The following is a 57,671-nucleotide window of genomic DNA, read 5'->3' as shown; positions in this document are numbered from 1 at the left end:
ACCCGGCTGGAACGAGGACGCGCGGATCCACGTCTACGCCGAGCCGGGGCAGGGCATCGTACGCATCGTCGATACCGGTGCAGGACTGACCCAGCAGGAAATCCACGACTACCTGGCCACCGTGGGCGTCGGCTATACGCGTGGATTGCGTCAGGGTGGGCATGAGGACAGCGGCCTGATCGGCATGTTCGGGCTGGGCTTCCTGTCGGCCTTCGTGCTGGCACGGCGGGTCACCGTGCGCACGACGTCCTACCAGGCTCCGGCGCTGGGGCATTGCTACATCTCCAGTACCGCCGAGCACTACACGGTCAGTCCGATCCCGGCACGCGCAGGCGTGGGAACGGAAGTGGTGCTGGAGCTGCACGAACAATATCTGCCACTGGCGCAGGATGCGCGGCTGCACGAGATCCTGTCGCGGTACTGCGCGCTGTTGCGCGAGCCGATCTGGGTGGGCGCCGATGCGCGGCCGATCAATCCCGAGCCGCCGCCGTGGCGCATGCCCGATGCGGCGCCCCTGCACCCCGTGCAGGCGTGGCGCCGGCAACGCGAGTTCGCGGCGCGCTTCGAGCGCAACTTCGAGCCGCTGTGCTGCATGCCGGTGCGGGCGGACGACAGCAGTGATGCGGTGGGCCTGTTATGGGTGCAGGACGGCGCCACTTACGGTACCAGCGACAACCGCAACCTGTCGGTGTTCCTGCGCGGGATGCTGCTGGACGACAACGCGCGCGAACTGTTGCCGCCGTGGGCCGGATTCATCGGCGGGGTGATCGAATCCAATCGCCTGACGCCGACCGCCAGCCGCGAGGACCTGCAGCGCGACCCGGTGTACGGAGCGGTACAACACGCCTTGTCCGAAGCACTGGTGCAGGGGCTGGCGGAGGTGGCGCGGCAGCAGCCGGAAGCCTGGCGACGCATCCTGCTCCGGCACAACGAGGCCCTGCTGGGTGCGGCGTTGTGCGATGAACGGCTGTTCGATCTGCTGCTGGAGCATGTGCGCGTGCCCACCTCGCAGGGCGACCTGCCGGCCCAGCAATTGCCGTCGCGCGGCGCCGTCCACGTGATCCTCGATAGCGACAGCGGTTTCGAAGAAATGCTGTTCCGTGCGATGGGCGTGCCGGTGGCGTACGGAAACCGGTATGCGGTGGTGCCGTTCCTGCGTCGCTGGGCACAGGTCAAGGGCATGCGCCTGGTCGAGCTGGGAACCGAACAGGGCAACCGCCAGCTGTTTCGGATCGATAGCCTGCCGGCCGACGAACTGGCATGGCTGGAACACCATCTGGGCGACGGCGAAGCCTTGGTGCCGGCACGCTTCAGCCCAGCGGAGCTGCCACTGGTGGTGGTGCCCGATCGCGAGGCAGAGCTCAAGCGCCGGCTGGAACAGGACGAAAACGACAAACGCATTTCGACCGCTGCATTGCGGCTGGCCCGGCAATTCACCGCACGCATCGACGCGCGCCAGACCCGGCGGCTGTATCTCAATCTCGACAATCCGGCGCTGCAGGCGCTACTGGCGGCGTGGCGCGGCGGCAATCCGCAGGCGGAGGCGGCGGCACGGCTGCTGCGCGCGCTGAAGGTGATCGTCTCCGCGCAGGGGCGCACGCCGCCGCAGAGCGGCAGCGCAGGGGCAGGCGGCCCGGATTTGAACCAGGCCTTCGGCGATCTTGCCGGGGCGGTGACCCAACTGCTGGCGCGCTGAGCGCCGCAACGCAGGACAACGCGATGGAAATCTGGAATTGGGTGGAAAAGCTGCAGGACGACTTGAGCGAGGCAGGGCAGTCGCAGAACGCCCAGCTCCTGACGCGGCTGACCGACCATATCTGCGATCTGCAGATCGAACGCGCCGAAGCCCTGCTGCCGGAAGCGCGCGCACTGGGCAAGACGCTGGCCAATCCTTGGCTGGAGGTGTTCGTCGGGCATTGGGAGATGCGCAACCGGGTCGGCAATCTGTGCGAAGGCGAACGCGCGTTGGGCGATGCGGTGACGCTGTTCGAACGGGCGCACCGCGCCGATGCGGTGGAGTGCCCGCAATCGGTCTGCGTGACCCAGGATCTGGCCGCCTGCTACGCCAATGTCGATGGTCCGGGCTGGGTGGACGAGCGCATCGAGGTCTGCGACGAAACCCTGGCGCGCATCGATCCGAGCTGGTCGTGCTACCAGTGCCTGAGCTGCGAAAAGGCCGATGCGCTGCTCGATGACGGGCGTGGCGAGGCGGCCCTGGAGTATCTGGAGCGGCAGTCGCAGGCGATCGTGGCGCACGGTGGCGAGATCTACGACGGCGTGCCGGATATGCGCATCTCGATCCTGCTATCGCTGGGGCGCGCCGAGGAGGCACTGACACTGATCGAGCAGCGCGAACGCGAGGCCGCGCGCGAGGGCGTGGAATGGGCCAACTGCAGCCAGCCGCGCCGCCTGCAGAAGGCGCGCGCACTGGCGTTGCTGTATCGCGACGACGACGCGCTGGATGCGCTGCTGCCGTGGCGCGAGGTGGCGCCGCGTTATCGCATGCACTGGTTGCGGGCGGTGGCCGTATTGGCGGCTCGCTCGCACGAGCGCAACACCTGGGATCTGGGGGGGCGGCTGCAGGCGATGCTGGATCATTACGCTCAGGTCGGTGCGCACCGCATCCTGATCGAGGCGGCCGAACTGGCGATCGAGCTGGCGCTGCTGCGCGGGGCGGTGTGGACCGCGCGCCGGCACCTGGCGTTGGCGCGCGCGCATCTGCCCCGCTTGCGCCGGGACCGCGGTGCGGCGCAGCTGCTCGATGGACTGGCGGCGCGTATCGAGGCCGCGCCGGTGGGCGAACCGATGCCGGTGCCGGCTGCGCAGTTGCTGGAGTGGTTGAACGGCCAGGGCGAGCGGATCGTGCGCAATCCCGAACGCGAAGCGCACTGGTTGCTGCAGGCGGTGGCCGAGCGGCCCGACGATGCCGAGCTGGTGGATACCACCGCCTCGGCATTGAGCGCCTGCGCCGCGGACGAGCAGGCCATCGCGCTGCTGTGGGGCTTCGTGCAGCGGCATGCCGATCGCGAAACAGGCCCGACCTTCCGGCTGATGAACCTGCTGCTGAGCCGCGGCGACGAGGCTGGCGTGCGCCGGCTGGCGCAGCTGTATCGCCCGCAGCTGCCGGTCGTGGCCCTGTGGTGCGAAGCGCAGCTGGCGCAGCGACTGGCCGACTGGCCGGCGCTGGAGCAGGCCTGCACCGCGTTGCTGGAGCGCTCGCCCGATTCGCATGGCGCGCGTGGACTGCTGGCGCGCATGTACCTGGAGACCGGCCGCTTCGCCGATGCCGCCGCGGCCTACCGGCAGCTCACCGTGCTGATGGACGAGCCGCGCTCGGCGCACTGGGACCACCTGACCGCCGCCAGCGCAGCGCAGGACTGGCCGGCGGTGCGGGTATCGGCACAGGCGCTGGGCATGCAGTTGAGCAGCTCCGAGGGCGTTGTCGAAGAAGACTGGGGTTGGGTGATCGTGCGGTGCGTGGACGACGGCGAAGCGGTGGAGTACTGCGCACGCCGTACCGGGCCGGTTACCGCACGTATCGTCGAAAATGCGCCCGCGCATCGGCGCCAGCACGTTGGCGACTGGGTGGTGTTCGATGCAGAGCTGCTGCATGCGCTGCCCGAGGACCCCGACGAGCGCGAGCGGTTCGTGCCGACCTACGCGCAGGTGCACGTGCTGCAGGCCGGCGGCTACGGCAGCAGCTGGCTGGTGGACGGTGCCCATCCCGGGGAGGAGGCGATCGAGGCGTTGCGTGCGGACATCCAGGCGCGGGGCTGGAAGCTGTGGGTGCACAGCCGCGACGATTACCGGGTGATCGATCCGGCCGAACCGGACGCGTTCGACCCGGAGCGCGCCGACTCGGGCCTGCAGGGCGTGCTGTTCACCGTGGCCTTGCCCGAGGCGGTGGCCCCGTTGGAGCTGCATGGTGCCCTGCTCGTCCTGCTGGCGCGGTGGCCTCACCCGATGTGCTGGCTGCGGTTGGCCGAGGCCAGCGATCAGGATCTGCGCCCGCATCTGGACGTCCTGGAGCGCTATGGCCTGTAAGCCGGGCGCCTGACTGCGATTGGCGGTCTGCGTCCGCTGACGGGTGGGTTCCGCCAGGCCCTGCCAGCCGGGCATCGGCTACGCTGCCCGCCGCCGCGAGACGGTGCGGCGACATCCTGCCGCAGCGGCGTGCCCGGCCCGCACGGCGCCGCCTGATGCGGGCGCGATGCGGCTTGCCTGGCAGCGCGAACGCGCCTGCGTTCAGCTGCGCTGACCGTAGCGCTCCAGCCAGTGCGCATACGAAGCCGGCAAGACCCACGATGGCGAGTCCTGACCCAGTGCCAATGCCGCCTGGTAGGGCCAATGCGGGTTGGCCAGGTGTGCGCGGCCGACCATCACCAGTTCCATCTGTCCTTCGGCGACCACTCGCTCGGCTTCGTGGGGATCGTCGATGTTCCAGGACGAGGCCACCGGCAGCTGCGTCTGGCGGGTGACGCGTTCGGCGATCGGCGCCAGCAGGGCCGGGCCCCACGGAATCTGCGCAGTCGGCGTGCTGAAGCCCATGCTGACATTCAGCAGATCCAGGCCGCTGCGCTTGAATTCGTGCGTCAGCGCGATGGCCTCGGCAAGCGTCTGCTCATCGCGGCCATCGAATTCGATGACGCCGAAGCGGGCGGTCAGCGGCAGGTGTTCCGGCCAGACTGCGCGCACGTCCTGCAGGGTTTCCAGCAGAAAGCGCGCGCGTCCTTCGGCATCGCCGCCGTAGCGGTCCTGGCGCTGGTTGGCGTGCACCGAGAAGAAGCTCTGGGCCAGATATCCGTGCGCGAAATGCAGTTCCAGCCACTGGAAACCGGCGTCGCGCGCACGCCGGGCGGCGGCGACGAAATCGCCACGGACGCGGGCGATGTCGTCCAGCGTCATCTCGCGCGGCAGCTTGGAGAGGCCGCCACCGAAGGCGATTGCCGAGGGCGACAAGGTATCCCAGCCGCGCGCGTCGTCGGCGGCGATATGGTCGTCGCCTTCCCAGGGACGATTGGCGCTGGCCTTGCGCCCGGCGTGACCGATCTGGATGCCAGGCACCGCACCGGCTGCCGCAATGGCGGCGGCGATGCGCGCCAGACCCTCGGCCTGGGCATCGTTCCACAAGCCCAGGCAGCCGGGCGTGATGCGCCCCTCCGGCGACACGCCGGTCGCCTCGACGATCACCAGCCCGGCACCGCCGCGCGCCAGGCTGGCGTAGTGCACCTGATGCCAGTCGTTGCTGAAGCCATCGACGGCGGTGTATTGGCACATCGGCGGAACCGCGATGCGGTTGCGCAGGGTGACGTCCTTGAGCGTGTAAGCAGAGAACAGCGATGACATGGGAAGCAGGGTCTCGGAGAACTAGGGGCGCGATCAGAGCATGACGCCAGGCGCGACGACACCGTCGCCGATGGCACAGCGCGTTGCAGGTTGCCGCGCCTGCGCCGGAACGGATGCGGCAGGCGCACATGGCGTACGCTCGCCTGCACGCCGTGACCGCTGGAACGGTGTGTCGCGCCATGCACCGACGCAGCGGTCGTACACCACGCCGGCGTCGGTCGACGTGGTTCGCGCAGCGCAGCGCCGTGGCTGTGGCCGACACCGGGTTGCGCGGCCCCACTCGCCGATTGCCGGTCGCCGGTCGCGGCGATCGCTACAGGCGAGGTGGCCGTGCCCATGTGCGCAGGCGTGGCACGGCGCACGGTCGGCGCCGACACCGCGATGTCACACTGCAGCGCCGGCCTCACCTGACTGCTACAGGGTGCGTCGCTGGTTGCCGAATCTGAATTGCTTTACTCTGCTGCGCATCGGCGTGGGGGACGCCGCGTCGTCACGGGCGCATCCGGCCCGCATGCCCAGCCTTCTTCTTATCTTCCGGCGGGTGATCTCATGGTGGCATTGCAGCAGCGCTCGATCGACGCGATTCGTGACCAGGAACAGGCATTGCTGGCCGCCTGGCTCGGCTCCGGCGTTGGCAACGATGCGCGCCTCCCTCGGCAGGACCTGGAAACCCAGAGCGCGCAGTTCCTGAGCCTGCTGGTGGCCGCATTGAAGGACGACGGCAGCAGCCTGGACAGCGCCGAATGGAGCGAGGTGCGCCGCTTCCTGGAAACCCTGTCGCGCGACCGCGCCACCCGCGGTTTCGATTCGCAGGAAACCGCCAACTTCATCTTCTCGCTCAAGCAAGTGCTGTTCGCGCTGGTGCAGCGCGAGTACGCCAGCATGCCCGACGAACTCGGCCCGCAGTTGTGGGCGCTGTCCGAACTGCTCGACCGCCTGGGCCTGTACACCGTCAAGACATTCCAGAAGACCCGCGAGGACATCATCGTGCGCCAGCAGGAAGAGATGCTGGAGCTGTCCACGCCGGTGGTGAAGCTGTGGGACGGCGTGCTGGCGCTGCCGATGATCGGCACGCTGGATTCGCAGCGTACCCAGGTGGTGATGGAGTCGCTGTTGCAGCGCATCGTCGATACCGGCTCGGAAATCGCCATCATCGACATCACCGGCGTGCCCACCGTGGACACCCTGGTGGCGCAGCATCTGCTCAAGACCGTCACCGCGATCCGGCTGATGGGCGCCGACGCCATCATCAGCGGCGTGCGTCCGCAGATCGCGCAGACCATCGTGCACCTGGGGCTGGATCTGCAGGGCATCGTGACCAAGGCCAACCTGGCCGATGCTTTGGCGCTGGCGCTCAAGCGCACCGGCTCGATCGTGAGCAAGGCGGACTGATATGGAGCGCATCCCAATCCTGCGGATGGGCCAGTTGCTGCTGGTCACCATCCAGGTGGACATGCACGACCAGCTGGCGCTGCAGCTGCAGGAAGACCTGTCGGAGAAGATCAGCGCCACCTCCGCGCGCGGCGTGCTGATCGATATCTCGGCGCTGGATATCGTCGACTCGTTCATCGGTCGCATGATCAGCACCATTTCCGGGCTGGCTGCGCTGATGGGCGCCCAGACCGTGGTGGTGGGCATGCAGCCGGCGGTGGCGATCACCCTGGTCGAGCTGGGCCTGACCCTGCCATCGGTGCGCACCGCACTCGATGTCGAACGCGGCATGCGTCTGCTGCAACAACCCGATCAGCATTCATGACCGCCGGCTCGCAACCGGTGCGCACCGAACAGGACGTGGTACTGGCACGGCAGACCGTGCGCAAGCTGGTGGTGCAATGCGGGCTACGGCTGGTCGACCAGACCAAGCTGGTGACTGCGGCCAGCGAACTGGCGCGCAATACCGTGATCTACGGCGGTGGCGGCGATATGGATTGGACGTTGCTGGACAGCGGCAGCCGCAAGGGTGTGCAGCTGACCTTTCGCGACCAGGGGCCTGGCATCCCGGATCTGGACCTGGCCCTGACCGACGGCTGGACCTCCGGCAGCGGGCTGGGCCTGGGATTGTCCGGCAGCCGGCGCCTGGTGGACGACTTCGTCCTGGACAGCGCAGCCGGCAAGGGTACCCGCATCACCATCACCAAATGGAAGTGACCTTCAGCGGCGCGCTCACCCAGGTGATCCGCGTGGAGGAGGCCACCCAGGTGGGGCAGGTGCGTCGCGACGCGGTGGCGCTGGCCCAGGCCAGCGGTTTCGACGAGGACGGCTGCGGACGCGTCGCCCTGGTGGCCACCGAACTGTGCACCAACCTGCTCAACCATGCCGGCGGCGGGCTGATGCAGCTGTGCAGCGTGGCCGGCCGCGACGGTCCGGGCGTGGAGCTGTGCTCGCTCGATCAAGGCCCGGGTTTCGTGCTTGCCGACTGCCTGCCGGATGGATACTCCACCGGTCGCACGCCCGGGAACGGCCTCGGCACGGTACAGCGGCATGCCGCGCTGCTGGACGCCTATTCTGATACCCATGGCGCGGTGGTACTGGCCCGCGTGTACGCCGATCCCGACCTGGCGGCCGACCTGCCGTATGGCGCCCTGCGCCTGCCCTTGCACGGCGAAGCGGCGTGCGGCGATGCCTGGCACCTGGCAATCGATGCGCAGCGCATCACCGTGACCGTCATCGACGGTCTGGGCCATGGACCGGGGGCGGCCGACGCCGCCGATGCCGGCGTGCGTGCCGCGGCGATTGCCAGCGGCGAGCCCGGCGAGCGCCTCGCGCGGCTGCATGCGGGCATGTCCGGCACCCGCGGCGGCGCGGCGGCGGTGCTGCAGTTCGACGCCGACACCGGCCGGGCACGCTTTGCCGGGGTGGGCAATATTGCCGCGACGCTGTGCGATGGCGACGGCGTGCGGGGCATGCCCTCGCATCCGGGCATCGTCGGCGTGCAGTTCCGAAAGGCACAACCGTTCGATTTTCCACAGGCGGCGGGCAGATGGCTGGTCATGCACAGCGATGGATTGCAGTCGCGCTGGAACCTGCGCGACCATCCGGGGCTGCTGTCGCGCCATCCGCGCATCATCGCCGCAGTGCTGGCACGCGACTACGCCCGCGGCCGCGACGATGCCTGCGTTTTCGTCATGCGTCTGGGAGCCATGCAATGACCGCATCCGATGCGACACCGGGCAGCGATCCGCTGGCCGAACTGGCTGCGCTGCGCCAGCAGAATCAGGCCTTGCGCGAGGAGCTGGAGGAGACCAATCAGGGCGTGCTCGCGTTGTATGCCGAACTGGACCAGCAGGCCGAACAGCTGCGCGACGTCTCCGAGCTCAAGAGCCGGTTCCTGTCCTACATGAGCCATGAGTTCCGTACCCCGCTGGGATCGATCCTGAGCATCACGCGGTTGCTGGAGGATGGCATGGACGGGCCGCTCAACGGCGAGCAGCTCAAACAGGTGCGCTTCGTCAGCGCTTCGGCGCGCGAGCTCACCGAGATGGTCGACGACCTGCTGGATCTGGCCAAGATCGAGGCAGGCCGCATCACCATTTCGCCGGGCTGGTTCGATCTGATGGATCTGTTCGCCGCCCTGCGCGGCATGTTCCGTCCGCTCGCCGACGGCACCACCACCACCTTGATCTTCGAAGATCCGCCGGTGCTGCCGATGCTCTATACCGACGACAAGAAGCTGGCGCAGATCCTGCGCAACTTCATCTCCAATGCACTCAAGTTCACCCCGCAGGGCCATGTGCGCGTGCTGGCGCAGCTGGAGGACGAGAGCCATGTGCGCTTCAGCGTGCAGGACACCGGCATCGGCATTCCCGCCGAACTTCACGAGGCCTTGTTCGAGGATTTCGTACAGGTGGACTCGCCGCTGCAGAAGCGGCTGACCGGCACAGGGCTCGGCCTGTCGATCTGCAAGCGGTTTGCCGAACTGCTTGGCGGGCATGTTGGCATCAACAGCGTAGTGGGCCAGGGCTCGGAATTTTTCGTGGTACTGCCGGTCACGCTGGCAGCGGAGAAGGCACTTGGGCAGTAAGCACCACATCCTGGTCGTGGACGACAATGCCGTGACGCGCTATTCGGTGCGTCGCGTGCTCGAGCATCATCGCTTCGCGGTGGAGGAGGCCGGCACCGGCGGCGAGGGCCTGGACCGGCTCGCCACACAGTCCTTCGCTGCGGTGGTGCTGGACGTCAACCTGCCGGACATGAGCGGTTTCGATGTCGTACGCGCGCTGCGTGCCGAGCCGCGCACGGCGCTGCTGCCGGTGGTGCACGTCTCGGCCGCATCGATCGCCACCGGCGACATGATCACCGGGCTGGATGCCGGCGCCGATGCCTACCTGATCCACCCGGTGGATCCCAATGTGCTGGTCGCCACGCTGCGCACGCTGCTGCGCGCGCGCGAGGCCGAAGAAGCTTTGCGTGTCAGCGAGGCGCGCTTTCGCGAGATCTTCGAACACATCAGCGCGCCGATCGCGGTGGTGGATGCGCAATTGCGCACGCATGAGAGCAATGCCGCGTTCCAGCGCCTGATCGGCGACGCCAGCCCGGGCGAGGCGATCCGCGCCGCAGGTCCGGAGCAGGCGGGCACGGTGCAGGCCTTGACTGCTGCGCTGGCCGATCGCGAGCGCTGGAGCGGGGCGTTGACCATCCTGCGCGACGGCAAGCCCTGCGAGACCGAATGGCGGGTGTCGCCATATCGCGAGCCGGATCTCGGACTGCTGATGGTTGAGGACGTGACCGAGCAGCGTCGGCGCGAGCGCGCGCAGCGTCAGGAGCTGGACACTGCCAACACCGAGCTGGCGCACCAGATCGCCGAGCGCCAGCGCACCGAGATCCAGCTGCTGCAGGCGCAGAAGATGGAGGCGCTGGGCAAGCTCACCGGCGGCATCGCGCACGACTTCAACAACCTGCTCACCAGCATCATCTCCGGTCTGGACATGATCCAGCTGGCGGTGGAATCAAACCGTATCGAGCGGGTGCCGCGCCTGGCGGAGATCGCCACCGGATCGGCGCACCGCGCCGCGGCGCTGACCCAGCGCATGCTCGCCTTCGCGCGCAAGCAATCGCTGGACGCGCAGCCGTTCGACGTCAATCTGCGCGTGCGTTCGCTGGAAGACATGTTGCGCCGTTCGATCGGCGAGAACGTTCGGCTGGACCTGGAGCTGGCCGATGCCGCGCTGGTGGCGGTAGCCGATGCCAATCAGCTGGAAAACGTGGTGCTCAACCTGGTGATCAATGCCCGCGATGCGGTGCAGGGCCAGGGCAGCATCTGCGTACAGACCGCCGCGCATACCGCGCACGACGACCCCGAGCTGGACGACGGCGATTACGTGGCGGTGAAGGTGATCGACAACGGCAGCGGGATCGCGCCAGACATCCTCAACCAGGTGTTCGAACCGTTCTTCACCACCAAACCCATCGGCGAGGGAACCGGCCTGGGGCTGTCGATGACCTATGGGTTCGCGCGCCAGTCCGGCGGCACCGCGCGGATCGCCAGCCGGCCGGGCGAGGGCACGACGGTGACCCTGCTGCTGCCGCGCGGTCTGGCCGCCGGCGAACTGCCGCCAGCACCGGCACCGAGCGCGCCGCGCACACACAATGCGCGCATCCTGTTGGTGGACGATACCGATGTGGTGCGGGTGATGGTCAGCGAGGTGCTCAGCGACGCCGGATATCAGGTGATCGAGGCCGAAGATGCCAACAGTGCGTTGGCGCATCTGCGCACCGAAGTGGCCATCGATCTGGTGGTTTCGGACGTCGGGCTGCCCGGCATGAACGGGCGCGACATGGCCGACGTGGCGCGCACGTTGCGGCCGGGGCTGCCGATCCTGTTCATCACCGGCTATGCAGAAAACGCCATCACCCGGCAGGAATTCCTGGCCGACGGCATGGCCTTGTTGCCCAAGCCCTTCAGCCTCAACGACCTGCTCAATACCGTGGGGCAGATGCTCGACAGCAGTGCGCTGACGCGCGCGTAGCGGCGCATGCGGAAAGTGAAGCCGCTCCCGATGCAGAGCGGTGGCACGTTGTCTGGCAATCCGCCGCCGCAGGCGCGCGCTGATCGATTCTTCGTTGGACGTGCATGCCGCCGCGCACCAGCGGCGAGCACGTGTGCGGCAGCGTGCATGTGATCGCCATCGCCTGCGGGGCGTCACTTCAGGGGCGTCGCCCAGGCGTAACCCGCATCGGAGAACCCTCGCACCGCCAGGCTGCGATCGCCGATCGCACAGCCGGGCGCTGCCGTCATGCCACGCGCCGAGAGTATTCAGCGCGCATACGCGTACGGACCGAAGGTGGCGCCCAGGAAACCGCCGGCCGTGTCGGTGCTGAGGATGCTGGCATCGCCCTGCTCGAGCAGGGTCCGCCATTGGCCGGTACCCACGGCATAGTCCACGCGCACCCGCGCGCCATCCAAGGCGAAGCGCAACTGCACCGGTTGTGTGGCATCGGGCAGTGGCGCACGTGCCAGCACGCTGCCGGTGGCCGGATCCTGCAAGCCCGCGCGGCGATACAGCACCACTGCGGTGCCGGCGTCGTCGCGTGCCAGCATCGCTGCCAGGAAATGGCTTTCCTTGGCGACCACCGCCAGGCCGGCCTGTTCGCCGGGCGCCAGGGCACTGCCATCCACCTGTGCCAGCAGGGTGGCGTGATGATGCTGCAGGCGGTGGCCCAGATACGCCGGCTGGCCGCGGCCGATATCGCCCAAGGCCACCTTCGATGGCGTGATGCGCAGGCCCTGCGGTCCGGGCACGTACCAGGGTTGCACCGGCGGGTGGAAGGTCATCCACTGCATCGGTACCCGCGCCGCCTGGAAGCGCTCGCTCCACTGCATCGGGCCGCTGGTGGGCATGGCCTGCGTGCCTTTCGGCAGCGCCGGACGCGTGGTCACCGCCGGCACGGCGCTCCCGTGCGGCAGCACCACCGGCCAGCCGTCGCGCCAGGTCACCGGCAGCAGGAAGGTTTCGCGGCCCAGGTTGTACTGGTTGCCCCGGTAGGGGCGGGTGGCCAGGAACACCGCCCACCACGAGCCGTCCTTCAGCTCGACGAACTGTGCGTGCCCGGTCGAGGTGATCGGCGCACTGCGGCCGGGATCCAGATCGCGCTGGGTGAGTACCGGGTTGCCGCTCCAGGCCTCGTACGGTCCGTTGATCTTGCGGCTGCGGTAGATCATCTGCGCGTGCTGTTCGCCGGTGCCGCCTTCGGCCGCGGTCAGGTAGTAGTAGCCCTTGTGGCGGAACAGGTGGGGGCCCTCGATGTGTTCGGGATTGGTGGCCGGCTGGAAGCCCGAATCCCGGATCATCTGGCGCGTGCCGATCAATTTCATGCTGGCCAGATCCAGCTGCTGCAGCCAGATCGCACGATGTCCCTCGTACCGCATCTTGCCCTCGGGCACGTCGTTGTGGACCAGCCAGGCGCTGCCGTCGTCGTCGAAGAACAGCGACGGGTCGATGCCCTTGGCATCCAGCCAGATCGGATCGGACCACGGCCCGGCCGGATCCCTGGCGGTGATCAGGAAGTTGCCGCCGTCGCAATAGAAACAGGTGTTGGCAATGTAGAACGTGCCGTCGTGGTGGCTGATGCTGGCGGCGAACAGGCCGCGGGTCAGTTCGTCGTTGCCGTACTTGATCTGGGACGGGCGATCGATCGCATTGCCGATCTGGGTCCAGTGCACCAGGTCGCTGCTCTTGAACACCGGCAGGCCGGGGAAATAGCCGAACGTGGAGTTGACCAGATAGAAGTCGTCGCCCACCCGGATCGCCGACGGGTCCGGATAGAAACCGGCCACGACCGGGTTGCGATACTGCGTCTGCGTCGGCACCGGGCCGCCGTCGTCGCCCTGATAGTCCACCCGGCCGATCAGTGCGTTGCCCGCGTGCGCCAGCTGACAGCTCGCCGCGGCCAGCATGCCCAACATCCATCCAAATCGGTTCAAGACAGCCTCCTCATCGTCGCCAGCCGACCTGGGGCCAGCCTGGCAGCCAGCATGACAGTTTCGGGTCGGGCGAGGCATGACGATTTTCAATGCCGCGCACGCACTCCGGCATGGCGCGCCCGACGCGAACTATCGTGTCGGCCGGCGCGTCTGCCATTGCGCTGCAATATTGCTGACATATCGTGCGCGCGGCGCCGCGCGGCGCTTCCGTCCGGGCTGCCCATACCGAACGGACTCATCCTCGCATCATCCATTCAAGGATCCATCTGCATGTCGCTGTACTCGCCTGTCTTGCCGTCGCCGCCGTCCGCCGCTTCGCGCGCCGCTGCCTGCCGCCGTATCACGTTGCAGCGCACGCCACTGGCGCGCGCCTGCACCGGTCTGCTGCTCGCGTCGATGGCGGCTGCCGCCTCCGCGCAGCAGACGCCGACGGGCCAGGACCAGGCCAGTCCAACCGCGCTGGATGCGGTGACCGTCACTGCCGAACACCGCGAGCAGAACCTGCAGGAGGTGCCGGTGTCGGTGGGCGTGGTGCAGGGTGCGGCGATGCGTCAATACACCGCCGGTGGCGACGACACCTTGCTGGCGCTGTCCGGTCGCGTGCCCGGCTTCTACGCCGAGACCACCACCGGGCGCATCTTCCCGCGCTTCTATATCCGCGGCCTGGGCAACATCGACTTCTACCTGGGTGCCTCGCAGCCGGTGTCCATCATCCAGGACGATGTGGTGCTGGAACACGTGGTGCTCAAATCCAACCCGGTCTACGACGTGGATCAGGTCGAGGTACTGCGCGGCCCGCAGGGCACCCTGTTCGGCCGCAACACCACCGCCGGCATCGTCAAGTTCGACACGGTCAGGCCCGGCGATACGTACACCGGCCGTCTCGATGCAAGCTACGGCAGTTACAACACCGTGTCGCTGGATGGCGGCTTCGGCGGGCCGATCAACGATGTGCTGTCGTTCCGCGTGTCGGCCCTGTACCAGCACCGCGACGATTGGGTGGACAACACCTTTGCCGGCAGCAGCGCCGACGGCACGCGCACGCCCCGCAAGGACGCGATGGGCGGCTACGACGACCGCAATGCGCGCCTGCAGGTGCTACTGAAGCCCAACGATGCGTTCTCGTTGCTGGGCTCGGTGCATACGCGCGATTACGACGGCACGTCCACCCTGTTCCTGCGCAATGCAGTGAAGCGCGGCAGCGACAAGGTCGACGCACCGCGTGATCGCGTGGCCTACGACGAAGCCCACGACAACCCGCAGGCGTATCAGACCGACGGCGGCTCGATCAAGGCGATCTACGATTTCGGCGGTGTGTCGCTGACCTCGATCAGCGCCTATGAAACCACCTCCGGCTACAGCCGTGGCGACACCGACGGCGGCGCTGCTGCGAACTACCCGGTCAATGGCGTGCCGAACGGCTTCGGCCAGTCGATGGGACAGATCCGCGATCTGGACCAGTACACCCAGGAGCTGCGTTTGGCCAGCGAAGGCGACGACGTCCTGCAATGGCAGCTGGGTGCATTCTATTTCGATGGCCGCGACACCACCGATTTCTACCAGCGTGCGTATTTCCTGCAAACCGCCGCGCGCAATCCCAACAACTGGGTGCGCCTGCGCAACACCAACACCTCCTGGGCCGGCTTCGGTCAGCTGAGCTACAAGGCCACCGATGCGCTGACGTTGACCGCCGGCATCCGCCAGACCAGGGACACCAAGCAAACCCGCCTGCTCAAGAGCGCCGATACCGCCGCCGGCGTGGTGACCTACCGCGGCCGGCGCGACGTGCGCCTGTCCGATACCCAGCCCAGCTGGGACCTGAGCGCCATGTATGAATTCAACCCGGAGTTGAGCGTGTATGCACGCGTGGCGCGCGGCTTCCGCGGCCCCACCATCCAGGGCCGCAGCGCGGTGTTCAATTCGGACTTCACCACCGCCGATTCGGAAACCATCCTGTCCTGGGAAGCCGGCATCAAGAGCAGCCTGTTCGACAATCGCCTGCGTCTGAATGTCAGCGGCTTCACCTATACCGTCGATGACATCCAGCTCAACGGCAACGATTCGGACGGCAACGGCGTGCTGTTCAACGCCGACAAGGCCAAGGCCTACGGCCTGGAAGCGGATCTGGACTGGCGCCCGATCTCCAACCTGTCGCTCACCGCCGGCCTGAGCCTGTTGCATAGCGAAATCCACGACAAACGCGTCTACGCACAGGCCTGCGCGCTCAATGGCGTGGTGGTGTGCACCGTCAACGATCCGACCATCCGCGTGGGTGCCAATACCTTCGCGCAGATCGACGGCAACCCGCTGCCGAACGCGCCCAAGTACAACCTCAACCTGGCCGCGCGCTACGACATCCCGATGGGCAACGACGGCGCGTTCTTCGTCTCCACCGACTGGAACAGGCAGGGCGAGACCAGCTTCGTGCTGTACGACTCCACCGAGTTCCGCGCCGACGGCAATTTCGAAGGCGGCCTCAAGCTGGGCTACACCGGCGGTTATGGTGCGTGGGAAGTGGCTGCGTTCGCACGCAACATCACCAACGAAAAGAACGTCAAGGGTGTGATCGAAAACTACATGGCCGCGGTCTACAACGAGCCGCGCATCGTGGGCGTGTCGGTCAACGTCAACTGGCAGTAATGCCTCGATCGGTTAAGCGCAATCACGGCGGCGGATGCGTCGCCGTGATACTTGCCTTCGTACCCGGGCCGGTTGCGTGCATGCGCAGCTGGCCTTTTTGTTGCATCACCGATTGCTCAACACCGAACGCACCCAGCCGACGATCTGCGCGCTGCTCACCGCACCGGAATGGCGGCCAACTTCGTGCCCGCTGCGGATCACCAGCAGGGTGGGGATGCTGCGGATGCCGAAACGCGTGCCCAGCGCCGGGTGCAGGTCGGTGTCCACCTTGGCCAGCCGCACCTGCGGTTCCAGCGTCGGTGCGGCAGCGGCGAACTGCGGTGCCATGCTCACGCATGGCCCACACCACGGCGCCCAGAAGTCCACGACCAGCGGCAGATCGCTGCGCACGGCGTGCTTGTCGAAATCGGCAGCAGACAGCGCCACCGGGGCGCCCACGAACAACGGGCGGTGGCAGTGGCCGCAGTTGGGCGCATCGTGCAGGCGCGCACGTGCGATGCGGTTCATCGACGCGCAGTGCGGGCAGGCGATCAGCAGCGGTGCGTCGGTCATGCGGGCCTCCGGTCGGCGTGCGAGGTGGTCGCCGCGTTCGGCCAGCACTGGCGGCGAACGCGGCCGCGGGCCGCCAGTGTAGCGGCGACACGCGAACCCCGCCTGCCGTGCTCGTCATCCACACGGTGCTGCACCACGGACGGCCGCCGCAGAACACGCCGCCCGCTCAGGCCGACTGCCCCAGCACCACGGTGGGAACGAAGCCGCCGTAGATCATGCGCTTGCCATCGAAAGGCATCGGGTTGACCGACGGATCCATGCGTGGGTCTTCCATCATCTTGCGCATGCCCTCGTCGCGCGTGGCCTTGTCCGGCCATTCGATCCAGGAAAACACCACGGTCTCGTCTTCGCCGGCATCGACGGCGCGGTAGAAGTCGGTCCATTGCCCCTTGGGGACGTCGTCGCCCCAGCACTCCACCACGCGCAGCGCACCGTATTCCATGATGAGGGCATCGCCCATGCGCGCGTGCGCAACGAATGCCTCCTTGTTGGCCGTGGGCACGGCGAGCACAAAACCATCGACATACGACATAACCACCTCCGTAGACTCCGGTGCACGGCGTGCACCTGAGGATGACCAAGGGATGTTGGTGCGACCAAGAACGTGGGCAGCCGTGGGGGCAGGAGCGTGCATCCAGCGCGCTTGCCGCACGAGCATACGGCGTAAGCGGCGCGGCGGCACTGCTTGAGTCCGCATGGCGGCGGCTGCCTGACGCCCTGGGCCTGGACAATCAGGCGCCGGGCCCACGCTGGCAGCGGAGGCGGTCGCGTATGCGATGCGGGCTGTAGCAGCAGGACGATCGAAAACGCTGCGCGGCGCTCAGGCGGCCAGGTTGCGGCGGCGCAGCCTGGCCTCGAACACCACCTCGCCGTCTTCGTTACGGGCCTGCAGCGTGCCGCCATGCGCCCGGACGAACTGATCGGCAATGAACAGCCCGAGCCCCAACCCCTGGCTGGCATGGAAGCTGGCCTTGAACGGCTCGAACAGGCGCGGCATCAGGCTGTCCGGAATCTGCCCGGCATTGCGCACCGACAGCCGCAGCGTGTCGGCCTCGCGCCCGTCCAGATGCACCTGCACCGGATGCTGGCCGCCATGCAGCACGGCATTGCCGACCAGATTGGACAGCACCTGGGCCAGCCGATCACCGTCGCCATCGCCGTGCAGGTCGCCCTCGGTGCGCAGGTCGATGGTGGTGTGCGGATTGGCTTGCGCCACCTCACCCACCACGCCATGCGCCACCTCGCCGAAATTGCAGGGGCCGAACTGCATCGGCAACCCATCGGTGCGCAGGCGCGAGAAGTCCAGCAACTGTTCGACCATGCGCGCCATGCGCCTTGCGCTGCCTTCCAGATGGTCGAGCGTGCGTGCCGCCGAGCCATCGGCCGCTACGTCCAGACTGAGCTTATCGGCGCACACCAGGATGACCGACAGCGGCGTGCGCAGGTCGTGGGTGAGTACCGCCATCATGGTTTCGTTGAGCGTGAGTGCGCGTTCCAGCGAGGCATTGCGCTCCTTGAGCAGCCGCCGTTGCTGGTACAACTCGATGAACACGTTGACCTTGCTCAGGATCACGTGCGGCTCGATGGGTTTATGCAGGAAATCCACCGCGCCGGTCTCGTATCCCTGGAAGGCGCGCATCGGATCGTTCGGCGAGGCGGTCAGGAAAATGATCGGCACATGCCGCGTGCGCTGCGAGCCGCGCATCAGTTCGGCCAGCGAAAAGCCGTCCATTTCCGGCATGTGCACATCGAGCAGGGCCAGCGCCACATCGTGTTCGAGCAGCAACTCCAGCGCCTGCGCGCCGGACGCGGCGCACAGCACTTCGATGCCATCACGCTGCAGCAGCGCTTCCATCGCCACCAGATTCTGCGGTACATCGTCCACGATCAGGATCTTGGCGGGTTCGTCGCCGTGCGCTGCAGGGCCGGTCGCGGTGAGGTTCATGGGCGAAAGGTTTCCAGTTCGCTGCAGATCGCCTGCAGGGTCAGCACCGCGTCGGCGCCGGCATGGGCAAGCGCGGAGGCAGGCATCAGTGGGGAGGCGGCATCGTCGGGACGCTGGATCCAGGCAGTGCCGCCGGCTGCGCGCACTGCCGCCACGCCGGCGCTGCCATCGCTGCTGGCGCCGGTGAGCAGGATCGCCAGCAAGCGTTCGGCAAACACATCGGCGGCCGATTCGAACAGCGGGTCGATCGCCGGGCGCGAGAACAGCACCGGCGCATCCATCGACAGCGCAAGACTGCTGCGGGTTTCCACCAGCAGATGGTAATCGGGTGGGGCGATGACGACGCTGCCGGCCAGCAGCGGCTGCTTGTCCTCGGCCTCGCGCACCGGCAGCGCGCAGCGCGCATCCATCAGCTCGGCCAGATGGCTGGCGCGGTCACGCGGCAGATGCAGCACCACCAGCACCGGCATCGGCAAGGCGGCCGGCAGGCTGGACAACAACGCCTGCAGCGCGGAGACCCCGCCAGCCGAGGCGCCGATCACCACCGCATCGAACCGCTGGCGTGCGGGCAGGGCGCTCATGCGGCCTTCCGGTACAGGCGCTGTTCGCGCGCGCAGGTTTCGAAGGCTTGCGCATGCGCGCCGAACTGCAACGATTCCTTGCTGCCCAGGCCCAGGAATCCGCGATGCACCAGCGCCTCGAAGAACAGGCCCACGGCACGGTCCTGCAGGCTGCGGTTGAAATAGATCAGCACATTGCGGCACGACACCAGGTGCACCTCGGAGAACACCGTATCGGTGGCCAGGCTGTGATCGGCGAACACGATGTTGCGTTTCAGGCGGCGATCGAACACCGCACCGCCGTAAGCGGTGGTGTAGTAGTCCGACAGCGATGCCAGTCCGCCGGCATCCAGGTAGTTGCGGCTGAACTGCGCGATGCGGTCGATGCCGTAGGCACCGGCTTCGGCCATGCCGAGCGCCTCGGGATTGATGTCGGTGGCGTAGATCACCGCCTTCTCCAGCAGGCCTTCTTCGTGCAGCAGGATCGCCAGCGACCAGACTTCCTCGCCGGTACTGCAGCCGGCTACCCACAGCTTGATCGAAGGGTAGGTGCGCAGCACCGGCAGCGCATGCTCGCGCAACACGCGAAAATATGCCGGGTCGCGGAACATCTCCGACACCTGCACGGTGAAGAACTGCATCGCCTGCGCAAAGGTGTCCGGCTCGTGCAGCAGGCGGTGCTGCAGGTCGGCCACGCGGGCGCAGTCGAAGCGCGCCATCGCATGGCGCATGCGCCGCCGCAAGGACGACACGGCATAGTCGCGGAAATCGTAGTGATAGCGCTGGTAGACGGCCTCCAGCAGCACCCGCAGTTCCAGGTCGAACAGCTCCACCGGATTCATTGCCGCGAGCACCAGACGCGGCACAGCGAGACCAGCTTGTCCACATCGATGGGCTTGGCGATGTAGTCGTTGGCGCCGGCTTCCAGGCAGCGTTCGCGGTCGTCGGCCATGGCCTTGGCGGTGAGCGCGATGATGGGCAGATCCTGCCATTGGCGGTTGGCGCGGATCTGCCGCATGGCGGTGAGGCCATCCATCTCCGGCATCATGATGTCCATCAACACCAGATCCACCTCACGCTCGGCCAGGCGTTCCAGCGCTTCGCGTCCGTTGCGTGCGATCTCCAGCCGCACGCCCAGCGGTTCGAGCACGCTGGACAGCGCGAAGATGTTGCGCACATCGTCTTCGGCCAGCAGCACGGTGGCGCCGTCCAGCACCGCATCGCGGCGGCGCGCCTCGCGCAACAGGCGTTGCTGGTCGCTGGGCAGCGAGGCTTCCACGCTGTGCAGGAACAGGGTGACTTCGTCGAGCAGGCGTTCGGGCGAACGCACCCCCTTGATGATGATGCTCTTGGAGTAACGACGCAGTTGCTGCTCTTCGTCGCGCGTCAGTGCGCGGCCGGTATAGACGATCACCGGCGGGAAGGCGACCTCATCATTGCCGGCCATGCGTTCGAGCAGGTCGTAGCCGCTGCCGTCCGGCAGTGCCAGGTCGGTGACCATGCAATCGAAGGTGGAGCCGGCCAGCTGCTCCATCGCTTCGGCGATCGTGCCCACAGCCACGATCTCCAGCTGGTCGCGGGCCAGCAGCAACTGCAGATTGGCACGCAGGGCGCTGTCGTCTTCGACGATCAGCAGGCGCCGCACCGCGCGCGCATTGGTTTCCTCCAGCTGCCGGATCGCGCCGGCCAATAGTTCGCGCGTGGCCGGCTTGATCAGGTAGCCCACCGCGCCGAGTTCCAGCGCAACCTGGCTGCGCTCCAGCGCGGAAACCACATGGACCGGGATATGGCGCGTGGCCGGGTCGCGCTTGAGGCGTTCGAGCACGCTCAGGCCGGAAGCATCCGGCAGGCCGATGTCCAGCAGGATGCCGCTGGGGCGCAGTTCGGCGGCCAGCTGCAGCGCTTCTTCTGCATTCGGCGCCACCACGCAGTCGAAGTCCAGTTCATGCGCCAGATCGACCAGCGCCTGCGCAAAGCGTGTCTCGTCTTCCACCGCCAGGATCAGGCGGCCCGGACGCAGGCGCTGCTCGCGATCGTCGAGCGCACGCTGCAGCGGTAGGGTGCCAGTGGCGGGAATCGGCAGCGGCGGCGCGGATGTCGCGTCGCCGACATCGCTCCGGCGTGTGGAAGACGCCGCATCGCCGGGTGGGCGCTGCGCGGATGCAGATGGAAGTGCAGGCAATGGCACAGCCGCTGCGGGGTGAGTCGCGGCAGCGGCTTCCGCCGGGGCGCCATCGGTCGGCAGTTCCAGCGTGAAGCAACTGCCTCGCCCGGGCTCGCTGTCTACGCGGATGCCGCCGCCCATGCGTTGGGCAAGATCGCGCGAGATCGACAGGCCCAGGCCGGTGCCGCCATAGCGCCGCCGCGTGCTGCCATCGGCCTGCCGAAACGCTTCGAAAATCACCTCGGTCTGCTCGCGCGCAATGCCGATCCCGGTGTCTTCCACCTTGAACAGCACCCGCCCTGGCGTATGCGCCTGGATCGACAGGCGCACCTTGCCGTGTTCGGTGAACTTGATGGCGTTGGCCAGCAGGTTCTTGAGGATTTGTTGCAGGCGCTGGCTGTCGACCACCAACTGACTGGGTGCGCCGACCTCGCTGCCGATCTCCAGCGTCAGTCCCTTCTGGCGTGCCAGCGGTTCGAAGGTGTCGCGCAGCCGCTGCACGATGCTGCCGGTATCGACGGTTTCGTCGGCCAGCTCCACATGCCCGGCTTCGATCTTGGACAGGTCCAGGATGTCGTTGATCAGCGCCAGCAGGTCGTTGTTGGACGACAGGATCGCCTGCGCGTACTTCACCTGCTCGGCGCTGAGTGTGCCGTCCTTGTTGTCGGCCAGCAGCTTGGCCAGGATCAGCGCGCTGTTGAGCGGCGTGCGCAGCTCGTGCGACATGTTGGCCAGGAACTCGGACTTGTAGCGCGACGCGGTCGCCAGCTCGTTGCCATTGCGCACCAGCTGGTTCTGCGCCACCAGCAAGGCCTGCTTCTGCGCCTCCAGTGCCTGGGTGCGTTCTTCCAATTGCACGTTGGTCTGTTCCAGTTCGGCCTGCTGCTGCTCCAGGTCGCTCTGCGACTGCTGCAGGCTGCGGCTCTGTTCTTCCAGCTCCTCGTTGGCCACGCGCAGCTCTTCCTGCTGCGTCTGCAACTCCTCGCTCTGCCGCTGGGTTTCCTCCAGCAGGGCGACCAACTGTGCGCGCAGCAAAGCGGTGCGCAGGGCCAGGCCGATGTTCTCGCCGCAGCGGGTCAGCAGATCGTCCTCACGCGTGGCGGCCGGCCGCGCATCGCTGACGCGTCCAAGCTCCAGCAGGCCGATCACCCGCCCATCGGCGGTGACCGGTGCCAGCAACAGCTCCTGGCAGGCACTCTGGCCCAGACCGGAGGCGATCTGCAGGTGCCCGGCATCCACGCCGCGCACCCGGCGCACGCTCACCTGCTGCAACACCTCCCCCGACTGCCCGGCGTTGCTCGGCATGGTGGCCGGCATGTCCACCGGCAATGCGGCGCCGCCGGTCAGCCGCAGGCGATCGCCTTCGACGCGATACAGTGCGCCCACCTGCGCTTGCAGCACCTCGCACAGCGCACGCATCGCGGCATCGGCAAGCTCCTGCGGGCTCTGCTCGCCGCGCAGGCTGGCTTCCACCCTGTTCTCGGCCTGCTGCAGCCACAACGCCACTTCGGCCTGGCGGCGGGCACGAATGGCCTGCATCACCACCAGCGCCATGGCCAGGAACGAGACGCCGCCGATGCTACGGTTGATCGAGGAAAAGCTCGAATTGGTGCTGGGCGGCGCAAGCTGGTAGCCGGTGGCCAGCAGCACGCACGCCAACACGCCCGCTACGAGCGGCGCCTGCAGACGGTTCTGGAAGACGGTGACGCCGACCGCCACGAAGTAGGTCAGCCACACGGCATAGCCGAGCGGGGTGATCAGTTCCGCGCCCAGCGTGCCGGCCATCAAGGCCCCCGCGATCACCCAGATCCAGCGATCGCGTGTGGTCGAGATGTTCTGCATGAGGCGCGGACCGAACTGGGAGGGCGGTCATGGTAGCCGATAAGTTTCATGCATAAATCGCCGGGTTTTTGACGCTTTTCCTGCCGCGATGGCTTGCACGCGATTTTCACGCGCGCGTCACTAAGGTCGCGCGCTTTTGCTGGGGGAACAGCGTCAGATGGATGCGGAGACGGCCATCGACAACGCGGGGCCGCTGTCGCACGACAGCCGGCAGTGCCGGCTGCTGGTGCAAAGCGTTTCCGATTACGCCATCTACATGCTGGATGTCGGTGGACATGTGCGCAGCTGGAATCCGGGCGGTGAGCGCATCAAGGGCTATCGTGCCGACGAAGTGCTGGGGACGCATTTCTCGCGGTTCTACCTGCCGGAAGACGTGCAGCGCAACACGCCCATGGACAACCTCGAGCAGGCCAGGCGCCTGGGACGTTTGGCCACCGAGGGCTGGCGCCTGCGCAAGGACGGCAGCCGTTTCTGGGCCAGCGTGGTGATCGAGCCGGTGCTGGAATTCGGCGTATTGGTCGGTTTCGCCAAGATCACCCGCGACGTCACCGAACGCCACCAGGCGGAACGGCTGCTGCAACAGGTCCAGCACGCGTTGTCGCAATCGCAGAAGACCGAAGCGCTGGGCAGGCTGACACTGGGCATCGCGCACGACTTCAACAACCTGCTCACGGTGATGGTGACCAGCCTGGACCTGATCGCGCAGCGCGCCGGCGACGATGCGCGCACGCGCATGCTGGTGGAGACAGCGCAGACAGCGGTCGACCGCGGCACGCTGCTGACCCGCCAGTTGCTGTCGTTCGCGCGCGGCCAGCGGCTGGCGCCGGAACGGCGGGCCGCCAACGCGGTGGTGGCGAACGCCCTGGAATTGCTGCGACGCGCGTGCCCGGCCGGAGTCGGCGTGAGTCCGGCGCTGTCGGAGACGCTGCCGGATGTCTGCGTGGATCCCAGCCTGCTGGAATCGGCGCTGCTCAACCTGGTATTCAACAGCTGCGATGCGATGCATTCCGGCGGTGCCATCACGGTGAGTACGTGCGTGCAGCGACGCGTCGCGCCCACGGATCCGCATGGCACCGCACGGCGCTATGTCGGCATCGCAGTGCGCGATGATGGCCCGGGCATGTCGATGCATGTGGCGCAGCGTGCCAGCGAACCGTTTTTCACCACCAAGGACGTGGGCAAGGGCTCCGGCCTGGGATTGAGCCAGGTATTCGGCTTTGCGTCCCAGTCGGGCGGTTTTGCCGAACTCGACTCCGCACCAGGACGCGGCACCACTGTCACCCTGTTTCTCCCGGCCATCGAGGAGGCCGAGCATGATTGAATCCCTGCGCCTGCTGATGGTGGAAGACCAAGAAGAACTGCGCGAGCTGATCGGCGAAGCGCTGCGCGATGCCGGGATCACCGTCGATACCGCCGACGATGGCCACGGCGCATTGCGCATGCTGCGCGAGAGCGGCCCCTACGATGTGGTATTCAGCGACATCCGCATGCCCAACGGCATGTCGGGCATCGAATTGAGCGAACAGGTGGCGCAGTTACTGCCGCAGGCGCGTGTCATCCTGGCCTCGGGCTTCGCGAAGGCCCAGCTGCCGCCCTTGCCGGCGCACGTGGATTTCCTGCCCAAGCCCTATCGGTTGCGCCAGCTCATCGACATGTTGAAGGGCGTGGCGGCCAGCGCCTGATCGCCGGCTGCGGCCCGGGCTGTGACGGTGCATCGGCTGGCCGTGGCGTGGGCATCACCCAGTTCGGGCCAGCGTTGCAGCCAGTACTTATCGCCACCTTCATCCATGCGTCGAAACGCGCGGACAGCACCTGCGCCGCCAGCATCAGCGGCTCTGGTAATACACCTTGTCGATGGCGATCTCCACCGGCGCTGCCGGCGGGTCGGCCACCAGCATGAAGGGTTGTTTCACCGCCTGCAGGTCCAGGTCGTAGAACGCGCTGAACGGAATGTTCACCTCGTGCCAGGCACCGTCGCGCACCAGCCCGTACTGATTGCCGCCAGCCACGAAATCCACCCAGCTGTCGCCGAAACTGGTGTTGATGCCGATCTTGAAGGTGGACGGGGTGGTGGTCTTCAGATGCAGCTTGAGCGCACCGCCCGCATAGGCGGCCAGATTGCGGTAATCGCTCTGAACGCCCAGCCCGAACCAGCTACCTGCGTTGGCGCGATAGGCCATCACGCTGCGCCCCTCGAACGGCGCCTGCGCGATCGGGGTGAGGTTGTTCCACAGATACAGTTCGGCATCCTGCCCGAAGGTCAGCCGCGCGCTGGTATCGGGTTGCTCGGTGAACACGCCGAACCGGCCTGCAGGGACCGTGTGTTGCGTGCCCACGTACAGCTGCGATCCGGGATTCTGATACAGGCGGATGTAGTCGATCTCCATCCTGCCGGGCAGCGGCGCGGTGACAGCCGCCGCTGAGGTCACGCCGGTATAGGTGCCGCCCACGGCGAGATTGAGCAGCAGATAATGCTGCTGATGGAATTCGTGCAGCGAGGCGCCTTCGATATTGGAGATCGCAAATTCGAAGTACTGCTGTCCATCGATCGACACGCGCAGGAACTGCGGGTCCCAGGTCAAGCGGTACACATGGAAGTCATCGTGCAGATTCACCGGATGCGTGTAGCTGGTGTCGTAATCGGCCTGCGACCCGTTGTAGTCCCAGTGCACGGCCGCACCGATGCGGCGATTGGCGGTGCCATTGGCGATTGCCGCGGCCATGCCGGCTTCCATCAGATCGATTTCGCCCCGGCCCGGCCACACGCCGATGGTGCCCAGCATCCAGTACGCCGGCCATAATCCATTGCCGACCACCGGCGTCTTGATGCGTGCCTCCAGGGTGCCGTACCTGAAATGCATGCGGCCTTCGGTCTTGAGCCGTGCCGAGGTGAATGGCATGCCCTGGAATGCCTCGCGGCGCGCTTCGATCACCAGCCGGCCATTGACGATGCGCGCGTTCTCCGGGCGGCTGGTGTAGTACTGCATTTCGCCATTGCCCCAGCCACACAAGCCGATCTGGCAGCCATTACCCACATCGTAGGTCCACTTGTTGCCATCGATGGATGGCCCGTTGAAATTCTCTTCCCATACCAGCGCTTGGCCGGCTGCCTCCGGCATCGATACCACGCCCAGCACTACCGCCAGCTGCACAGCCACACTGCGTAAGACGTTCATGCGTGCTTCTCCAGGCGCGGGATAGGGCCCCGTGGACCAGCGACGCTGCGCAGCGTGTCGTTCAGTGTCAAAGCAATTATCGGGCGCCTTGCCGTTTCGTGTTGTTCATTACGGAATAATCAATCATTGATATGACGTCGGTCGCAAACCTCGACCACCGCATGCTGCGCGGCAGCAGTCCTGACCGCCGCAGGCCTGTGCGTGGAGACACCGCGGGAGAAGCGCGCGCCGCCGAGTGCGGATGCAGTGCGGGAAATTCCGTGTGCGCCCAGGTCCGGTCCGGCGGTGGTGCGCAGCAGGTTCGAACACGCGGGCTGCCTGGGCGCCTCCGGCCGCGCGGGAGGGTGCCACCGCATACCTGCTGGCGCTTGCCGTGCCGCGGCGCGGCTGGCGCATCGCTGCAAGGCGCCGGGATGTGCGCCCGGGCATGGTCGGCGCACATGCGAGGCCGCTATGCTCGCGTGCTTCCAGGAGCGGTGGGGTCATCCATGCAGCGAGTGTTCGGGCAGTTGCCAGACGGGACCGAGGTTCATGCGTTGCGCTTGCGCAGCGATGCAGGGTTGGAGGCAGAGGTGCTGACCTATGGCGGGATCCTGCATGCGCTGCGCCTGACCACTGCACAGGGCGTGGTGCCGCTGGTGCTGAACCTGCCGGACCTGCCCGCCTACGCCGCCGATGGCGACAGCCTCAATATCCTGGTGGGCCGCTTCGGCAATCGCATCGCCGGTGCGCGCTATACCCTGGATGGCGTCACCCACACGCTGGCGGCCAACGAAGGGCGCAATCAGCTGCATGGCGGCTTGCGCGGTTTCGGACGGCGCGTATGGACGCTGCTGGAGCAGGCGCCCGAGCAGGTGGTGCTCGGCTACGACTCTCCCGATGGCGAAGAGGGCTACCCCGGCAACCTGCAGGTGCGTGCGCGACTGGCGCTCCACGGTCACAGCCTGCAGCTGGAGTTCGAGGCGCAGTGCGATGCCGCCACGCCGCTGAACCTGACCCACCATCCGTACTTCAATCTGTCCGGCGACCCGCAGCGGCGCGCCGCGTTGCAAGTGCTGCGGGTGCCGGCGGATCGCTACCTGCCGGTGGACGCCGAATCGATCCCGACCGGCGAGATCGCATCGGTGGCCGGCACGCCCTTCGACTTCCGCGCCGCTGCCGCGCTGGCCGGGCGGATCGACCCGGCGCATCCGCAGATCGTGCTCGGCAAGGGGTACGACCAATGCCTGGTCCTGGCCGATGGCGCGCCGTGCGTGGCCGAGCTGTACTCGCCGCACAGTGGCGTGGCCATGCGCATCGACAGCGATGCGCCGGCAGTACAGCTCTACGAAGGCCAGCATCTGGACGCGCATCATCCGGGACTGGGCCGCGGCATCTGCCTGGAACCGCAGGACTATCCGGATGCGCCCAACCACCCGCATTTCCCATCGACCATCCTGCGTCCGGGCGAGGTCTACCGCCGTCGCATCGCCTACCGTTTCGCCTGCCCCGGCCCGGATCTGCCCTGGGATGCGGTCAGCGCCGCGCTGCAGCGCTGAAGCCCGCAGGCGCTCCAGCGCAGCGGCATGCGCGTGCTCAGCGCGGCCCCAGCACCAGTTCGATCACGAACTTGCTGCCGAAGAACGACAGCACCAGCAGCGCCATCGCGGTCAGCGTCCAGTGCACCGCCTTGGTGCCGCGCCAACCGTTGCGCCAGCGGCCGACCAGCAGTGCGCCGAACGCGATCCACGACAGGATGCTGAGCACGGTCTTGTGCAGCAGGCGCTGCGCCAGGAAGTCCTGCACGAACAGCAGGCCGGTCAGCAGGGTCAGGCTCAGCAACACGAAGCCGACCGTGATCGTGCGGAACAGCAGCGTCTCCAGCTCGGTCAGCGGCGGTAGCGCACGCAGCCAGGGGTGGAAGTCGCGTCGCCGCAGCGCCCGTTCCTGCAACCACAACATGATCGCCAGCAGCGCGGCGATGCCCAGCGTGGCGTAGGCCAGCAGGGCCATCCAGGCGTGCAGCTCCAGCCGCCAGCCCAGGTCTGCGCTGGGTTCGTGTCCGTAGCCGTGATAACAGGCCAGCAGGATCGCCGACAGCGGAAACACCACCACGCCCACCGCCGCCATGCGCCCACGGCCACCGAACACTGCGGTCAGCCCGGCCATGCCCAGCCCGGTGAGCGACAGTGCGGCGAAGAAGTGCATGTCCGGGCCGCCAGCGGTGCGCACGGCCACCAGCACGTGATAGCCGGCGTGCAACGCCACCGCTGCGAGCGCCGGCGCCAGCCAGCCAGCCGGGGTCTGGTTGCCATCGCGCAAGACCGCCCGGGTGAGCAGGGCCGCAGCCAGCAGATACAGAGCGAACGCGATGAGAACGATTGTCATCGTGGAAGTTTCGCATATGGGGGCTGGGATTCGGGATTCGGGATTCGCAGGGCGGGGGTGACGTGGAGACCGAGGCGGTCGCCAGCCGGTCGGCTGGGGGCGGGGGCTTGGCCGGTGCCGCTATAATCGACGCCCGTTTCCCCTCACGCGGTCCCTTGCGCATGTTCGAGTCCCTTACCCAACGTCTCTCCGGCACCATGGAGCGCCTGCGCGGCCGCGGTCGCCTGACCGAGGAGAACATCCGCGAAGCCACCCGCGAAGTGCGCATCGCGCTGCTGGAGGCCGACGTCGCGCTGCCGGTGGTGCAGGCGCTGATCGAGCGCATCAAGGTGCGCGCCGTGGGCCAGGAAGTCCTCAAGTCGCTGACCCCGGGCCAGGCGCTGATCAAGGTGGTGCGCGACGAGCTCACCGCGGTGATGGGTGCGGCCGCCAGCGACCTCAATCTCAACGTGCCGGCACCGGCCATCGTGCTGATGGCCGGTCTGCAGGGCGCCGGCAAGACCACCACGGTGGGCAAGCTCGCCAAGCACCTGAAGGAAAAGCGCAAGAAGAAGGTCATGGTGGTCTCGGCCGACGTCTATCGCCCGGCCGCGATCGAGCAGCTCAAGACCCTGGCCGAGCAGGTCGGCGTGCTGTTCTTCGCCTCCGACGCCTCGCAGAAGCCGGTGGACATCGTGCGCGCGGCCATCAGCGATGCGCGCAAGTCGTTCGTGGATGTGCTGCTGGTCGATACCGCCGGCCGCCTGGCGATCGATCAGGCGATGATGGAGGAGATCAAGGCGCTGCACGCCGCGGTCAACCCCACCGAAACCCTGTTCGTGGTCGATGCCATGACCGGCCAGGATGCGGCCAATACCGCCAAGGCCTTCGGCGAGGCGCTGCCGCTGACCGGCGTGGTACTGACCAAGACCGACGGCGACGCTCGCGGCGGCGCGGCGCTGAGCGTGCGCTACATCACCGGCAAGCCGATCAAGTTCGTCGGTACCGGCGAGAAGACCGACGGCCTGGACGTGTTCCACCCCGACCGCGTTGCCAGCCGCATCCTGGACATGGGCGACGTGCTGTCGCTGGTGGAGCAGGTCGAGCACAGCGTCGACCAGGAAAAGGCCGCCAAGCTGGCCGCCAAGGTCGCCAAGGGCAAGAAGTTCGACCTCAACGACATGAAGGAACAGCTCGAGCAGATGCAGAACATGGGCGGCATCCATGGGCTGATGGACAAGCTGCCGGGCATGGGCCAGATCCCGGACAACGTCAAGCAACAGGTCACCGGCAAGGAAGTGCCGCGCATGATCGCCATCATCAATTCGATGACCAAGAAGGAGCGCCGCAACCCGGCCTTGCTCAACGGCTCGCGTCGCGCCCGTATCGCACGTGGCTCGGGCATGCAGCCGGCCGACGTCAACAAGCTGATGAAGCAGTACCAGCAGATGGAAAAGATGATGGGCAAGCTGGCCGGCGGCGGCATGAAGGGCCTGATGCGCAACATGAAGGGCATGATGGGCGCCATGGGTGGCCGCGGCGGCATGCCGTTCCGCTGAGTGGGTCTGGCACTGCGCGCCGTGCCGATTCTCGCGGGCGCGCATGGTCAGCGCCGGCCCGCTGCCGATCGGCTCGGGCGGCGACGCTCAAGGCGATGTCGGTCGGGCGCTACGAGTTGACCAGAGGCAGTCCTTTCTGGGGGCAAAGTCCCGCAGCTGACCAGGACCGGCCATCGCTGCCGATCCTGGCGCGCCGATCTTGTGCACACGTCTTCGGCAGTACGCGCTGGCGCACGCGTGCGCATCGCCGTCGAGCAGCGCAGTACCATGCGCCATCCGGTCGCTGTCGATGGTGGTGATGAGCAGATCTTCGAACGTGGATGCCTTCCAGCAGCGCTTCGGCCTGCGCCTGCCGATCCTGCTCAGCCCCATGGCGGGGGCCTGCCCGGTGGCGCTGTCGGCGGCGGTCGCCAATGCCGGGGGCATGGGAGCGATGGGCGCGGTATTGTCGCAGCCGCAGGACATCGCGACGTGGATGGCCGGCTTCCGTGCGGCGAGCACGGGCCCGGCACAGGTCAATCTGTGGATTCCCGATCCGGCGCCTGCGCGCGATGCAGCGGCAGAGGCGCGCTTGCGTGGATTTCTCGCGCAGTGGGGGCCGGCGGTGCCCGCGTCGGCAGGCGACGCTGCGCCGGCCGACTTCGATGCGCAGTTCGACGCCTTGCTCGCCGCGCGTCCGGCGGTGGCGTCCTCGATCATGGGCGTGTTCGGCCCCGATCAGGTGGCACGCCTGAAGGCGGCCGGCATCGCCTGGTTCGCCTGCGCCACCACCTTGCAGGAGGCGCGCGCGGCACAGGACGCCGGTGCCGATGCGGTGGTCGCCCAGGGGGCGGAGGCCGGCGGCCATCGTGGCGCATTCGAGGCCGGCCAGGCCGAGCGTCAGATGACCGGCCTGTTCGCGCTGTTGCCGCGCCTGGTCGATCACCTGGACATCCCGGTCATCGCCGCCGGTGGGGTTGCCGACGCGCGAGGCATCGCAGCGGCGCTGACCCTGGGGGCCAGCGCGGTGCAGATCGGCACCGGCCTGCTGCGTACGCCCGAAGCCGGCGTGCCCAGTGCCTGGGCCGAAGCGCTGGCACGGTCCGAGCCCGAGCACACCTGGCCCACCCGCGCATTTTCCGGCCGGCTGGGTCGTGCGCTGGCAACGCCCTATGTCCAGGCCGCTGCCGCTGCCGGTGCGCCGCCGCCGGCGCCGTACCCGGTGCAGCGCGGCCTGACCGCGCCGATGCGCCAGGCCGCCGCCAGCGATGATCGGCTGGCGGCGATGCAGGCCTGGGCGGGCCAATCGGCCTGGCTGGCACCCGCCCGGCCGGCCGCGGATGTCGTCACGCAGTGGTGGGCGCAGGCGCAGGCATGGCGCTGATGTTCTGCAATGGCGTACCGGCCAGCGCGCAGCAGCTCGCTGCCGCGGCGCTGGTCAACTACGGCCACTTCACCACGCTGCAGGTGCGCAATGGCGCCGCGCTGGGGCTGGATCTGCATCTGCAGCGGCTGCAGGAAGGCAGCCGCGCGCTGTTCGGCCAGGCGCTCGAACCGCAGCAGGTGAGGGCGCAATTGCGCGCCGCGCTGGCGGCATCGGCCACTGCCGATGCCAGCCTGCGCATCACCGTGTTCGCGCCCGATTACGATTTCCGCGATCCCTTGCGCGAGGTCGCGCTGGCGGTGCTGGTCGCCCTGTCGCCGCCGGCCGACATGCCCGAGGCCGGGCTGCGCGTGCAGGTCGTGGACTATGTGCGCGAACGGCCGGAACTCAAGCATGTCGGCACCTTCCCGCTATTGGATCTGCGCCGGCTGGCGCTGCAGGCCGGTCACGACGATGTGCTGCTGCGGGATCGGCAGGGAAGGGTGCTGGAGGGGGCGTTCTGGAATCTGGGCCTGTGGGAGCGCGGCACGCTCGTCTGGCCGCAGGGGCCGGCCCTGCTGGGCACCCGGCAGCAACTGCTGCGGGCGGGTCTGGATGCGCTGGGCGTGGCGCAGGTCAGTCGTGCGGTGGAGTCGAGCGAGCTGGAGCGGTTCGAGGGCGCCTTCGCCTGCAATGCGCGCGGGCAGCAGGCCATCGTGGCGCTGGGGCCGGCACGCTGGACACCGGCTGCGGCACAACTGCCGTTGCTGGCGCGGGCGCTGCAGACCCAGGCCTGGCAGCCGATCTGAGGAGCCCGCGAGACCGGGTATGGTGGCTTGGCTTCGTCGGCGCAGCCCGCTATACTCGCCGGCTTACCGCGCCATTCTGGCGACTGGGCAACTCAGGAAAACGACACCATGGTCAAGATTCGACTGACCCGCGGCGGCGCCAAGAAGCGTCCGTTCTACCACATCATCGTGACCGACGTGCGCAGCGCGCGCGACGGCCGCAACATCGAGCGCGTGGGTTACTACAACCCGGTCGCGCAGGGCGCAGAGCCGCGCGTCGTGCTCGATATCGCGCGTGTCGACCATTGGGTCGGCAACGGTGCGCAGCTGACCGACAAGGTCCGCAACCTGTACCGCGAAGTCTCCAAGTCCCAGGCCGCTGCGGCCTGATCCTGGGGGCCGGGCCTTGCGCCCGGCCCGGAGTCGACCCGGATGAAGCCGACCGAGCGCCGCATCCTGCTGGGCAGGATTGTCGGCGCTTTTGGTGTCAAGGGCGAGCTCAAGCTCGAGTCCTGGACCGAACCGCGCAACGCGATCTTCCGGTACCAGCCGTGGATCGTGCGCTCGCCGGCGGGCCAGGAGTCGGTGGTCAGCGGGGTCCGCGGACGCGATCAGGGCAAGAATCTGATCGCGGTGTTTCCCGAGGTCACCGATCGCGACACGGTCGAAGCCATGCACGGCACCGAGATCTTCGTGGCGCGCAGCGCGCTGCCGCCGCCCAAGCCCGACGAGTACTACTGGGTGGATCTGGAAGGCCTGCAGGTCGAAACCGTCGAAGGGGTCAAGCTGGGTACGGTGTCGCATCTGTTTTCCACCGGGTCCAACGACGTGGTGGTGGTGCGCGGCGATCGCGAACGGATGATTCCGTTCGTATTGCCGGACTTCGTCAAGTCGGTGGATTTCGAGGCCGATCTGATCGTGGTCGACTGGGACCCGGATTTCTGATCGAAGCCATCCGCTTCGCTCTTGCCTTACCCATTCCCGAATCCCTGCCAGTGCGCATCGACGTCATCAGTCTGTTCCCGGAGTTCATCGCGCAATGCGCGGCGTTCGGCGTGGTCGGGCGGGCGCAGGAGCGTGGGCTGCTGGAACTGCACGGCTGGAATCCACGCGATCATGCGCAGGGCAACTACCGCCGCGTGGACGACCGGCCGTTCGGCGGTGGACCCGGCATGGTGATGCTGATCGAGCCATTGCGCGCCTGCCTGGATGCAGCGCAAGCCGCCGACGCACGTCCGGCGCCGGTGATCTATCTCAGTCCGCAAGGGCGGCCGCTCACGCAGTCGCTGGCGCGCGAACTGGCGCAGCTGCCGCGCATGCTGTTGCTGTGTGGTCGCTACGAAGGCGTGGACGAGCGGTTCTTGAGCCGGGCCGTCGACATGGAGATCTCCATCGGCGACTACGTGTTGTCCGGAGGCGAGTTGGGCGCTGCTGTCCTTGTCGATGTGGTGACGCGGCTGCAGGATGGCGTGCTGAACGACGCCGAGTCCGCCGCGCAGGACAGTTTCGAGGGGCCGCAGGGTCTGCTCGATTGTCCGCACTACAGCCATCCAGCCACGCACGCGTGGGGCGATGTGCCGGAGGTGCTGCGGTCCGGCAACCACGGCGCCATCGCCCGCTGGCGCCGGCAGCAGTCGTTGGGCCGGACCTGGTTGCGTCGCCCGGATCTGCTGGACGAGGCCGGGTTGGACAACAACGACCGTCGTTTGTTGGACGAGTTTCGCCGCGAACTCGCCCGGAACGACGGAGAATAAGGGCACACCCCTAGCTCTTGCAGATTCGATTGGGGTACAATATGCGGCTTGCTGGCCAGCCTTGCGTCTGGCCCTCCTACGAACCTCGAGCAATCGCCGTGCGGCGACTGCCGGTCCAATATCACCAGACACGCGGTGCCCACCATGAGCAAACTCAACAAGACCATCCTGGCTGACTTCGAAGCCGCCCAGATCCAGCGCAAGCTGCCGGAATTCAACCAGGGCGACACCGTTGTGGTGAACGTCAAGGTGAAGGAAGGCAACCGCGAGCGCGTGCAGGCCTATGAGGGCGTGGTGATCGGTACCAAGAATGCCGGCCTGAACTCCTCCTTCACCGTGCGCAAGATCTCGCACGGCTTCGGCGTCGAGCGCGTGTTCCAGACCCACAGCGCCATCATCGATTCGGTCGAAGTGAAGCGCCGCGGCAAGGTCCGCGCCGGCAAGCTGTACTACCTGCGCGGTCTGGAAGGCAAGGCTGCCCGCATCAAGGAAGATCTGGCCGCTGCTGCACAGGCCAAGGCCGCTCGCCAGGCTGCTGCCAAGGCCGAGTAAGCCACACTGGCGGGTCGACGAACCCGCCACTGTCAGACGGCCGCCTTCGGGCGGCCGTCTGCGTTGTGGGAATCGGGATTGGGGATTGGGGATTCGCCGGTCGTGCGTAGGCGATGCTCATGGGGTCGGCCGGTGTGGCAGCGTGCCGCCTGGTGCCAGCCGATGTCAGCGCTGGCGGGGCTGCGGAACGTCTGCGATCGGCGCGGTATCGGCGACCGGCGAGGCGGGATGTGCGGGCACCTCGGCAGCGGCAGCCAGTTCGGGTGGCGGCGTGGCTGTGGACAGCATGCGGGCCTTGCGCCAGCCGCCCCAGCGGTAGTACGCCAACGACAGCAGCATCGAGCATGCCGAACTGATCGGAAAGCTCCACCACACCGCGTCCGCGCCCAGGTGTGGGAGCAGGACATTGGCCAGTGGCACACGCACGCCCCACAGCGAAAATCCCAGGATCAACAGCGGCGGAATCACCGCGCCGGTGGCGCGCACCACGCCCGACACCACGAAACTCACCCCGAACAGCAGGAACGACCAGATCGCGATGTGGTTGAGGTGCCGTGCGATCTCCAGCGTGGCGCTGCCTTCGGGCAGGAACAACGCCAGGGTCCAGCGGTCGAACACGATCAGCAGCACGATCAGCAGGCCCGTCATCAGGAAGTTGGCGGCAATGCCGGTGCGTGCGACGGCATCCACGCGCGGCCACAGGCCGGCGCCCACGTTCTGGGCGGCCATCGACGAACAGGCTGCGCCCACCGCCATTGCCGGCATCTGCACGTAGTTCCACAGTTGCAATCCCGCACCGAATGCCGCGGAAGTGGCGGTGCCGAATCCGTTGACCAACGACAGCATGGCGATCATCGCCAGCGAGATCATCACCATCTGCAAGCCCATCGGCACGCCTTTGACGATCAGCGCGCGCAGGATGGCGGTGTCGATGCGAAACAGCCGCATGTCGCGCCGCCCCAACCACAGAACGTGGCGTTTCTGGCGCAGATACAGCAACAGCCCTGCCAGTGCGGCGACCTGCGCGATCAGTGTGGCCCAGGCCGAACCGGCAATGCCCAGCGCCGGAAACGGCCCGATGCCGAACAGCAGCAGCGGGTTGAACACGACGTCCAGCACCACCGACAGCAGCAGAAAGCGGAACGGTGTGCGCGCATCGCCGGTGCCGCGCAAGGCCGCCGAAAAGAACGCGAACAGATACAGCGTGGGCATCGCCAGAAAGATCACCCGCAGATAGTCCTCGGCCAGGGCCTGCGATGCAGCAGGCGTGCCCATCGCAGCGAGCAGGTGCGGTGACAGATACCAGCCCAGGAGGGCGATCGCGGCCGAGAGCCCGCCGAAGAAGCTCGCACTGGTGCCCATGACCTTGCGTGCCTGCATGGAGTTGCGTGCGCCCATGGCCTGGCCGATCAGGATGGTGGCCGCCATGCCGATGCCGAACACAGAGCCGGTCAGAAAGAACATGATGCTGTTGGCGTTGGCAGCTGCAGTGAGCGCCGCTTCGCCGAGGTACCGGCCCACCCAGATCGCGTTGATCGAACCATTGAGCGATTGAGCGATGTTGCCTGCCAGGATGGGCAGTGCGAACAAAAACAGGTTCCTGCCGATCGGGCCCTCGGTCAGGATGGCGGATTTGGGCATCGCTCGGTGTCGTCGCGCAGGAGCTGCGCACATTAGCACTGCCGGCTGAGATCCGACGCAGTGCCATCCGGTTTGCGCTGCGGGGAAAGGGCGCCCTCATCCGGCGCTGCGCGCCACCTTCTCCCGCAGGCGGGAGAAGGGCGGTATAAGCAAGGGCTTGCTCGGTTGAAGTTGCGTGCGGGCAGACAAGCCCCTCATCCGGCGCTGCGCGCCACCTTCTCCTGCAGGCGGGAGAAGGGCGGTGCAGGCGAGGGCTTGCTCGGTTGACGTTGCGTGCGGGTAGACAAGCCCCTCGTCCGGCGCTGCGCGCCACCTTCTCCCGCGGGCGGGAGAAGGGTAGTGCTGGCAGGCGATTGCTCGGGTGGCGTGTGGCTGTTCACCGGCATTCTACGTGCGCGCCGCTTCCTTCCCCCGCTTGCGGGGGAAGGTGCCCGCAGGGCGGATGGGGGTGGCGCCGGCCATCGGCCTGGCAATCGACGCCGACTACAACGCTTACTGCCCAGCTTGAGTTCCCGGTGGCTGCCCAAACATCGTTTACCTGATAGATCGAGGCGGCAAGGCGCATGAATCCGGAGCTGGAACAGGGCAAGACGGTCAGGCTGGATGTGTGGCTCTGGGCCGCGCGCTTCTTCAAGACCCGTAGCCTGGCCAAGAACGCGGTGGACACCGGCAAGGTGAACGTGGGCGGCCAGCGCCCCAAGCCCTCGCGCAGCGTGCGCTGCGGCGAGCACCTGCGCATCGATCGTGGCGGCGAAATCTTCGAGATCACGGTGGCCGCACTCAGCGAAGTGCGCGGCCCGGCACCGGTAGCGCAGGCGCTGTACGTGGAGGGCGAACCCTCGCGCGAGGCGCGCGCGCAATGGCGACTGCAGCGCGCCGCCGAACGCACCGGTTACCGGGCGCCGGAAGGCAAGCCCGACAAGCGCGCACGGCGTTTGATCAACGCGCTCGGCGATATCGACGCGCTGTAGCGGCGAGTGGTATTGCGACACACGCAAACGCCCCGGTTGTCCGGGGCGTTCGTCGCGCGTGGTTGCTCGAAGCCAACTCAATGGCGACGGCGGGCTACGCCAGGTCGAAACGGTCCAGCTGCATCACCTTGGTCCAGGCCGTGACGAAGTCCTGCACGAACTTTTCCTGTGCATCGGCACTGGCGTAGACCTCGGCCACTGCGCGCAGGATGGAGTTGGAGCCGAACACCAGATCCACCCGCGTGCCGGTCCAGCGATGCTCGCCGGTGCTGCGATCGCGGCCTTCGAACAGTTCCTTCGCGTCGGAAGTGGCCTTCCATTCGGTGCGCATATCGAGCAGGTTGGCGAAGAAGTCGTTGCTCAGCACGCCGGGGCGGCTGGTGAACACGCCATGCGTGGAACCCTCGGCGTTCGCCCCCAGCACGCGCAGGCCGCCGATCAGCACGGTCAGCTCCGGCGCGCTCAGGGTCAGCAGCTGCGCCTTGTCGATCAGCAGCGCTTCGGCCGGCACCGCATAGCGGCGTTTGGCGAAGTTGCGGAAGCCGTCGGCGACCGGTTCCAGCACCGCGAACGATTCCACATCGGTCTGCTCCTGCGAGGCATCGGTACGGCCGGGTGCGAACGGCACGGTCACCTGCTGGCCCGCCGCCTGCGCGGCCTGTTCTACCGCCGCGTTGCCGGCCAGCACGATCAGGTCGGCCAGCGAGATCCGCTTGCCCCCCGACTGCGCAGCGTTGAAGTCGGCCTGGATACGTTCCAGCGTGGCCAGCACCTTGGACAACTGCTCGGGCTGGTTGGCCTGCCAGTCCTTCTGCGGCGCCAGGCGGATGCGTGCGCCGTTGGCGCCGCCACGCTTGTCCGAGCCGCGGAAGGTCGACGCCGACGCCCACGCGGTGGACACCAACTGCGCCACGCTCAGGCCCGAGGACAGAATGGTCTGCTTCAGCGCGGCCGCATCCTGTGCGTCGACCAGCGCGTGGTCCACCGCCGGCACCGGGTCCTGCCACAGCAATTCTTCGGCCGGCACTTCGGGGCCCAGGTAGCGCGAACGCGGGCCCATGTCGCGGTGGGTGAGCTTGAACCAGGCGCGTGCGAAGGCGTCGGCAAACTGCTCCGGGTGCTGGTGGAAACGACGCGAGATCGCTTCGTACGCCGGATCGAAGCGCAGCGCCAGATCGGTGGTCAGCATGGTCGGGCGATGCTTCCTGGATGCATCGTGCGCATCGGGAATGATGGCGTCGGCGTTCCTGGCCACCCACTGGTGCGCGCCGGCCGGGCTCTTGCTCAGTTCCCAGTCGAAGGTGAACAGGTGGTCGAAGAAGTCGTTGCTCCACTGCGCCGGGGTGGTGGTCCAGGTGACTTCCAGGCCGCTGGTGATGGTGTCGGCGCCCTTGCCGCTGCCGTAGCGGTTGTGCCAGCCCAGACCCTGGCTTTCCAGCTCGCCGGCTTCCGGTTCCGCACCGACGTTGTCGGCCGGGGCGGCACCATGGGTCTTGCCGAAGGTGTGGCCGCCGGCGATCAGGGCCACGGTCTCTTCGTCGTTCATGGCCATGCGCGCGAAGGTGTCGCGGATATCGCGTGCGGCAGCCACCGGGTCAGGTTTGCCATCCGGGCCTTCCGGATTGACGTAGATCAGGCCCATCTGCACGGCGGCCAGCGGATTCTCCAGATCACGGGTGTGCGGAACCTCGCTGTCGTCGTCCTTCACCAGCACGCCGTGCGCTTCGTCCACGCCCGGCGAGCCGCGCGAGTAGCGATCGTCGCCCCCCAGCCATTTGGTCTCGCGGCCCCAGTACAGATCCTGGTCCGGCTCCCAGGTGTCTTCGCGGCCGCCGGCGAAGCCGAAGGTCTTGAAGCCCATCGATTCCAGCGCGACGTTGCCGGTGAGGATCATCAGGTCGGCCCAGGAGATCGCCTGGCCGTACTTCTGCTTGATCGGCCACAACAAGCGGCGCGCCTTGTCCAGGCTGACGTTGTCCGGCCAGCTGTTCAGCGGCGCGAAACGCTGCTGCCCACGGCCGCCGCCGCCGCGCCCGTCGCCGATGCGGTAGGTGCCGGCGCTATGCCAGGCCATGCGCACGAACAGCGGGCCGTAATGGCCGAAGTCGGCCGGCCACCAGTCCTGCGAATCGGTCATCAGTGCGCGCAATTCCTGCTTCAAGGCTGCCAGATCGATGCGCTTGAACGCGTCGGCATAGTTGAACGCCTGGTCCAGTGGGTTGGACTTGCTCGAATGCTGGCTGAGCAGATCCACGCGCAGTTGCTTGGGCCACCAATCGCGGTTGGTGGTTCCGGTACCGACGACGGCGTGGTTGAACGGGCACTTTGCTTCGGTTGTCATGGCGTTTACCTGTGTGCGTGGGCACTTGGGGAGCAGCATGCCGAACGGCCGGCACGTGCTGAGGACTCGAATTGGCGGGCAATGCTCAGGGCATGGTCATCGGTACACGAAAAGCGAAAACGGTGGCCACGAATGGGGCCGAATGCACCATGCCGATGCTAGCCGGTGGCGCCGACCACCGGGACAGCGCAACGAACAATCTGCGCTGGGAACGGTGTAGCGAGCGGGCACATGTGCAGGCATAGGCTCACCATAAAGAGCGCTGATCGTTTATTGAATTCGAATTATTCGAACGTATCGATAGCGCGCCGCTATGGATAGCATGCCGGTGCCGAGCGGCATGGCGACGGACGCGCTCAGCGGTTGCCGAACAGGCTGCCGCCCAGCTTCATGACATCGCCCAGGCCCAATTGCCCGTCGCCGTCCCGATCCAGCACGCTGGTCAGCAGGCTGCCGGCGGCGCCAGCGGCGACATGACGCTGTTCCTGCGCCAAGGCTGGCCCCAGCTGGCTGCCGGACGCCGCATCGCCGCCGACGAAACGCTTGGCCAGATACGCCATCACGATGGGAGCCAGCAGTTGCAGCAGTTGGCTGGCCTTGTCGGCTTGGAGCCCGGTGACCTGGCCCAGTCCGGCGGCCGCCTGCGGTGCCTTGGCGCCGAACAGGTGGCCGACGATGCCGGCGCCATCGGCCTGCGCACCGTTGGCGGTGCCGCCCAGCAGCGAGCCGACCAGGCTGCCGATGTCGGGGCTGCCGGCATGGTCGCGCTGCAGTGCACCCAACAACGCGTCACTGCCGCCGGCCTGCTGGCTGTTGCGACCCAGAGCGCCCATCAGTAGCGGTAGCGCGGTCTGTACCGCCGATTGCGCCTGGTCGGGCGCGATCCCGAGGCGGCCAACGAGTTGTTGCAGATACGGGCCCTGCAGCTGCGCGAGGAGTTGCGAGGTGAGCGAATCGGAAGTGGTCATCGGTACCGGTTCCTGTTGAGCGAGCGTTGCGGCAGGGTGCGCCTGCCCAGCGTCCAGAGCAATCGGTGGGGCTGCCGGTTGCCGTTCGCAAGCGGCGCTGGGCTGGGCCGGCGCAGCACGATGCGTGCGCTGGACCAGCTTATCCAGGCATCACGCCGTGGGCGTGCCGCTGGGCAGGGACGTGGGGCGGCATCGCCGGTGCCTGTGGGCGGCGGGAGGGCTACGTTGCGCTGACTTTAGTGTTATAAAGTAACATTTACATTCCGTCCGTCTGTCCCGTTCCAGGAGCCGCCATGACCGCCGACGCCACCCTTGCCGATCACAGCCCCGTTGCCGCCGCGCGTACCGCCGCCTACTGCCTGGCTGAAGCCGACAAGATGTTGCTGCGCTGGACCGAGACGGTGGGGCGTCGAGATATCGACGCCGTGCTGGCCCTGTACGCGCCGGATGCCATCCTGGTGCCGACGCTGTCTGACGACATCCGTGGGCGCGATGCGGATCGCCGCGCGTACTTCGCCTCGTTCCTGGCCGCCGACGGGCTGAGTTGCGGCGTCACCGTGCAAAAGAAGCGGGTGAGTGCGAAGTTGGGCACGGTGGTGATCGGCGGTCTGTACACCTTCGTGTTCGAGCGCGGCGGTGTCAGCGAACCGGTGCATGCGCGCTTCCTGTTTACGTTCGAGGAAATCGAGGGCCGCTGGTTGATCACCGGCCACCATTCGTCGCGGTGTTCGGAAGAAGGCTGACACGTGCCGCGCACGTCGGGATGAGGGCGAGCAGGCCGATGGCGCGTTGTGCCGAAACGCGCGCGTCGCCCAGGTCGGCCGCCCGGGCGACGCGTGCCATGCAGCATCGGCGTGGCAGCCATGGCCTGCCGTCAGAGCAAGGCTTTCAACCGATAGAGCGCTTCCAGGGCCTGCTTGGGCGTCAATTCGTCCGGATCCAGCGCCTGCAGCGCTTCCTGCGCGGCGGAAGAGGGTGCGGTGAATAACCCGAACTGTTGCGGCGCGTCCAGCGCCGCGGGCGCCATCTGCGCAGCATGACTTTCGCTTCCGCGTTGCTCCAGTTCGGCCAGTCGCCGCCGCGCCTGGGCGACCGCCGCCTTCGGCAGACCGGCCAACGCGGCCACCTGCAGGCCGAAGCTGCGATTGGCCGGGCCGTCCTTGACTGCATGCATGAACACCAGGCGCTCGCCGTGTTCCACCGCGTCCAGATGCACATTGGCGATGCCGCTGGTGCCGCCGGCATGCGATTCGTCGGCCAGTGCGGTGAGCTCGAAGTAATGCGTGGCGAACAGCGTGTAGCAGCGATTGCTGTGCGCCAGATGGCGCGCTACCGCGTCGGCCAGGGCCAGGCCGTCGTAGGTGGAGGTGCCGCGACCGATCTCGTCCATCAGTACCAGCGACTGCGGTGTGGCGTGATGCAGGATGTAGCTGGTTTCGGCCATTTCCACCATGAAGGTGGATTGCCCGCGCGCCAGATCGTCGCCGGCGCCGATGCGGGTGAGGATGCGGTCGATCGGCCCGATCACCGCGCGGCTGGCCGGTACGAAGCTGCCGATATGCGCCAGCAGCACGATCAGGGCGTTCTGTCGCATGTAGGTCGATTTACCGCCCATGTTCGGGCCGGTGATCACCAGCATGCGGCGGTCGCTGTGCAGGTCAAGGTCGTTGGGTTCGAAGGGTTGCTCGCGCACCGCTTCCACCACCGGGTGACGGCCGCGTTCGATGCGCAGGCAGGGCGCGTCGTCCAGCTCCGGTTGCGACCAGTCCAGCGCCTGCGCGCGCTCGGCGAAGGCGGCCAGCACGTCCAGTTCGCTCAGCGCAGCGGCGCAGCGTTTGAGGCCTTCCAGTTCGTGGCCCAGCGCGTCGAGCAGGCCTTCGTACAGCAGCTTTTCGCGCGACAGCGAACGCTCGCGCGCCGACAGCACCTTGTCTTCGAAACTCTTGAGTTCCTCGGTGATGTAGCGCTCGGCATTGGTCAGGGTCTGGCGGCGGCTATAGTGCAGCGGTGCCTTGTCGGACTGGCCCTTGCTGATCTCGATGTAGTAACCGTGTACGCGGTTGTAGCCGACCTTGAGCGTGGCGATGCCGCTGGCCTCGCGCTCGCGCTGCTCCAGGTCGATCAGGAACTGATCGGCATTGGTGGACAGGCGGCGCAGCTCGTCCAGCTCTGCGTCGTAACCGGACGCGATGACACCGCCATCGCTGAGCTTGAGCGGTGGCTGGTCGGCCACCGCGCTGACCAACAGGTGCGCAGTGGCATCGTGCTCGCCGAGTTCGGCGAACAAGGTCTGCAGGCGCGGCGAATCCAGCGGTGCCAGGATGGCACGTACCTTCGGCAACAACGCCAGGCCATCGCGCAGCGTGGAAAAGTCGCGCGGGCGCGCCGAACGCAGCGCCACGCGCGTCAGGATGCGTTCCAGGTCGCCGAGCGCGCGGAAGGACTCGCGCACGTCGGCATCGGCAGCGGAGCCGATCAGGCTGGCCACGGCCTGGTGCCGCTGTCCCAGCACCGCACGCAGGCGGAGCGGCCGATGCAGCCAGCGCCGCAGCAGACGCCCACCCATCGGGGTGACCGTGCTGTCCAGCACTCCGAGCAAGGTGTTGCGGGTATCGCCGTCAACGCGCGTGTCCAGTTCCAGATGCCGGCGCGTGGCGGCGTTCATCGAGATCGCCTCGCTGGCCACTTCCATCGCGATTGAGGTCAGATGCGGCAGGCGTTGTTTCTGGGTTTCTTCCACGTAGCCGAGCAGCGCGCCGGCAGCGGCAGTGGCGCAGGGTTTGTCGTCGATACCGAAGCCGCTCAGATCGTGCAGCTTGAAGAACGCCAGCAGCTGACGCCGCCCGCTGTCGGCGTCGAACAACCATGGTGGCCGCCGCCGCACGCCGGTACGCCCGCGCAGGAAGTCGGGCCAACTGTCTTCGTCCGGCACCAGCAGCTCGGCCGGTTCCAGACGCGCGATCTCCGCTTCCAGCGCATCGGCGCTGTCCACTTCGTTGACCAGGAAGCGACCGCCGGCCAGGTCCGCCCAGGCCAGGCCGTAACCCTGCTTGCTGCGCGCAATCGCCATCAACAAGGTGTCGCGGCGCTCGTCCAGCAGTGCCTCGTCGGTGACCGTGCCGGGCGTGACGATGCGCACCACCTTGCGCTCGACCAGCCCCTTGGCCAGCGCCGGATCGCCGATCTGCTCGCAGATGGCCACCGACTCGCCCAGCGCCACCAGACGCGCCAGATAGCCTTCGTAGGCATGCACCGGCACCCCCGCCATCGGGATCGGCGCACCGCCAGAGCTGCCGCGCTGGGTCAGGGTGATGTCCAACAGCCGCGCCGCCTTGCGCGCATCGTCGTAGAACAGCTCGTAGAAATCGCCCATGCGGAAGAACAGCAGCAGATCGGGGTAGTCCGACTTGGCGGCGAAGAACTGCTTCATCAGCGGGGTGTGCTCGGGAACACCGGTGCTGGGCCTGGATTTGTCTTTGGTGTCAGAGGTTTGCAAGAACGTCTTTCCGGATCTGGGGACGGAGAGGACAGGCCGGGCGCTGGCATGCAACGCCTGCGCGGCCGGGCGCCTCCGTGTACGGCTGTGGCGGTCGAGGGAGCTGGTAGCGTGCAAGTTTAGCCGAGGCGGCCGGGACCACGTTCCGCTGCGCGTCGACCGCACGCGTCAGCCCGTCGCCGGTGGCATCGGGTAGGGGGCAGGAGCGGCAAGTTGCGACCGCGCGCGCGCCGGAAGCGACTGATTGCCAAACCGCGACGCATCGTGGGCGGCGAGAGCAGGCGCAACGCGCCTGATGCCCGAGCAAACCTGCCTTGCGCTCCGATCCAGACGGGTCTAGAGCGGCTGATAAAACGTAGCGAGCAGTCGTCAGGTGGGTGTGGACGGCGCGTAGAAGCCGGAGTGTACGAGTGGTACATGCCGATTCCGAGCACCGGCCTTGCCCGCCTGGCGGCTGCGCAGTCGTCTTGTCAGCCGTTCTTAGCCGTTCTTAGCCGTTTCGGCGTGGCCCGGTGGTGGTGTGTGATGCCGGGCGGTGGAATGTGCCGGAGCAGATGATGCAACGGACGTTGCGCTCGCATGTACCGCTTCGCCGACGAGCGGAATCGTGATCCGGTAGTGGAGTTGCCTCGCTATGCAACTTCCGGGATCCGGATGGAAAGCTGTCCAACGGTACTGCGCCGGTGCTTTCGACGATGATCGAAGACGTGGCGGCGTGGACGTAGACGGCACGGGTGGCTCCCACTTTGCGCAAACCTACCATGCAGGTCTGTCTCACCATTGCTCGCCATGTCCTGCTCGTTGCGGCAAACCAGATGCCGGCCGGTAGGCAGTTGACCTTGGCGCCGGTCTGGACGAGCCGGAGCCTGTACGCAACAGGCCGGCTGCTTGCGCAACCGGCCTGTTCGACAGACTGCCCGGAGTTCAGAACTCCTGCCAATCGGCGCTGCTGCTCGATGCGCTTGCGACAGCGGCTGGCCTGGCCTGACGCTTGACCGATGCGCTGACGGCGTCGCGTTTGGGCGCGGCGGCCGGCTTGCTTTTGGGCTTCAGCACGGTGGGTGTGGCCGTGTGCACGATGGACGGGCGTTCGGCTTCGATCTTGAAGATCGATACCGCATCCCTGAGTTGCACGGCCTGTTCTTCCATCGAACGGGCCGCGGCCGTGGCTTCTTCCACCAGCGCGGCGTTCTGCTGGGTGGTTTCGTCCATCTGGGTAACGGTCTGATTGACCTGCTCGATGCCGGTGGACTGCTCCTGCGAGGCGGCGGAGATTTCGCCCATGATGTCGGTCACGCGCTGCACGCTGGCGACGATCTCGGCCATGGTGGTGCCGGCGGTATGCACCAGGGTGGAGCCTTCGGCCACGCGTTGCACCGAGTCGTCGATCAGGCCCTTGATCTCTTTGGCCGCTGCGGTAGAGCGCTGGGCCAAGGTGCGCACTTCGCTGGCCACCACCGCAAACCCGCGGCCCTGCTCGCCGGCGCGTGCGGCTTCCACTGCCGCATTGAGCGCAAGGATATTGGTCTGGAACGAGATGCCGTCGATGACGCTGATGATGTCGGCGATCTTGCGCGAAGAGGTCTCGATGCCGGCCATGGTGCCCACCACCTTGCCGACGATATCGCCGCCCTGCGAAGCGACGCTGGCCGCACCGATCGCCAACTGGTTGGCCTGACGCGCGTGTTCGGCATTCTGACGCACGGTGGAAGTGAGTTCCTCCATCGAGGCAGCGGTTTCCTCCAGGTTGGCGGCCTGCTGTTCGGTGCGCTGCGACAGATCCTGGTTGCCGGCGGCGATCTCGCTGGCGGCCGAATTGATCGACACCGCCGAGTGCTGGATGCGCCCGACGATCTCGGCCAGCTGCGTGGCAGTGGCATTGGCGTCGTCGCGCATCTGCGCGAATACGCCACTGAAGTCGCCGGTCATGCGTGCGGTCAGGTCGCCGGCGGCGATGGATTGCAACAGCGCCGACAGCGATTGCAGGTTGCCGTCGGCGGTGGCCATCAACTGATTGAGGCTGTCGACCATGACGCGGAAATCGTACTGGAAGCGTTCGGCATCGCCGCGCGCGCTGAAGTCGCCATTTGCGGCTGCCTGCGCCAGTTGCTTGATCTCGGCATTCATCGCCGACAGGTTAGCCTTGACCTCGTCCATGGTCTGCGTGAGAACGGCCTTCTCGCCCGGTAGGCGTTCCATGGTTTCGCTGAGATCGCCCACGGCATAACGGCCCATGATGCGCGCGAGATTGGTCTGCACCGCCAGATGCGAGGCGACCAGTGCGTTGGTGTCCTGCGCCATCCTGCCGTAGTCGCCGGGAAAGGCGGCGGCGTCGATACGGAAACTGGTCTGGCCTTGGTCGTGCTGCCTGGCCATGTCGGTCTGTGCGCGCAGCAACGATTGCAGCTGCGTTTGCATGCCGCTCATCGCGCGCAGCAGGCGCCCGGTTTCGTCCTGGGCCTGGCTTTGCACGTCGTTATCCAGCTTCCCGTTGGCGATCGCCTCGGCGGCCTTGGTGGCGCGCCCCAGCGGGTGGGTCAGGCTGCGGGTGATGAGCCAGGCGAGCAGGGCGCTGATCGTCACCACGGCAGCGCCGCCGATCAACAGCAACACTTTGGCGCGATGCATCGAGGTCAGCGTTTCGGCGTAGGCCTGCTGGCTCTGCGTTTCCTGGCGGGTCACTAGCTGGCGGATCAGGTCCTGCCAGGCGATCAGGGCCGGGCGCGCCTTTTCGCTGAGCAGTGCTTGTGCAGGCGTGTTGTCTTCGGCGGCAGCGAGCGCGATGACCTGGTCGTTGATCTTGCCGGAGACGGTGCGCTGCGCGTCCATCGCAGCACGGATTTTCCGGCCCTCTTCGGAGCTGGACAGCGTGTCGAGTTTGGCGCGCAGCTCCTTGTAGCGTGCGCGCTGTTGCGTGATCGCGGCCAGTGCCTCCTGGTCGAGTTCGGCGTTGGTGGACATCGCGTACGTGCCCAGCGCGATCATGATCGACGAGTTGGCGTCCAGCATGCCGTTGCCGATCTGGATCTTGGCCATGCGGTCGAGCACGATGAAGTCCAGCTGTCGCTTGGCGGTGGCCATCGAGTTCAAGCCGATCGCGACCAGCAGGCCCGACAGCAGGATCAGCAGGGCGAATGCGGCGCCGAGACGGCGGCCGACGGAATAACGTTGCAGTAAGGCAGTCATGCGGCAGTCTCAGGTCCGAGGTTGGAAGGCGCCGGTCAGACCAGTCGTGTGAAGAACGCATGATGATCGGGTCGGCACCGTGGATAGCGACGCGCCGATTGAAAACTTGATCGGCCGAACTCCAACGGATTTAGCAGCGCAGCTATCGTTGTCGAAAGGTCGGGAAATACCCGACGGGCAGGCGGAGACGCAGGCGATTGAGGTGAAGACTGATGGCGCGGCGAGCTCAGCTGTACTGCACGCGCTCGTGCCGGCGATGGCGCTAGAGTCCTGGCTTCTCCAAAGCCCGAAACGCGCGCATGGATCAACAGCACCACGACTGGATGCAGGCCGTCACCGATGCCCTCAGCGATCTATTGGCCGCGCGCGTCGCGCAGGCCACCTTGCTGGAAGCCATGCTGGTCTCGCACCCGGATCCTGTTGCGCTCCGAAAGGCCTGGGACGAACTGTCGTCCCAACGGATTGCCTACGTGGCACAGAACAAGGCGGCGACGCAATCGGAGCGGCCAATGGATGGCTACACACTGGAGCAATTTCAGGCCTGGGAAGAAAAGTTCCGCCGGTATTTTCCGCGCGATGTGGGTCCGCGGTAAGCGCGCGATCATGCCTTGCTGCCGTTGCGGAACCTGGAGTAACAGGCAGGCCGGGGTGCTTACGTAAGGCCTGCCTGCATGCCGCGACGATGCAGGCGCTGCACCAGCGGCCAGATCCTGGATGTTCATTGGCGCCGTTGTTGCTCGGGGATTAGGACTCTTTGGCCTTTGGAGAAGCTAAGATCGAACGTCGTGCACAGTCGGAGGCGCCAATGATCGATCGTCGTACCTTTCTTGCCACGGGTGTGGCGGCTGCTGCCGCCAGCGTTGGGGCATCGGCTGCCGGGATCGTGCCGGGTCCCCGCGCCAACGGACCGGCACCATGGGGTGCGGTGCCCAGCAAGCGCCAGCTGCGGTGGCATCGGTGGGAGCAATACGCCTTCGTGCATTTTGCGATGAACACCTTCACCGACAAGGAATGGGGCTACGGCGACGAGGATCCGCGCAAGTTCGATCCCAGCGATTTCTCACCCGATCAGATCGTCGCCGCTGCCAAGGCCGGCAATCTGAAAGGGCTCATTTTCACGGCCAAGCATCACGATGGCTTCTGCCTGTGGCCGACGCGCCTGACCGAGCATTGCATCCGGAATTCGCCATACAAGAACGGCAAAGGCGACATCGTCGGTGAGATGGCCGCAGCGTGTCGACGCGCCGGCCTGGCGTTCGGCATTTATCTCTCTCCCTGGGATCGCAACCACGCCGAGTATGGGCGCCCTGGCTATCTCGACTATTTCCGCAAGCAGATCGTCGAGCTCTGCACGGGCTATGGCGAGCTGTTCGAGTTCTGGTTCGATGGCGCCAATGGGGGCGACGGCTATTACGGTGGAGCGCGCGAAGCGCGCAAGATCGATGCGCCCGCGTACTACAACTGGCCACGGATGATCGAGCTGGTGCATCGGCACCAGCCGATGGCCTGCACCTTCGATCCGCTGGGCGCCGATATCCGATGGGGCGGCAACGAGGACGGTATCGCCGGCGATCCATCCTGGCCGACCATGCCCAACGCCCCTTACACGCAGGAAAACGGCAATTCGGGCGTGCGCGGTGGGGCGCTGTGGTGGCCGGCCGAAACCAATACCTCGATCCGCCCGGGCTGGTTCTACCACGCCGATGAAGACGGCAAGGTACGCAGCCCGGAGAACCTGGTGCGCTATTTCGACACCTCCGTCGCGCGCGGCACCAATATGAACCTCAATCTTCCACCCGACCGACGCGGCCGCATCGCCGACCACGATGTGGCAGTGCTGCAGAGTTTCGGCGACGCGATCCGCGCCAGCTTCGCCATCGATCTGGCCAAGGGCGCCAAGGCCAGCGCCAGCGCATCGCGCGGACCAGGGTTCGAGCCGTCGCGCGTGCTCGATCGGCAGCCGGACAGCTACTGGTCCACGCCGGACGGCGACACCACGCCGACGCTGACGGTGGAGCTGTCGGCGGTGCACAGCTTCGATCTGATCCGGCTGCGCGAATACCTGCCGCTGGGCGTGCGCGTGACCCGCTTTGCGGTCGAGGCCGAGGTCGATGGGCAATGGCGGCGATTGGCCGAAGCGCAATGCATCGGTGCGCAGCGGATCGTGCGTCTGGAGCGCCCGATCGCCGCGCGCCGGGTGCGCCTGGTCGTGCTGGAGGCGCCGGTGTGCCCGGCGATCAGCGAATTCGCGTTGTTCCGTGCCGTTGCGCCAGTGCCGGTCGCGCGGCCGACCGCGAATGCGCCGGATGTGCTGTCCAGCGCTGGCTGGCGCATCGTCGAGGCGAGCGCGCCAGGGGCGGAAAAGTTGCTCGACGACGATGCCAGCACGATCTGGATCATGCCCGCTCCCACGCCGGGCCATCCCGCGCAGGCGACCATCGACCTGGGCGCGCTGCGTCAGGTGGCCGGTTTCAGCCTCACGCCCTCGCGCACGGTGATGAACGGCGCGGCGCCGCCGAAGGGCTATCGCGCCGAAACCAGCGAAGATGGCCAGCAGTGGCAGCCGGCCGGCGCCGGCGAGCTGTCCAATATCGCCTACGCGCTCTCGACCCAACGCCTGAATTTCCCTGAGGTCCGTCAGATCCGCTATCTGCGGCTATCGTTCGCCGAAACGGCAGTACCTGCCGAGCGGCTGGCGATCGCCGGTATCGGTGCATTCTCGCGCTTGCGGTGAGAGCATCCGCTCTCTCGCAGCCCTGCGCCGCGGGGGAGCGCAGTGATGGGGCTTGCCAGTTTCGTGAGATTTGGATGCATCAGGCGAAGCGATTGAGAGAGAAGCGCGCATTTGCGTCGCGTGTTGAAGCTGAATCTTGAAGCCGTGCTCGCACCGCCGTTCGGAATGACGTGCCGTGGTGCGGCGCATGGCGCAAGCGACCTGGCTGGGTACGCGACGGTCACAGCACGAGTGGATACAGGTCGTGACCGAGCCGCTCGGCGATTTGCCGGCCGCGCGCGGGGCACAGGCCACGTTTGCTGAGAGCGATGTAGGTCTCGTATCTCGATCCGGTCATGCTCGGAATGGCGTGGGATGAACTGTCGTCCCACCGCATCAACTGCGTTGTGCGGAAGACAGCACTGATCGAGTACTGACCCAGCCTGGCTTGGTTGTAAGCAGTGCCTGCCTATTGGTCATGGCCTTTCCCGACATCTGTGCCTGCTCGACAGCGCAGGCACAGATGCGGTCGTGACGTTGTGTAAACGAGTTGCTTGCTGCTTAGAGACGCTAACAAAACTTGCGCGCGGCCGTCAGGCGGGCGCGGTCGGTGCTGGGAATGAGCATGTACCACTCGTACATTCCGGCTCTGAGCCCGTTGCCCACCCCCACCCGACGACCGCTTGCTACGTTTTGTTCGCCGCTCTTGAGTATGCCCGCTCAGATCGGGGTGTATTGGCAGCCGCGATAACGAAATTCAGGCAGATAGCCAGTCTTGTCGTAAGGCGCGCCATTGTATTCGCACCGGAAATTGGGGCCGCCCATCCATACCTTCTTATAGCCGGCCTCGCATCTGCCATTCTGGAACCATGAGGAATTGGCGCCTGTGATATGCGTGAGTCCCCAGCGTTCGCCGACAAGGATCGCTGGAGAATACTTCGAGTGCACTTTCGGGGGGCAGGAGATCTCTTCGGCTCTTTCATTGCATTCAGACCAACTACGATTGTAGTTTCCTGTGAGGGATAGTCCGGGAATTCTGATCGGTACATCCCAGGTTCCGCTAATGTCGAAGCCCTCGCTACGGCATGCCCCGCGCGTGGTGGAATTCGCCGCGCTTGGACAATGCGCCGCGTCCCCATAACACACCCCAGGGGAGCCGGCATCTTCGTAGAAAGATTTTTGATTTTTACCTATCCATCCTCCGAACTTGGTGAACATGTAATAATCGTTCGTCCCCGCATGGGCGGTCCCCGCTATGGTCAATGCTAGGAGTGCCGGATAGAGATACCTTTTCAGTTTATTAATCATGGTGATTTCCGCTGAGTTGTTTAACGTTTTTGGGTGGTTTCGATTCGGTGTTGCTGAACCCAATGTGGGTCAAGTGTTCCCAGACGTCAAAAATTTGCAGGTGCAATAGTGGTGGGGGTTTTATTATTTTGTGCGGGTTGCTTCTGTGCTAAGGAACCTTTGAACAACTTATGGAACGAGAGAGCCCTCAATTTGGCCTGGTCGCGACAATCGCCGTTACTGAAGTCAGGTGCTTGCAAGCGATGCAGCCTGTCTCATCCGTTGATCGGCAGCTTGTGAAGAGTTGTTCAGAGTTTCCCTAAACGCAGTGCTTTGCAATCATTTGAGCGGGTCGGGTAAAACTATGGAGGACTTAATGCATGCTGATAATTGCTAGCGTCGGAGCTGATTTGTTGCTCTGTCGATCGTAAGTTTGGCTGGCTGGTCCGAATGTGCTCTGGCTTTGATTGAACGCATACTCTCAGCTGTGATCCTGGATGAGGGATTTTAGGAATTCTCGCTCTTCAGGGGACGCTGAGGGGCGCGCTGCTGCAGTCAGCAGGGTCGACCTTAGCGAAGGAGTGAGCTCAACATCGCCGCTTGCGATCGAATTGAGTGTCTGTCTTACCAGTGGTTCGGTTGCACCACCTCTGAGGTAGTTCACCGCAGCATCTGCCGCCACTTCGGGAGAAGAGAGCCGGTAGATCTTCTGGGCTGCCAGCGCTTTCACCACGTCATACCCGTTTCCGGTAGCAATTGAATTCAGCTGAGAAATTGCGTTGTTCCTCAGTGACATGGCGTCCTTGGAGGTGTCTTCTTCGATCGAGCCAATGAAATTTAAGGCAGCGACCGACGTCGGCACGTCGCTGTCGTGGCTATTGAGTGTGGACATTGCCTGCGATAGAGCTTCCCTGGACGCAGTGCCTGGAAAGTTTGCATACGTTTCATACATTGCGGTGTAGAGACTAGAGTCCTTGTTGGCCCAGATGCGATTCGCCTCGTCCACCATCATCTGTCTGCCGCTTTCGCTGCGAACAATCATGCTCTGAACTATCTCGCGATTGGCGGCGTCTTTTGCCGGTATTTTGGAGTAGTATTCAGCTACCGCCTTTCGCGCCTCCGGACTGGAGTCGATCGTGCTGAGCAAGCGGGACATGAAGATGTCGCGTTGCGTCTGGGACATGGCGTGGCCTGAATCCCATCGGTCGAAAAAATCCTGTAAGCGTTGCTGAACCTCACCGGCGTCGAACGGCGTGTCCCTTTCAGCATCCGTGGAATCGCTGAAGACAATCTCGTTCATCTGTGCATGCCCCAAAGGCATGGTTCGGGCAGCCCTTCCTGATGAGGACGCATGGGTTGATTGCTGTGCTTTAGCTGGCTCAGTGTTTCCGTTTAGAGTTGCAAGATATATCAGCGAACATACTCCGCCGATCGCCACGAGCCCTCCGATAACGAGGGCCGTGGCGGGTTTTTTGGTTGGGGTGGCGCTAATGCCAATGGTCATCGATTTTCCCTTGAGGACAGTCAAACGGAGACTTGGTGATTATTGAAGTGGCGGCGCAGAACGTTTTGTGCATGTGAAGTCAAGAGTGTAGGCGCGGAAGTCTGATTTCTGTCGCAATCAGGGTGCCCGGTTGAATTTCAATATTGGATAATTATCACTTCGCTGCTCAATCGATTCGTGCGTAAGCCAGGTTGCTTCGGTGGCGGCTGAATGCTCGAAGCGCGGTTGCTTATCAAGTGGGGAAAACGTACATGTTCAAGCGGTGTTGTCGATGTCAATTGCTGACACGAAGAGTCGCGAGGTGCGATAAATTTGGTTGCTGCACTTAAATAATTTTTGGTATATCGGGCAGTAGGTGTGTCTTTGAGAAAGGGCGTTCGTTGCTATCGAAATGTGACCTGGTCTTTGCAGTTGATAATAAGAGGGTATTGCGAAACTATGTTGACTGAAGCGATGCGTTACTCGACGTTTGGTGTGGACTTTATGGCGCTTCATGCCAAAGCGATGAGCATGTTATGCGGTCGGGGAATAGTGTCGGGCTGGTCCTGCAGTCGCGGAATCGCGCGTCAAACGTTTGCGGCATTCGCAAAAAAAAACTAACTAATGACTCGCTTTTGGCGAAGCCGGATCGCTTTCAGTTGGGGAATTGCGCCAGCGAGTTGCGCAGTCGGTGCGCGCGGGGACTTGCGCGCAACGTCAGTCGTGTTGTCACGCACCGCGTGTCGCCCGGCGATGTGGTGCATTGGTCGACAGGGATGCGAGGTTGGACGATGCAGTGTGCACCGTCGTACAGGCCCGCTGAGCCGATTTTGCGACAGAAGCGGCGCGAGGCGATAAGCGCATATCTGCTCGCTTAGCTGTCGGAGCAAAGAGGAGGTGCACGCAAGGTTCGGTGCCGCCTTGCCGCTGAGACGATCTAGCAGGGCGCGCGCGCGTTAACATGATTGCGTTCCAACAGTCTGTTGGATACGAAGTGATGCCGGCATCGAGTGGCGATCTGCGGCGTCTGCAGGGACGCCGCAAGAACCCAGGTCATGCGCTCTCCACGACGGGGTCAGGCGCGATTTGCGGGATGTCCGGTGGATGCGTTGCTGTGAGTCTTCGTCCGCCTTGATTGGCGGTCGGTTTTAAAGTCGTGCGTTGCACGAGCGGTCTAGCGTCTTGGGCTGGGGTGCCAGCTGGTGCCAGCACCGTGCCCGCGCCACTGGGACGTACGGGCCGGTGCGTGGATCAACGACACGAGATGTCCGATGTTCAGCCAACCGAAGGCCGCAAGGCTGATTTGGGCGCCTGCAGGCGCAGAGTCGCCGAGGTCAGGCCTGGTGCGGTGGTCGTCAGCAGGATCTGACCGCTGTTGCGCGTGGTCTGCAAAAGCGCCGCACACAGCCCGTTGAACGCCTTGCGCTGCGGCGCCTTGTCGTCCTCGTGACTGGTGGGATCGCCGTTGCCCACGCCGATCAGCTTGCCGGGACCACGCAGTTCGAAGTGCACCAGGTTGTCGGCGGTCGGCACCAGGCGCCCTTGTGCATCGACGATTTCCACCTTGACCACGGCCACGTCTTCGGCATCGGCACGCAAGGCATTGCGATCGCAACTCAGGCGGATGGCGGCCGGCTTGCCTGCGGTTTCGCGGCGCTCGCTCAGCACCAGCTTGCCGCCGCGATAGCCGCGCGCTTCGATCGCACCGGGCGCATAGGCCACGCGCCATTCCACATGGCCGTATGCCGGCACCTGCTGCAGGCCCTGGCTGACGCCGTTGACCAGCAGTTCCACGGCCTCGAGGTTGCTATGGCACCAGACCGCGACATGGCCATTGTCGTCCGGCTGCAGCAGACCCTCCCAGTTCCAATGCGGGAACAGGTGCAGCACCGGTTCGCTGGTCCACTGCGCGCGGTAGTACCAATAGTTGTCCTTGGGAAAGCCGCAGCTATCGAGGACGCCGAATTGCGACGCCACGTTCGGCCAGCGGTTGTAGGGCGTGGGTTCGCCACGGTAGTCGAACCCGGTCCAGATGAAACCGCCGGCGATGTACGGGCGCTGCGCGACGTAGCTCCACCAGGCTTCGGCGGTGCTCGCCCACCAGGGATGATCCAGGTCGTAGGCGCGCGTATAGCCGCGGGCGTCGTCGCGGACGTAGTTGCCGCGCACCGACACCGTGCTGGCGGTCTCGCTGCCGTAGATCGGAATGTCCGGGTAGCGCGCGTGGAAGCCATCCATCTGGCTGGTGCGGTAGTTGAAGCCGACCACATCCACCACCTGGCCGACGCCATCGCCGAAGCCCTTGTCCATGGCGAAGGTGGTGGGGCGGGTGGGGTCGAGCTGACGAACGCGCTGCTGCATGCGCGAGACGATGCGTGCGCCGCGCTCGGTGACCTGCTGCGGCTCCTCGTTGCCGAGCGACCACAGGATCACGCTGGGATGATTGCGGCCACGCCGCACCATGGTTTCCAGTTCGCCCATGGCCTCCGGGTCGGTGGACATGCGCCGGGTCTCTTCGATGACGAACATGCCCAACCGGTCGCACAGGGCCAGCAGCTCCGGCGTGGCCGGATTGTGCGAGCTGCGATACGCGTTGCAGCCCATCGACTTGAGCTGACGCAGGCGCCATTCGTGCAGCGCGTCCGGGATGGCGGTGCCGACGCCGGCATGATCCTGGTGGTTGTTGGTGCCGTGCAGCTTGAGCGGCGCCCCGTTCAACAGGAATCCGCGCTGCGCGTCGAAGGCGATGCTGCGCACGCCGAACGGGCTGACCACCGCATCGGTGGCGTGGCCGTCGCTGTGGATGCTGGTCGTGGCGCTGTAGAGCTGCGGGGTATCGATCGACCACAGCTTGGCCTGCCCCAGTGGCAGGGTCTGTTCGATCTGCTGCAGCTGTCCTGGTGCCAGCGTGATCGGTGTGCTTGCCGACTGCGCGACCACGCGGCCATCGGGCGCGGTGATGCGCGTCTGCACCACGCACTGGCGCGGCGCGGTGCCGTCGTTGCGCACTTCGGTGGAGACCTGCGCGGTCGCGTTGCCGGACTCGATGATGCTGCGCACGACTACGCCGTGCTGTGGCACATGCAGCGGGTCGGTCTTCTGCAACCACAGGTGGCGGTAGATGCCGGCGCCTTCGTAGAACCAGCCTTCGCCCAGGGTGGCATCCACGCGCACGGCGATGAGGTTGGGCTTGCCATAGTCGAGTACTTCGCTGAGATCGACCTCGAAGCCGCAATACCCGCTGGCATTGCGGCCGACCACATGCCCATTGCAGAACACGATGCAATCGCGGAACACGCCATCGAATACCAGGCAGATGCGCTTGCCCAGATCACTGGCCGGAATCTGCAGCGTGCGCCGGTACCAGCCCACGCTGTTTTCCGGAAAACTGGTTCCCAGCGCCTTGTAGCCGTGCGAGGCCGCCGGGTCGTCCTCGGTCATCGTCGCCGAGATCGGCTCCGGCCGGAACGGCAGGGTGACCGCCCAATCGTGCGGCAGATCCACCTGCTGCCAGGCGCTGTCGTCGAACTCCAGTTGCGCGGCAGTGGCGGTGTGCTGGCCAGCCTTGGCGAAGCTGCGCTGGAAGGTGCCGAAGTCGAAGTCGCGCGATGCGTCGCTGGCGTGGCCCAGATGGAAGCGCCAGCCGAAATCGAACAGCAGGCGTTCGCGCGGTGCCAGTGCGACATCACCCAGCGCGCCGGCCGCGGCGGTGCTGCCGGCGCTCGCCGCAGCGGCGCCGGCAATGGCCGGCGTCAGGGCGCCGACGGCGCCCACCGGCAGGGCGGCGCTCACGCCGCTGGCAAGCATGCCGCGCAAGAGTTCGCGGCGGTTGATGCCGGTCATGGCTGGGTCTCCTTGTTGGGGTTGGCCGGCCTGTCCGATCGCGGCGCAGCGGGTGCCGGCCGGTACGATGCAGGCGCCCCGGTGTACGGGTGGCGCATGAAGTCGATCGCCGGCAGCACCTCGTTGCCATGCCGGAAATCGAAGAAGCTGGCGTTCTCCCACGACGAGCCGGTGCCCCAGCGCGTCTTGCAGCTGCTGCTGGTCCATGCCGGCTCCCAGTACACGACGCCGGCGCCACCGGTGTCGATCACCAACTGGGTGAGGTCGATCATGTAGCGTGCCTGCCCCTGCGGGGTGGCGGGATAGCCGGCGATCAGCGAGTCTTCGCCGAGCAGGTTGGGCGAGGTGTCCCCGGATTCCAGGGTCCAGGGATAGGCGGTTTCCACCACCACCACGTCGGCATCGTAACGCCCGCGCAGGCGCTTGATGGTCTTGCCCAGTTCTGCCATCGATTGGGTGGACCACTTGCGGTAGTAGCTGATGCCGATCAGGTCGAAGTCGGTGACGCCGGCCTTGGCGGCGGCAGCGAACCATGGCTCCACATTTTCCGGCTGGGCGATATGCAGCATCACCCGCGGTTTGATGGTTGCGCGCGCGCCGATGTCGCGCACCGCCTTGATGCCGGCGTTGAACAGTTTGGCATTGCGCTGCCAGTCGATCGGGCGTTTCTTGTCCCAGGGCTGGCTGGCCATCAGGTCGGAATTGCTTTCGTTGCCGACCTGCACCAGTTCCGGCATCAAGCCCGCGCGATCGAGCGCGCTGAGGGTGTCGTAGGTGAAGCCGTAGAGGATGCGGGCCAGTTCGTCGGTATCGGTGATGCCGACCCAGGACTTGGGGATCAGCTGTTTGTCGCCGTCGGCCCAGTCGTCGGAGTAGTGCAGGTCCAGCAGCACCTGCATGCCTTGCGCGCGTGCGCGGGCGATGGTCTTCTTGACGTCGGACAGGTCGCTGTACTTGGTCCAGCGTGCATCGTTCCACAGTCGCACCCGCACCAGATTGGCGCCGTGCGCATGGAACAGTTCGAATGGATCGGTGACCGCGCCGTTCTCGCGGTATTGCACACCGCATTCCTCCATCTCGTTGACGTAGGACAGGTCCGCGCCCAGATATAGCGTGGCAGGGGCCGGGGCGGCGTGTGCGGAGACGGACAGGGCCAATGCCAGCAGCGTTGGCGTCCAGAAGCGGCGGATAGAGCGCATGCGATTCCTCGACGAAGCTAAAGTGGAGCGGCCGGCCGCGCGGAGCGTGCGGCCGC

At 66.2% G+C, this 57,671-nt stretch carries 42 protein-coding genes and 2 other RNA genes (1 of these 44 running past the window's edge); 24 read left to right on the top strand and 20 right to left on the bottom strand.

The window, feature by feature from the left end:
• Both LL962_RS09280 and LL962_RS09275 read left to right on the top strand, forming a co-directional pair.
• Positions 1-1,696 carry the 3' portion of an ATP-binding protein gene (locus LL962_RS09280; RefSeq protein ID WP_228316694.1) on the top strand. Its footprint begins 173 nt before the window's first position, so 1,696 of the gene's 1,869 nt are visible here — the last part of the coding sequence; its start codon lies off the left edge, out of view; it ends in the stop codon at positions 1,694-1,696.
• A 23-nt stretch (positions 1,697-1,719) separates the two neighbouring features.
• Entirely contained in the window at positions 1,720-4,044 is a 2,325-nt protein-coding gene (locus LL962_RS09275) for a hypothetical protein (RefSeq protein ID WP_228316693.1), read from the top strand.
• A gap of 201 nt (positions 4,045-4,245) precedes the next feature.
• On the opposite strand, the gene LL962_RS09270 is transcribed toward LL962_RS09275, so the two are convergent.
• Entirely contained in the window at positions 4,246-5,346 is a 1,101-nt protein-coding gene (locus tag LL962_RS09270; RefSeq protein ID WP_228316692.1) for an NADH:flavin oxidoreductase/NADH oxidase, read from the bottom strand.
• A gap of 549 nt (positions 5,347-5,895) precedes the next feature.
• Here LL962_RS09270 and LL962_RS09265 point away from each other — a divergent pair.
• The 6 genes from LL962_RS09265 to LL962_RS09240 are packed head-to-tail and all read left to right on the top strand — an operon-like array spanning position 5,896 to position 11,312.
• Positions 5,896-6,738 (top strand): STAS domain-containing protein, encoded by an 843-nt coding sequence (locus LL962_RS09265; RefSeq protein WP_228316691.1) that lies wholly within the window; start codon positions 5,896-5,898, stop codon positions 6,736-6,738.
• Between the two features lies 1 nt (position 6,739).
• The gene (locus LL962_RS09260) at positions 6,740-7,102 is read left to right on the top strand and encodes an STAS domain-containing protein (protein ID WP_104584276.1); all 363 of its coding nucleotides are present in this window, start codon (positions 6,740-6,742) and stop codon (positions 7,100-7,102) included.
• Positions 7,099-7,494 carry an ATP-binding protein gene (locus tag LL962_RS09255; protein ID WP_104584275.1) on the top strand — a complete coding sequence of 132 codons (396 nt, stop codon included), beginning with the start codon at positions 7,099-7,101 and terminating at the stop codon, positions 7,492-7,494. The genes LL962_RS09260 and LL962_RS09255 overlap by 4 nt, the downstream gene beginning before the upstream one ends.
• Positions 7,485-8,495 carry an ATP-binding protein gene (locus LL962_RS09250; RefSeq protein ID WP_104584273.1) on the top strand — a complete coding sequence of 337 codons (1,011 nt, stop codon included), beginning with the start codon at positions 7,485-7,487 and terminating at the stop codon, positions 8,493-8,495. Before LL962_RS09255 ends, LL962_RS09250 begins: the two co-directional genes overlap by 10 nt.
• Complete coding sequence (locus tag LL962_RS09245) at positions 8,492-9,367, top strand: sensor histidine kinase (RefSeq protein ID WP_228316690.1); 876 nt, start codon at positions 8,492-8,494, stop codon at positions 9,365-9,367. The genes LL962_RS09250 and LL962_RS09245 overlap by 4 nt, the downstream gene beginning before the upstream one ends.
• A complete protein-coding gene (locus tag LL962_RS09240) occupies positions 9,357-11,312 on the top strand; it encodes a response regulator (protein ID WP_228316689.1) in 1,956 nt (651 codons plus the stop codon). The genes LL962_RS09245 and LL962_RS09240 overlap by 11 nt, the downstream gene beginning before the upstream one ends.
• Positions 11,313-11,599: 287 nt before the next feature.
• Here the strand turns inward: LL962_RS09240 and LL962_RS09235 are convergent, their stop codons facing one another.
• On the bottom strand, positions 11,600-13,249 hold the full coding sequence (locus LL962_RS09235) for a glycoside hydrolase family 43 protein (RefSeq protein ID WP_228316747.1): 1,650 nt from the start codon (positions 13,247-13,249) through the stop codon (positions 11,600-11,602).
• A gap of 288 nt (positions 13,250-13,537) precedes the next feature.
• On the opposite strand from LL962_RS09235, the gene LL962_RS09230 reads away from it, so the two are divergent.
• Positions 13,538-15,907 (top strand): TonB-dependent receptor, encoded by a 2,370-nt coding sequence (locus tag LL962_RS09230; RefSeq protein WP_228316688.1) that lies wholly within the window; start codon positions 13,538-13,540, stop codon positions 15,905-15,907.
• A 105-nt stretch (positions 15,908-16,012) separates the two neighbouring features.
• Here LL962_RS09230 and trxC read toward each other — a convergent pair whose 3' ends face one another.
• The 6 genes from trxC to LL962_RS09200 form a co-directional block, all read right to left on the bottom strand.
• Positions 16,013-16,459 (bottom strand): thioredoxin TrxC, encoded by a 447-nt coding sequence (trxC, locus tag LL962_RS09225; RefSeq protein WP_104585508.1) that lies wholly within the window; start codon positions 16,457-16,459, stop codon positions 16,013-16,015.
• A gap of 166 nt (positions 16,460-16,625) precedes the next feature.
• Positions 16,626-16,991 (bottom strand): DUF1428 domain-containing protein, encoded by a 366-nt coding sequence (locus LL962_RS09220; RefSeq protein WP_104585507.1) that lies wholly within the window; start codon positions 16,989-16,991, stop codon positions 16,626-16,628.
• A gap of 288 nt (positions 16,992-17,279) precedes the next feature.
• The gene (locus tag LL962_RS09215; protein ID WP_104584265.1) at positions 17,280-18,404 is read right to left on the bottom strand and encodes a hybrid sensor histidine kinase/response regulator; all 1,125 of its coding nucleotides are present in this window, start codon (positions 18,402-18,404) and stop codon (positions 17,280-17,282) included.
• Entirely contained in the window at positions 18,401-18,985 is a 585-nt protein-coding gene (locus LL962_RS09210) for a chemotaxis protein CheB (protein WP_104584263.1), read from the bottom strand. Before LL962_RS09210 ends, LL962_RS09215 begins: the two co-directional genes overlap by 4 nt.
• The gene (locus tag LL962_RS09205; protein WP_228316687.1) at positions 18,982-19,830 is read right to left on the bottom strand and encodes a CheR family methyltransferase; all 849 of its coding nucleotides are present in this window, start codon (positions 19,828-19,830) and stop codon (positions 18,982-18,984) included. Before LL962_RS09205 ends, LL962_RS09210 begins: the two co-directional genes overlap by 4 nt.
• Complete coding sequence (locus tag LL962_RS09200) at positions 19,803-22,970, bottom strand: response regulator (protein ID WP_228316686.1); 3,168 nt, start codon at positions 22,968-22,970, stop codon at positions 19,803-19,805. Before LL962_RS09200 ends, LL962_RS09205 begins: the two co-directional genes overlap by 28 nt.
• Positions 22,971-23,127: 157 nt before the next feature.
• On the opposite strand from LL962_RS09200, the gene LL962_RS09195 reads away from it, so the two are divergent.
• Both LL962_RS09195 and LL962_RS09190 read left to right on the top strand, forming a co-directional pair.
• The gene (locus LL962_RS09195; RefSeq protein ID WP_228316685.1) at positions 23,128-24,291 is read left to right on the top strand and encodes a PAS domain-containing sensor histidine kinase; all 1,164 of its coding nucleotides are present in this window, start codon (positions 23,128-23,130) and stop codon (positions 24,289-24,291) included.
• Complete coding sequence (locus LL962_RS09190; protein ID WP_104584257.1) at positions 24,284-24,652, top strand: response regulator; 369 nt, start codon at positions 24,284-24,286, stop codon at positions 24,650-24,652. The genes LL962_RS09195 and LL962_RS09190 overlap by 8 nt, the downstream gene beginning before the upstream one ends.
• Positions 24,653-24,796: 144 nt before the next feature.
• On the opposite strand, the gene LL962_RS09185 is transcribed toward LL962_RS09190, so the two are convergent.
• On the bottom strand, positions 24,797-26,146 hold the full coding sequence (locus tag LL962_RS09185; protein ID WP_228316684.1) for a glycoside hydrolase family 16 protein: 1,350 nt from the start codon (positions 26,144-26,146) through the stop codon (positions 24,797-24,799).
• 488 nt (positions 26,147-26,634) lie between these two features.
• Here LL962_RS09185 and LL962_RS09180 point away from each other — a divergent pair, with 488 nt between their 5' ends.
• A complete protein-coding gene (locus LL962_RS09180) occupies positions 26,635-27,684 on the top strand; it encodes an aldose epimerase family protein (RefSeq protein WP_228316683.1) in 1,050 nt (349 codons plus the stop codon).
• A 37-nt stretch (positions 27,685-27,721) separates the two neighbouring features.
• On the opposite strand, the gene LL962_RS09175 is transcribed toward LL962_RS09180, so the two are convergent.
• Positions 27,722-28,513, bottom strand: coding sequence for a cytochrome C assembly family protein (locus LL962_RS09175; RefSeq protein ID WP_104584251.1), 792 nt, complete (start codon positions 28,511-28,513; stop codon positions 27,722-27,724).
• Positions 28,514-28,674: 161 nt separating this feature from the next.
• On the opposite strand from LL962_RS09175, the gene ffh reads away from it, so the two are divergent.
• From ffh to rplS, 7 genes are all read left to right on the top strand, one after another.
• Positions 28,675-30,051 carry a signal recognition particle protein gene (gene ffh / locus LL962_RS09170; protein ID WP_104584249.1) on the top strand — a complete coding sequence of 459 codons (1,377 nt, stop codon included), beginning with the start codon at positions 28,675-28,677 and terminating at the stop codon, positions 30,049-30,051.
• A gap of 298 nt (positions 30,052-30,349) precedes the next feature.
• Complete coding sequence (locus LL962_RS09165) at positions 30,350-31,414, top strand: NAD(P)H-dependent flavin oxidoreductase (protein ID WP_228316682.1); 1,065 nt, start codon at positions 30,350-30,352, stop codon at positions 31,412-31,414.
• Positions 31,405-32,202, top strand: coding sequence for an aminotransferase class IV family protein (locus LL962_RS09160; RefSeq protein WP_228316681.1), 798 nt, complete (start codon positions 31,405-31,407; stop codon positions 32,200-32,202). Before LL962_RS09165 ends, LL962_RS09160 begins: the two co-directional genes overlap by 10 nt.
• A gap of 108 nt (positions 32,203-32,310) precedes the next feature.
• Positions 32,311-32,571, top strand: a complete 261-nt coding sequence (gene rpsP / locus LL962_RS09155; RefSeq protein WP_104584247.1) for a 30S ribosomal protein S16 — start codon at positions 32,311-32,313, stop codon at positions 32,569-32,571.
• A gap of 42 nt (positions 32,572-32,613) precedes the next feature.
• A complete protein-coding gene (gene rimM, locus LL962_RS09150) occupies positions 32,614-33,126 on the top strand; it encodes a ribosome maturation factor RimM (RefSeq protein ID WP_228316680.1) in 513 nt (170 codons plus the stop codon).
• A 50-nt stretch (positions 33,127-33,176) separates the two neighbouring features.
• A complete protein-coding gene (gene trmD / locus LL962_RS09145) occupies positions 33,177-33,935 on the top strand; it encodes a tRNA (guanosine(37)-N1)-methyltransferase TrmD (protein WP_228316679.1) in 759 nt (252 codons plus the stop codon).
• A gap of 144 nt (positions 33,936-34,079) precedes the next feature.
• Positions 34,080-34,487 carry a 50S ribosomal protein L19 gene (gene rplS / locus LL962_RS09140; protein WP_003484215.1) on the top strand — a complete coding sequence of 136 codons (408 nt, stop codon included), beginning with the start codon at positions 34,080-34,082 and terminating at the stop codon, positions 34,485-34,487.
• A gap of 165 nt (positions 34,488-34,652) precedes the next feature.
• Here rplS and LL962_RS09135 read toward each other — a convergent pair whose 3' ends face one another.
• Positions 34,653-36,128 carry an MATE family efflux transporter gene (locus LL962_RS09135; RefSeq protein WP_228316678.1) on the bottom strand — a complete coding sequence of 492 codons (1,476 nt, stop codon included), beginning with the start codon at positions 36,126-36,128 and terminating at the stop codon, positions 34,653-34,655.
• A 563-nt stretch (positions 36,129-36,691) separates the two neighbouring features.
• On the opposite strand from LL962_RS09135, the gene LL962_RS09130 reads away from it, so the two are divergent.
• Complete coding sequence (locus LL962_RS09130) at positions 36,692-37,099, top strand: RNA-binding S4 domain-containing protein (RefSeq protein ID WP_104584239.1); 408 nt, start codon at positions 36,692-36,694, stop codon at positions 37,097-37,099.
• Between the two features lie 94 nt (positions 37,100-37,193).
• Here the strand turns inward: LL962_RS09130 and katG are convergent, their stop codons facing one another.
• The gene (gene katG / locus LL962_RS09125) at positions 37,194-39,440 is read right to left on the bottom strand and encodes a catalase/peroxidase HPI (protein WP_228316677.1); all 2,247 of its coding nucleotides are present in this window, start codon (positions 39,438-39,440) and stop codon (positions 37,194-37,196) included.
• A gap of 356 nt (positions 39,441-39,796) precedes the next feature.
• Positions 39,797-40,408, bottom strand: a complete 612-nt coding sequence (locus LL962_RS09120; RefSeq protein ID WP_228316676.1) for a DUF937 domain-containing protein — start codon at positions 40,406-40,408, stop codon at positions 39,797-39,799.
• Between the two features lie 293 nt (positions 40,409-40,701).
• Here LL962_RS09120 and LL962_RS09115 point away from each other — a divergent pair, with 293 nt between their 5' ends.
• Positions 40,702-41,151 carry a DUF4440 domain-containing protein gene (locus LL962_RS09115; protein WP_228316675.1) on the top strand — a complete coding sequence of 150 codons (450 nt, stop codon included), beginning with the start codon at positions 40,702-40,704 and terminating at the stop codon, positions 41,149-41,151.
• Between the two features lie 131 nt (positions 41,152-41,282).
• Here the strand turns inward: LL962_RS09115 and mutS are convergent, their stop codons facing one another.
• The 3 genes from mutS to LL962_RS09100 all read right to left on the bottom strand — a co-directional run bounded on the left by mutS (position 41,283) and on the right by LL962_RS09100 (position 47,090).
• On the bottom strand, positions 41,283-43,904 hold the full coding sequence (gene mutS, locus LL962_RS09110) for a DNA mismatch repair protein MutS (protein WP_228316674.1): 2,622 nt from the start codon (positions 43,902-43,904) through the stop codon (positions 41,283-41,285).
• Positions 43,905-44,247: 343 nt separating this feature from the next.
• Positions 44,248-44,323: non-coding RNA, sX9 sRNA (locus tag LL962_RS09105), on the bottom strand.
• 505 nt (positions 44,324-44,828) lie between these two features.
• Positions 44,829-47,090: a methyl-accepting chemotaxis protein gene (locus tag LL962_RS09100; RefSeq protein WP_228316673.1), complete on the bottom strand. Its 2,262-nt coding sequence runs from the start codon at positions 47,088-47,090 to the stop codon at positions 44,829-44,831.
• Between the two features lie 299 nt (positions 47,091-47,389).
• Here LL962_RS09100 and LL962_RS09095 point away from each other — a divergent pair, with 299 nt between their 5' ends.
• From LL962_RS09095 to LL962_RS09080, 3 genes are all read left to right on the top strand, one after another.
• The gene (locus LL962_RS09095; protein WP_104584217.1) at positions 47,390-47,683 is read left to right on the top strand and encodes a hypothetical protein; all 294 of its coding nucleotides are present in this window, start codon (positions 47,390-47,392) and stop codon (positions 47,681-47,683) included.
• A 212-nt stretch (positions 47,684-47,895) separates the two neighbouring features.
• Positions 47,896-49,824, top strand: a complete 1,929-nt coding sequence (locus tag LL962_RS09090; RefSeq protein WP_228316672.1) for an alpha-L-fucosidase — start codon at positions 47,896-47,898, stop codon at positions 49,822-49,824.
• 604 nt (positions 49,825-50,428) lie between these two features.
• Positions 50,429-50,505: non-coding RNA, sX9 sRNA (locus LL962_RS09080), on the top strand.
• An 18-nt stretch (positions 50,506-50,523) separates the two neighbouring features.
• On the opposite strand, the gene LL962_RS09075 is transcribed toward LL962_RS09080, so the two are convergent.
• The 4 genes from LL962_RS09075 to LL962_RS09060 form a co-directional block, all read right to left on the bottom strand.
• Positions 50,524-51,021 (bottom strand): hypothetical protein, encoded by a 498-nt coding sequence (locus LL962_RS09075; protein WP_228316671.1) that lies wholly within the window; start codon positions 51,019-51,021, stop codon positions 50,524-50,526.
• 550 nt (positions 51,022-51,571) lie between these two features.
• Entirely contained in the window at positions 51,572-52,390 is an 819-nt protein-coding gene (locus LL962_RS09070) for a hypothetical protein (protein ID WP_228316670.1), read from the bottom strand.
• Between the two features lie 1,458 nt (positions 52,391-53,848).
• Complete coding sequence (gene galA / locus LL962_RS09065; RefSeq protein ID WP_228316669.1) at positions 53,849-56,416, bottom strand: beta-galactosidase GalA; 2,568 nt, start codon at positions 56,414-56,416, stop codon at positions 53,849-53,851.
• Positions 56,413-57,615, bottom strand: a complete 1,203-nt coding sequence (locus LL962_RS09060; protein WP_228316666.1) for a glycoside hydrolase family 53 protein — start codon at positions 57,613-57,615, stop codon at positions 56,413-56,415. The genes galA and LL962_RS09060 overlap by 4 nt, the downstream gene beginning before the upstream one ends.
• Between the last annotated feature and the right edge of the window lie 56 nt (positions 57,616-57,671).

This window comes from Xanthomonas sp. NCPPB 1067 (assembly GCF_020783795.1).
Classification (GTDB): domain Bacteria; phylum Pseudomonadota; class Gammaproteobacteria; order Xanthomonadales; family Xanthomonadaceae; genus Xanthomonas; species Xanthomonas melonis.
The sequence above is the reverse complement of the archived record's forward strand: the minus strand, read 5'-3'. Positions and strand labels throughout refer to the sequence as shown.

What these genes read in the sequence shown, in the direction of transcription:
- LL962_RS09275 (WP_228316693.1), top strand. Translation starts at nt 1,720, where the DNA reads ATGGAAATCTGGAATTGGGTGGAAAAGCTGCAGGACGACTTGAGCGAG.
- LL962_RS09270 (WP_228316692.1), bottom strand. Translation starts at nt 5,346, where the DNA reads ATGTCATCGCTGTTCTCTGCTTACACGCTCAAGGACGTCACCCTGCGC.
- LL962_RS09265 (WP_228316691.1), top strand. Translation starts at nt 5,896, where the DNA reads ATGGTGGCATTGCAGCAGCGCTCGATCGACGCGATTCGTGACCAGGAA.
- LL962_RS09260 (WP_104584276.1), top strand. Translation starts at nt 6,740, where the DNA reads ATGGAGCGCATCCCAATCCTGCGGATGGGCCAGTTGCTGCTGGTCACC.
- LL962_RS09255 (WP_104584275.1), top strand. Translation starts at nt 7,099, where the DNA reads ATGACCGCCGGCTCGCAACCGGTGCGCACCGAACAGGACGTGGTACTG.
- LL962_RS09250 (WP_104584273.1), top strand. Translation starts at nt 7,485, where the DNA reads ATGGAAGTGACCTTCAGCGGCGCGCTCACCCAGGTGATCCGCGTGGAG.
- LL962_RS09245 (WP_228316690.1), top strand. Translation starts at nt 8,492, where the DNA reads ATGACCGCATCCGATGCGACACCGGGCAGCGATCCGCTGGCCGAACTG.
- LL962_RS09235 (WP_228316747.1), bottom strand. Translation starts at nt 13,249, where the DNA reads ATGTTGGGCATGCTGGCCGCGGCGAGCTGTCAGCTGGCGCACGCGGGC.
- LL962_RS09230 (WP_228316688.1), top strand. Translation starts at nt 13,538, where the DNA reads ATGTCGCTGTACTCGCCTGTCTTGCCGTCGCCGCCGTCCGCCGCTTCG.
- trxC (WP_104585508.1), bottom strand. Translation starts at nt 16,459, where the DNA reads ATGACCGACGCACCGCTGCTGATCGCCTGCCCGCACTGCGCGTCGATG.
- LL962_RS09220 (WP_104585507.1), bottom strand. Translation starts at nt 16,991, where the DNA reads ATGTCGTATGTCGATGGTTTTGTGCTCGCCGTGCCCACGGCCAACAAG.
- LL962_RS09215 (WP_104584265.1), bottom strand. Translation starts at nt 18,404, where the DNA reads ATGAACCTCACCGCGACCGGCCCTGCAGCGCACGGCGACGAACCCGCC.
- LL962_RS09210 (WP_104584263.1), bottom strand. Translation starts at nt 18,985, where the DNA reads ATGAGCGCCCTGCCCGCACGCCAGCGGTTCGATGCGGTGGTGATCGGC.
- LL962_RS09200 (WP_228316686.1), bottom strand. Translation starts at nt 22,970, where the DNA reads ATGCAGAACATCTCGACCACACGCGATCGCTGGATCTGGGTGATCGCG.
- LL962_RS09195 (WP_228316685.1), top strand. Translation starts at nt 23,128, where the DNA reads ATGGATGCGGAGACGGCCATCGACAACGCGGGGCCGCTGTCGCACGAC.
- LL962_RS09190 (WP_104584257.1), top strand. Translation starts at nt 24,284, where the DNA reads ATGATTGAATCCCTGCGCCTGCTGATGGTGGAAGACCAAGAAGAACTG.
- LL962_RS09185 (WP_228316684.1), bottom strand. Translation starts at nt 26,146, where the DNA reads ATGAACGTCTTACGCAGTGTGGCTGTGCAGCTGGCGGTAGTGCTGGGC.
- LL962_RS09180 (WP_228316683.1), top strand. Translation starts at nt 26,635, where the DNA reads ATGCAGCGAGTGTTCGGGCAGTTGCCAGACGGGACCGAGGTTCATGCG.
- LL962_RS09175 (WP_104584251.1), bottom strand. Translation starts at nt 28,513, where the DNA reads ATGACAATCGTTCTCATCGCGTTCGCTCTGTATCTGCTGGCTGCGGCC.
- ffh (WP_104584249.1), top strand. Translation starts at nt 28,675, where the DNA reads ATGTTCGAGTCCCTTACCCAACGTCTCTCCGGCACCATGGAGCGCCTG.
- LL962_RS09165 (WP_228316682.1), top strand. Translation starts at nt 30,350, where the DNA reads ATGAGCAGATCTTCGAACGTGGATGCCTTCCAGCAGCGCTTCGGCCTG.
- LL962_RS09160 (WP_228316681.1), top strand. Translation starts at nt 31,405, where the DNA reads ATGGCGCTGATGTTCTGCAATGGCGTACCGGCCAGCGCGCAGCAGCTC.
- rpsP (WP_104584247.1), top strand. Translation starts at nt 32,311, where the DNA reads ATGGTCAAGATTCGACTGACCCGCGGCGGCGCCAAGAAGCGTCCGTTC.
- rimM (WP_228316680.1), top strand. Translation starts at nt 32,614, where the DNA reads ATGAAGCCGACCGAGCGCCGCATCCTGCTGGGCAGGATTGTCGGCGCT.
- rplS (WP_003484215.1), top strand. Translation starts at nt 34,080, where the DNA reads ATGAGCAAACTCAACAAGACCATCCTGGCTGACTTCGAAGCCGCCCAG.
- LL962_RS09135 (WP_228316678.1), bottom strand. Translation starts at nt 36,128, where the DNA reads ATGCCCAAATCCGCCATCCTGACCGAGGGCCCGATCGGCAGGAACCTG.
- LL962_RS09130 (WP_104584239.1), top strand. Translation starts at nt 36,692, where the DNA reads ATGAATCCGGAGCTGGAACAGGGCAAGACGGTCAGGCTGGATGTGTGG.
- katG (WP_228316677.1), bottom strand. Translation starts at nt 39,440, where the DNA reads ATGACAACCGAAGCAAAGTGCCCGTTCAACCACGCCGTCGTCGGTACC.
- LL962_RS09120 (WP_228316676.1), bottom strand. Translation starts at nt 40,408, where the DNA reads ATGACCACTTCCGATTCGCTCACCTCGCAACTCCTCGCGCAGCTGCAG.
- LL962_RS09115 (WP_228316675.1), top strand. Translation starts at nt 40,702, where the DNA reads ATGACCGCCGACGCCACCCTTGCCGATCACAGCCCCGTTGCCGCCGCG.
- LL962_RS09100 (WP_228316673.1), bottom strand. Translation starts at nt 47,090, where the DNA reads ATGACTGCCTTACTGCAACGTTATTCCGTCGGCCGCCGTCTCGGCGCC.
- LL962_RS09095 (WP_104584217.1), top strand. Translation starts at nt 47,390, where the DNA reads ATGGATCAACAGCACCACGACTGGATGCAGGCCGTCACCGATGCCCTC.
- LL962_RS09090 (WP_228316672.1), top strand. Translation starts at nt 47,896, where the DNA reads ATGATCGATCGTCGTACCTTTCTTGCCACGGGTGTGGCGGCTGCTGCC.
- LL962_RS09075 (WP_228316671.1), bottom strand. Translation starts at nt 51,021, where the DNA reads ATGTTCACCAAGTTCGGAGGATGGATAGGTAAAAATCAAAAATCTTTC.
- LL962_RS09070 (WP_228316670.1), bottom strand. Translation starts at nt 52,390, where the DNA reads ATGAACGAGATTGTCTTCAGCGATTCCACGGATGCTGAAAGGGACACG.
- galA (WP_228316669.1), bottom strand. Translation starts at nt 56,416, where the DNA reads ATGACCGGCATCAACCGCCGCGAACTCTTGCGCGGCATGCTTGCCAGC.
- LL962_RS09060 (WP_228316666.1), bottom strand. Translation starts at nt 57,615, where the DNA reads ATGCGCTCTATCCGCCGCTTCTGGACGCCAACGCTGCTGGCATTGGCC.